Origin of the sequence: Loigolactobacillus jiayinensis, from assembly GCF_003946445.1 — a bacterium.
Classification (GTDB): domain Bacteria; phylum Bacillota; class Bacilli; order Lactobacillales; family Lactobacillaceae; genus Loigolactobacillus; species Loigolactobacillus jiayinensis.
In genome coordinates, this window is the sequence record NZ_RHOF01000036.1 from 1 (window position 1) to 40,844 (window position 40,844).

The 40,844-nt window shown below is 40.7% G+C and carries 33 protein-coding genes; 31 read left to right on the forward strand and 2 right to left on the reverse strand.

Annotated elements, in window-relative coordinates:
* Positions 1 to 50: 50 nt before the first annotated feature.
* Positions 51 to 941, forward strand: coding sequence for an ABC transporter substrate-binding protein/permease (locus tag EKM80_RS09745; protein ID WP_225418856.1), 891 nt, complete (start codon positions 51 to 53; stop codon positions 939 to 941).
* A 69-nt stretch (positions 942 to 1,010) separates the two neighbouring features.
* On the opposite strand, the gene EKM80_RS09750 is transcribed toward EKM80_RS09745, so the two are convergent.
* Together EKM80_RS09750 and EKM80_RS09755 are read right to left on the reverse strand one after the other, a co-directional pair.
* Entirely contained in the window at positions 1,011 to 2,171 is a 1,161-nt protein-coding gene (locus EKM80_RS09750) for a M20 family metallopeptidase (protein WP_125552938.1), read from the reverse strand.
* A 127-nt stretch (positions 2,172 to 2,298) separates the two neighbouring features.
* A complete protein-coding gene (locus EKM80_RS09755) occupies positions 2,299 to 2,940 on the reverse strand; it encodes a helix-turn-helix transcriptional regulator (RefSeq protein ID WP_125552939.1) in 642 nt (213 codons plus the stop codon).
* Positions 2,941 to 3,229: 289 nt separating this feature from the next.
* On the opposite strand from EKM80_RS09755, the gene ssnA reads away from it, so the two are divergent.
* From ssnA to EKM80_RS09905, 30 genes are all read left to right on the forward strand, one after another.
* Entirely contained in the window at positions 3,230 to 4,564 is a 1,335-nt protein-coding gene (gene ssnA / locus EKM80_RS09760) for a putative aminohydrolase SsnA (RefSeq protein ID WP_125552940.1), read from the forward strand.
* 12 nt (positions 4,565 to 4,576) lie between these two features.
* Positions 4,577 to 7,585 carry a putative selenate reductase subunit YgfK gene (gene ygfK / locus EKM80_RS09765; RefSeq protein ID WP_125552941.1) on the forward strand — a complete coding sequence of 1,003 codons (3,009 nt, stop codon included), beginning with the start codon at positions 4,577 to 4,579 and terminating at the stop codon, positions 7,583 to 7,585.
* 14 nt (positions 7,586 to 7,599) lie between these two features.
* The gene (hydA, locus tag EKM80_RS09770) at positions 7,600 to 8,988 is read left to right on the forward strand and encodes a dihydropyrimidinase (protein WP_125552942.1); all 1,389 of its coding nucleotides are present in this window, start codon (positions 7,600 to 7,602) and stop codon (positions 8,986 to 8,988) included.
* A 20-nt stretch (positions 8,989 to 9,008) separates the two neighbouring features.
* Positions 9,009 to 10,205 carry a diaminopropionate ammonia-lyase gene (dpaL, locus tag EKM80_RS09775; RefSeq protein ID WP_125552943.1) on the forward strand — a complete coding sequence of 399 codons (1,197 nt, stop codon included), beginning with the start codon at positions 9,009 to 9,011 and terminating at the stop codon, positions 10,203 to 10,205.
* Between the two features lie 100 nt (positions 10,206 to 10,305).
* Complete coding sequence (locus tag EKM80_RS09780) at positions 10,306 to 11,622, forward strand: YgeY family selenium metabolism-linked hydrolase (RefSeq protein ID WP_164509542.1); 1,317 nt, start codon at positions 10,306 to 10,308, stop codon at positions 11,620 to 11,622.
* A gap of 120 nt (positions 11,623 to 11,742) precedes the next feature.
* A complete protein-coding gene (ygeW, locus tag EKM80_RS09785; protein WP_125552945.1) occupies positions 11,743 to 12,942 on the forward strand; it encodes a knotted carbamoyltransferase YgeW in 1,200 nt (399 codons plus the stop codon).
* Between the two features lie 30 nt (positions 12,943 to 12,972).
* Positions 12,973 to 13,911, forward strand: coding sequence for a carbamate kinase (gene arcC / locus EKM80_RS09790; RefSeq protein WP_125552946.1), 939 nt, complete (start codon positions 12,973 to 12,975; stop codon positions 13,909 to 13,911).
* 34 nt (positions 13,912 to 13,945) lie between these two features.
* Positions 13,946 to 14,320, forward strand: a complete 375-nt coding sequence (locus EKM80_RS09795) for a Rid family detoxifying hydrolase (protein ID WP_125552947.1) — start codon at positions 13,946 to 13,948, stop codon at positions 14,318 to 14,320.
* 47 nt (positions 14,321 to 14,367) lie between these two features.
* On the forward strand, positions 14,368 to 15,747 hold the full coding sequence (locus EKM80_RS09800) for a uracil-xanthine permease family protein (RefSeq protein WP_125552948.1): 1,380 nt from the start codon (positions 14,368 to 14,370) through the stop codon (positions 15,745 to 15,747).
* A gap of 77 nt (positions 15,748 to 15,824) precedes the next feature.
* Positions 15,825 to 16,169, forward strand: coding sequence for a winged helix-turn-helix domain-containing protein (locus EKM80_RS09805; protein WP_125552949.1), 345 nt, complete (start codon positions 15,825 to 15,827; stop codon positions 16,167 to 16,169).
* 15 nt (positions 16,170 to 16,184) lie between these two features.
* Positions 16,185 to 17,180 (forward strand): XdhC family protein, encoded by a 996-nt coding sequence (locus EKM80_RS09810; protein ID WP_125552950.1) that lies wholly within the window; start codon positions 16,185 to 16,187, stop codon positions 17,178 to 17,180.
* Positions 17,181 to 17,303: 123 nt separating this feature from the next.
* A complete protein-coding gene (xdh, locus tag EKM80_RS09815) occupies positions 17,304 to 19,880 on the forward strand; it encodes a selenium-dependent xanthine dehydrogenase (protein WP_125552951.1) in 2,577 nt (858 codons plus the stop codon).
* An 8-nt stretch (positions 19,881 to 19,888) separates the two neighbouring features.
* Entirely contained in the window at positions 19,889 to 20,458 is a 570-nt protein-coding gene (locus tag EKM80_RS09820) for an NTP transferase domain-containing protein (RefSeq protein ID WP_125552952.1), read from the forward strand.
* Between the two features lie 5 nt (positions 20,459 to 20,463).
* On the forward strand, positions 20,464 to 21,630 hold the full coding sequence (gene sclA, locus EKM80_RS09825; protein WP_125552953.1) for a selenocysteine lyase SclA: 1,167 nt from the start codon (positions 20,464 to 20,466) through the stop codon (positions 21,628 to 21,630).
* On the forward strand, positions 21,615 to 22,637 hold the full coding sequence (gene selD / locus EKM80_RS09830) for a selenide, water dikinase SelD (RefSeq protein ID WP_125552954.1): 1,023 nt from the start codon (positions 21,615 to 21,617) through the stop codon (positions 22,635 to 22,637). The genes sclA and selD overlap by 16 nt, the downstream gene beginning before the upstream one ends.
* A gap of 12 nt (positions 22,638 to 22,649) precedes the next feature.
* Positions 22,650 to 23,234, forward strand: a complete 585-nt coding sequence (gene yedF / locus EKM80_RS09835; RefSeq protein WP_125552955.1) for a sulfurtransferase-like selenium metabolism protein YedF — start codon at positions 22,650 to 22,652, stop codon at positions 23,232 to 23,234.
* Positions 23,235 to 23,249: 15 nt separating this feature from the next.
* Positions 23,250 to 23,504, forward strand: coding sequence for a DUF3343 domain-containing protein (locus EKM80_RS09840; protein WP_125552956.1), 255 nt, complete (start codon positions 23,250 to 23,252; stop codon positions 23,502 to 23,504).
* Positions 23,495 to 24,241, forward strand: a complete 747-nt coding sequence (yqeC, locus tag EKM80_RS09845) for a selenium cofactor biosynthesis protein YqeC (RefSeq protein WP_125552957.1) — start codon at positions 23,495 to 23,497, stop codon at positions 24,239 to 24,241. Before EKM80_RS09840 ends, yqeC begins: the two co-directional genes overlap by 10 nt.
* Complete coding sequence (gene yqeB, locus EKM80_RS09850; protein WP_125552958.1) at positions 24,208 to 25,023, forward strand: selenium-dependent molybdenum cofactor biosynthesis protein YqeB; 816 nt, start codon at positions 24,208 to 24,210, stop codon at positions 25,021 to 25,023. Before yqeC ends, yqeB begins: the two co-directional genes overlap by 34 nt.
* Positions 25,024 to 25,211: 188 nt before the next feature.
* Positions 25,212 to 25,661, forward strand: coding sequence for a flavodoxin (locus EKM80_RS09855; RefSeq protein WP_125552959.1), 450 nt, complete (start codon positions 25,212 to 25,214; stop codon positions 25,659 to 25,661).
* A 61-nt stretch (positions 25,662 to 25,722) separates the two neighbouring features.
* The gene (locus EKM80_RS09860) at positions 25,723 to 26,553 is read left to right on the forward strand and encodes a sulfide/dihydroorotate dehydrogenase-like FAD/NAD-binding protein (RefSeq protein WP_125552960.1); all 831 of its coding nucleotides are present in this window, start codon (positions 25,723 to 25,725) and stop codon (positions 26,551 to 26,553) included.
* A gap of 1 nt (position 26,554) precedes the next feature.
* The gene (gene gltA / locus EKM80_RS09865) at positions 26,555 to 27,964 is read left to right on the forward strand and encodes an NADPH-dependent glutamate synthase (RefSeq protein WP_125552961.1); all 1,410 of its coding nucleotides are present in this window, start codon (positions 26,555 to 26,557) and stop codon (positions 27,962 to 27,964) included.
* A gap of 62 nt (positions 27,965 to 28,026) precedes the next feature.
* Positions 28,027 to 31,560 carry a pyruvate:ferredoxin (flavodoxin) oxidoreductase gene (nifJ, locus tag EKM80_RS09870; RefSeq protein ID WP_125552962.1) on the forward strand — a complete coding sequence of 1,178 codons (3,534 nt, stop codon included), beginning with the start codon at positions 28,027 to 28,029 and terminating at the stop codon, positions 31,558 to 31,560.
* 316 nt (positions 31,561 to 31,876) lie between these two features.
* Entirely contained in the window at positions 31,877 to 34,183 is a 2,307-nt protein-coding gene (gene xdhA / locus EKM80_RS09875) for a xanthine dehydrogenase subunit XdhA (protein ID WP_125552963.1), read from the forward strand.
* On the forward strand, positions 34,176 to 35,048 hold the full coding sequence (xdhB, locus tag EKM80_RS09880; protein ID WP_125552964.1) for a xanthine dehydrogenase subunit XdhB: 873 nt from the start codon (positions 34,176 to 34,178) through the stop codon (positions 35,046 to 35,048). The genes xdhA and xdhB overlap by 8 nt, the downstream gene beginning before the upstream one ends.
* Before the next feature lie 3 nt (positions 35,049 to 35,051).
* Positions 35,052 to 35,519: a xanthine dehydrogenase subunit XdhC gene (gene xdhC, locus EKM80_RS09885; protein ID WP_125552965.1), complete on the forward strand. Its 468-nt coding sequence runs from the start codon at positions 35,052 to 35,054 to the stop codon at positions 35,517 to 35,519.
* A 37-nt stretch (positions 35,520 to 35,556) separates the two neighbouring features.
* Positions 35,557 to 36,888, forward strand: coding sequence for a uracil-xanthine permease family protein (locus EKM80_RS09890; RefSeq protein WP_125552966.1), 1,332 nt, complete (start codon positions 35,557 to 35,559; stop codon positions 36,886 to 36,888).
* A gap of 22 nt (positions 36,889 to 36,910) precedes the next feature.
* The gene (locus EKM80_RS09895) at positions 36,911 to 37,381 is read left to right on the forward strand and encodes a nucleoside deaminase (protein ID WP_125552967.1); all 471 of its coding nucleotides are present in this window, start codon (positions 36,911 to 36,913) and stop codon (positions 37,379 to 37,381) included.
* Between the two features lie 395 nt (positions 37,382 to 37,776).
* A complete protein-coding gene (locus EKM80_RS09900; RefSeq protein WP_125552968.1) occupies positions 37,777 to 39,162 on the forward strand; it encodes a uracil-xanthine permease family protein in 1,386 nt (461 codons plus the stop codon).
* Between the two features lie 74 nt (positions 39,163 to 39,236).
* Positions 39,237 to 40,598, forward strand: a complete 1,362-nt coding sequence (locus EKM80_RS09905) for an 8-oxoguanine deaminase (RefSeq protein WP_125552969.1) — start codon at positions 39,237 to 39,239, stop codon at positions 40,596 to 40,598.
* Positions 40,599 to 40,844 lie beyond the last annotated feature (246 nt).

The window sequence follows — 40,844 nt, forward strand, 5'->3', positions numbered from 1 at the left end:
TATACCAATTTATAAGAATAGGTCGATACTGTTGCACTTGATTTGACAATTTGGGAAATAATAAAATCAAAGCAATCGTGATTGAAAAGCCAGTCGCAGATGCTTATATTGCGCAGAATAAAGATTTTGTCTTAACTAAGACCACTTTTGCTGAATCAACTAAGGAAACCGCCGTAGCCTTACCTAAGGACGCACCGGCGTTAACTGCTGCCATTAACAAGTCAATTACTCAGATCAATAAGCAACATTTATTGAAGGGCTATCAAGCTAAGGCCAATAAATTAATGTTCCAGAAGAATAGTTTCTTCAGCCAATATGGTAGTTATTTTGCTAAAGGAACCTTGTATACAGTTGAATTGGCCATTATTGGTGTTTTCTTCGGGGTTGTACTAGGGACCGTATTAGCGTTCATGAAGCGGTCGCGTCATTTTATTCTTAAGGCGATTGCAATGATCTACATTGAATTTATTCGTGGAACGCCTTTATTGATTCAAGTGTTCATTGCCTTCTTCGGCGCACAAATGCTTGGGCTAGGTTTATCGGCCTTACTGTCCAGTATGATCGCCGTTTCATTGAATTCAGCGGCGTATGTCGCCGAAATCATTCGCTCTGGGATCAATTCAGTTAAACCAGGGCAAATGGAAGCGGCGCGTTCATTGGGCTTAACTCAAGGCGCCAGCATGCGCTATGTCGTTTTACCACAGGCAATCAAAAATATTTTGCCTGCGCTGGGGAATGAATTTATCACGATCTTGAAAGATTCTTCCGTTGTTTCGGTCATCGGGGTTAGTGAATTAATGTTTGAAACTGGTGTCGTCCAAGGTGCCAGCTTTAAACCGTTTTATCCATTGGTCATCGCGTCGTTGATCTACTTCGTTTTGACCTTCAGTATTTCGCGAGTATTAGCTATTTTTGAAAAACGATTAGCTGCCTCAAATTAAAAAATAATGGTCACCGCTGATTTCCTCATTTGGAATAAGCTGGTGATCATTTTTTGTTTAGCTACTAAATTATGACAGCAGTAAGCGTTCAGCCAAGCGGTACATGACTTGATAACACCGCTGGATATCCTTAAGCTCAACGTATTCATCCGGTTTATGCGCCATTTCCAAGTCACCTGGGCCATAGGACATACAATTTAAATTGTGTAGTTTGCCAGCTATCACCGCGGTATCGGTATAACCAGTAAAGACACCAACTTCCGCTGGTTGTTGCGTGACCTCGGCAACTGTGGCTTTTAAATTTTGCAGTAAAAAGCTTTGTGGCTGCGCTTCAATTGGTGGCCGATCACCATCGATCACTAAGTCAATTTTTAAGCCAGGATAGTTGTGCTTAACCGCAGTGATCACTTGCTCAAAAATAGTCAGCACGTGTTTTGTATTCAGTGGCGGGACCAACCGCATATCGATCCAGACTTCTGCTTGATCAGGGACCACATAAGGGCGGTAACCACCCTTGATCGTGCCGAAAGTGATCGTTGAACGGCCTAATGTGGGATGGGTTGGGAAGGTCACAAACTCAGCGCGCAGTTTGGTGATCAGTTCAGCAATTGCCGCGATGGCATCGATTCCTTTTTCTGGCGTGCTTGCATGTGCGGTGACGCCATGGGTGCTGAGCTTGATCCAAGTACGGCCTTTATGGGCCATTCTGATTTGGCCATTAGTCGGTTCGCCATCTAAAATTAAATCTTCAGCGGTAACCCATTTATCAGCGATGGCTTTTTCCACACCGCGCATGTAATCTTCTTCATCAACAGAAGCAATCAGCACCAAGTTATGTTGTAGTACTCGACCGGCAGCGACTTGCTGCGCAATTGTTGCAAAAGCAGTCATGGCACAGGCCAGACCACTTTTCATATCACAGGCACCACGCCCATATAAACGTGTGCCTTGTACTTCACCGGCAAGTGGGGTACTCTGCTGCCAAGCGGTGCCTAAAACGACAGTATCCATGTGGCAAATGTAGACTAATGCCGGCTGTGCCACTTTACCGGTTAGGACTGCGCGTACGTTGTAACGGCCAGGTAAGACTTCAGATTTTGTGATTACGGCAGTCGGTGCATTAGCACGAAGCCACGCGCCGATAAAATCACCGATAGTGTCTTCATAAGCTCCCGGATCAGAACTATCGATTTTGACAAGTTGACTAGTTAGCTGTGTAACGGTATCCATTTTGTTACTTCCTCCTAAATTAATATGTAAACACCCTTTAAATAATTGGCTGATCAAAAATCAGTCTATTTAAAGGGTGTTTGTGTTTACGCATCAAAAAGGCTGGTGATCATTCGTGAATGGCACACTATTTTTTAGCATCAATATAACTATAAAGCGTGTACTTAGAGATATTAAAGTATTGTGACACCTTATCACCTGATTTAGTGACCAGAAAAGCACCTTTGCTATTAAGAAATTGAATGCTCTTAACCTTGTCCTCTTTGGTCATTAATGATACTGGTTTGCCCACTAATTTAACGGATTCTTGAATCAAATCATCTAATAATTCGTTTACATTTTGCGGGATAAAGTTAAGTTCATTAGGATCTGCCTTCGTTTTGACCGCAGTGAATGAATGGAGTACATTTTCTGCCATAATTAAGTTAGAAACATCATAGTTGATTGCAAAGATAGCTTCCAACTTACCTTGTTCATCCTTTAAGTACAGCGTGCTAGATTTAAGGACACGCCCGTCATGGGTATGCGTAATGTAGTTGATATGATCTTTCAATTCAGCAGGATCTTTTTTGAGTGTTTCTAAAACAATTTGTGAAGGGCCATCACCTAGCTGCCGTGAAGATACTTGGCCGTTCTCAATTGAAACAATGGTATGGTTCATATCGTTTCGATCGATACGATGGATCACAATTTCACAATTTTCACCAAACTGTCCAGCAAGCGCCTTACCGATTTGACTAAGAAATTTAAGCTTTTCGTCCGTTAACATTGTGAATACCTTCTTTATTATGAGTGTAGGAGAATTTATAAAAATTGGATAAAAAAGCTGACCAAAAAGATTTTGTTGTTTACAAATTCTATTATAGCAATAATTTGAGCATCTCAAAAGGTTTAGCAATAAAATATTTTTTAGATGCACTATATTTTTTTTAGGTGACGTGTTATACTCAGAGTGTGGTAAAAATAAGACATATTTTCTAAGTAAGGGTTAATCAGTTTTGGGCGTCGTTCAAGCTAAACTAATTGTAACCGCTTACCCAAATTTAGGAGGATCGCGCATGTTATTGATTGGCAATGGGAACCTAATTACGCGGCAGCAGGAGAACGATTTTATCAAAGACGGGTGTGTGGCCATTGATGGCCAACTCATTAAAGAGGTTGGGACGACAGCAAGCTTAAAAGCTAAGTACCCAGAGGCAGAATTCATCGATGCTAAAGGCGGTTTGATCATGCCTGGGCTAGTCAATATGCACAATCATATTTATAGCACTTTTGCTCGGGGCCTCAGCATTAATGGTTATCATCCAAAAGATTTTATGGATATTTTGGAAGGACAATGGTTCCGCTTAGATCGTGAACTGGATAACAAAGCCACATATGCTAGTGGTAAGGTAGCCTACTTAGATAGCATTAAAAATGGGGTAACGACCATGTTTGATCATCATGCTAGTTATGGTGAGATCGATGGCAGTTTAGGTGAACTGTCTCGTGCCGCTGATGAACTTGGTATGCGTACATGCTTATGCTACGAAGTTTCTGATCGCAACGGGGAAGCCCAAATGAAGGCAGCTGTTGCAGAGAATGTTTCTTTTATCAACGCCGTTAAGAAGCGTGATAACGATATGCAACAAGCAATGATGGGCTTACACGCCGCATTTACGCTATCAGATCCAACTTTGGAATATGTGAAAGCACAGACACCAGCCGGTACTGGCTTCCATATTCATATCGCAGAAGGCTTAGCTGACGTGCAGGATTCATTAGCTAAATATAATACGCCAATCGTTAATCGTTTGCTTAATATGGGTATTTTAGGTAAAAAAACGATGGCCGGACATTGTATTCATATCGGACCACATGAAATGGAGATTTTACGTGATACTGATACGATGGTGGTCACTAACCCTGAATCAAATATGGGTAATGCCGTTGGTACGCCAGCAGCTCTGAAGATGTTCAATGATTATGGCATTTTGATTGGTATGGGAACCGACGGCTACACTAATGATTTGTTGGAATCATATAAGTTTGGCAATTTGATTCACAAACATCATTTAGCAGATCCAAATGCCGGCTGGACGGAAATTCCGGCAATGATTTTTGGTAATAATCCCAAGATGGCGAATCGCTTATTCGATACAAAACTGGGTGTGCTTGAATCGGGTGCGGCAGCTGACGTCATTGTCGTTGATTACCAAGCACCAACGCCAATTACTGCAGCTAATTACAATAGTCATATTTTGTTCGGCGTTAACGGTCGAATGGTCAATGATACTATCATTAATGGTCAAGTACGGATGCGCAATCGTGAAGTTGTTGGGGTTGATGAAGCTAAAATTTGGGCTGATGCGCAAGCGCAAGCTCAACTTCTGTGGCAACGGATCAACGGATAGGAGGTCTTTATAATGAGTGATATTATGCGTCCCATTTCAATCGAAGCTTTATTGAATTGGATTTTAGAAGAATTTAAACGCAGCGGCACAATTTTCGGTGTGCGCCGCTTATATAAAGCTGATCCGAATAAAACATTATCCTTATTCGGTGAGCAAATGGAAACACCAGTTGGGCCCGCTGCTGGACCACATACCCAATTAGCACAAAATATTATTGCTTCCTATCTGACTGGTTCACGGTTCTTCGAATTAAAAACAGTACAAACTATCGATGGCGAAGATTTGCCAGTAGCTAAGCCATGTATTAGTGCACGCGATGAAGGCTATAACGTTGAATGGTCAACGGAATTACGAGTACCAGATGCATACCAAGAATACGTTAAAGCTTGGTTCGTACTGAAACTATTAAGTCGTGAATTTGATCTTGGTAGTCCGGATGGCTTTATTTTTAATATGAGTGTTGGTTACGATCTGAAAGGTATTAAAACACCAAAGATCCAAGCTTATATTGACCAGATGCAAGATGCTTCACAAACGCCAATTTGGGCAGAATGTTTAGCCACTGCTAAGGAAATGTTGCCACGGTTCAAGCGGATCGATAGTGATTATCTAGCCAATATTGATCCCCATGTGTCACGTTCAATTACTTTATCGACCTTACATGGCTGTCCACCAGCCGAAATTGAACGGATTGCCAATCATTTATTAACTGAAAAGCATTTAAATACGTTTATCAAATGTAATCCAACCTTATTAGGTTTTGATTACGCACGGCAAACAATGAATGAATTAGGTTTTGACTATATGGAATTTGACGATCATCACTTTGTTGATGATCTGCAATTTGAAGATGCGGTACCAATGATTACACGGTTACGCGCAGAGGCAGCAACACAACGACTAAGCTTTGGCGTGAAGATCACTAACACCTTCCCCGTTGATATTGCGCAAAATGAATTACCTGGCGAAGAAATGTATATGTCTGGGCGGTCACTTTTTCCACTCAGTGTGGCAGTGGCTAAGAAATTATCTGATGCCTTTCACGGTGAATTACAAATTTCATATTCTGGTGGCGCAGATATTTTCAATATTAAGGATTTGTTTGAAGCTGGGATCTGGCCAATCACCGTTGCCACAACGTTACTAAAACCAGGTAGCTATCAGCGCATTAGTCAAATTGCTAATGTATTGACTAGCCTATCATATCCAACACGTGTCCAACTTGATTTGCCTAAGCTTGATCAGCTAGTCACAAAAGCAAAGCATCAAGCTTTATATCAAAAATCAATTAAGTTGCCAATTTCACCAAAAATTGAAGAAAAATTACCATTGTTGGATTGTTACACTGCACCTTGTCGTGGTACTGGTGGTTGTCCAATTGATCAGGATGTACCGGCGTATCTGCGGTATGTCAGTGAAGGCAAGTACTTGGATGCGTTAAAGGTTATTGTTGACCGTAATCCGTTACCTTTTATTACTGGTACGATTTGTGCTCATCCTTGTCAGACCAAGTGTACGCGCCAGTTCTACGAAGGTTCAATTGATATTCGTGGCGTCAAATTAGATGCTGCAGAACATGCTTATGATGAATTAATGGCAACGATGAAGAAACCAGAAAAGAAGCAAGATGCGGTTAAAACTGCCGTTGTTGGTGGTGGCCCAGCTGGCTTATCCGCTGGCTACCTATTAGCACGTGAGGGTATGCCGGTTACCATCTTTGAAAAAGATGAACAAATGGGTGGTGTGTGTAGCCAGATCGTTCCTGAATTCCGAATCTCTATGGCCAGTGTTCAAAAAGATATTGATTTAACTAAATTTATGGGCGCTGAATTTAAAAACGGTCAAGCTGCGCCAAGCTTAGACGAACTCCATGCACAAGGCTTTACTAATGTAATCTATGCAATGGGTGCTTGGCATCATCGTAACTTGAAGTTAGCCAAGGGCAACGCAATCAACTCATTAGAATTCTTAAAAGCGACACGTCAAGATAAGATGGAACATAACCCATATGGCGAGCATATTGTCGTTGTTGGTGGTGGTAACACAGCTATGGATTGTGTTCGTGTTGCTAGTCGGTTACCAGGTGTTAAGAAAGCATCATTAGTTTATCGGCGGAATAAGCGCAATATGCCAGCAGATGAAGAAGAACTTTACTTGGCTTTAGATGATGGTGTTGAATTCTTAGAACTATTATCACCAACTTCATTGGAAGATAATCAATTAACCTGTGAAGTAATGGAATTAGGTGAGCGCGATGCTTCTGGTCGGCGCAAACCAATGCCAACTGGTCGTTTCACGACGGTTCCAGCTGACACCGTTGTTTCTGCAGTTGGTGAAACAATCGATACACATTATTATCAACAAGTCGGTATCGAAACTGATGCCCGTGGGTTAGTTCTAAGTGAGCCAACAACTTTAGAAACTAATTTAAAAAACGTTTATGTTATCGGTGATGGTAATCGTGGCCCCGCAACAATTGTTGAAGCAATTGCTGATGCGACTAAGGCTGCTAAGGATATCTGTGAGATCCACAATGAACGTTCCGAACAGACTAATTTGAACGTTGACCGTGCTGTTCCACGGAGCAAACGTGGCATTATGGTAACGCCTGAGAATGGTATTAGTCAATCCGCTCGTTGCCTTGAATGCTCAACTATTTGTGAATCATGTGTCGATGTTTGTCCTAACCGCGCTAATATCGTAGTTAATGTCAATGGTGATCCACAAATCATGCATATTGATCGGATGTGTAATGAATGTGGTAATTGTGAGACTTTCTGCCCATATTCAAGCGCACCATATAAGGATAAATTTACCTTATTCAATAGTGAACCTGATTTTTACAATAGTACTAACCAAGGCTTTTACGTTGTTGATGCAGCCGCTAAAGAATGTTTAATTCGTGTTGGTGACATTGTTGAAACAATTAACTTGAATGAGACTAATATGGATATTGCAAATGGTTTATTAGATATGATGGAAACAGTTATTGATGACTATAGCTACTGCTTAGCCGACTAGATGGAGGGGTTAAGGTGTCAATTGTAATTAAAGGTGCGACCGTTGTTTCAACACATGGTCAACGTCAATTAGATGTCAGGATTGTAGACGAAAAGGTGACTGAATTAGGTGTGAATTTAGCGACTACAGCCGATACCGTGGTCGATGCCACTGGTTGTTATCTATTTCCGGGTTTTATTGATGCACATACGCATATGGAATTAAATAATGGACCTGGTACGGCTAGCACGGCAGATAATTTCACAACCGGCAGTTTGGCAGCGGTTGCTAAGGGTACCACTTCGGTGCTTGACATGGCAACGCCAGATCGTGGTCATAGTTTACAAGACTGTTTGACGACTTGGAATAGTTTAGCAGCAGGGAAAAGTTCTTGTGACTACAGCTATCACATGTCAATAATTGAATGGAACCAGCAATTGGCAGCCGAAGTTCCCAAGATGGCGGCACAAGGCATTACGTCGTTTAAGATGTACATGGCATATGATAATTTACGAACGAGCGATGCTGAGATTTATGCAGCAATGTGTGAGATCAAGAAAGTTCATGGCATGTTAGGTATTCATTGTGAGAATGGTGATTTAGTTAATACTTTACAGACCGAATATTTAGCTAAAGGGTTAACAGCACCTAAATATCATCCGATGACTAGACCTAATATGGTGGAAGCTGAAGCAATTAATCGGTATTTAACAATTGCTGCTTTAGTTGGCTTGCCAGTTAACATTGTTCATTTAAGCACTCGCGAATCTTTGGCAGTCGTTCGTGCTGCACGAGCACGGGGCCAACAAGTCTATGTTGAAACTTGTCCACAATATCTATTGTTGGACGACCATTATTATGATTTACCTGACTTTGAAGGAGCTAAATACATTTGCTCACCACCATTACGTAGTACAGCAGATGAAGCAGCTTTATGGCAGGCACTAGAGCAAGGTGAAATCAATACTATTTCGACTGATCATTGTGATTTTAATTTTCATGATCAAAAATTTATTGGTAAGGACGATTTCACTAAAATTCCTGGTGGGATGCCTGGTGTTGAAACACGACCAGAATTAATTTATACCGCTGGTGTGGCAACTGGGAAAATTAGTTTGGAACAATTTGTTGGTTTGTTGTCTGAAAATATTGCTCGCCAATTTGGTATGTATCCGCAAAAAGGCGTTATCCAAATTGGCAGTGATGCTGACTTAGTTATCTGGGATCCACAACAACAAGGTGTAATCTCAGCAGCGACACAACTACAAAATGTTGACTACACCGCTTACGAAGGCTTTAAAACACAAGGTGCAGCGCGCGCGGTTTATCTACGTGGTCAGCAAGCTGCAGCTAATGGCAAGGTTTTGGCGGGGCAACAAGGAAAATTTGTTTTCCGTCATGGTAGTGACTATAACTTAAAATAATTGAATCGAGGGGTTAACTATTGGCAGACAAAATTAAATGGATCAAAAACGAAATGCCTAAAACAAATGATCCGCATTTACCGTTAATGAACCAAGCAGCAGTGGAGAAAGCACAAGCGTTCCACAAGAGTTTTCCACAATATACGGAAACACCATTAGCAAATTTAAAAGAAATGGCTAATTATCTAGGCCTAGAAAAGTTCTTTGTTAAAGATGAATCTTATCGCTTTGGTTTGAATGCATTTAAGGTCTTAGGCGGTTCATATGCGATGGCCAATTATATTGCTAAAAAAGTGGGTAAAGATATCTCTGAAATCACTTACGATGTAATGATCTCACCGAAATTGAAAAAAGAATTAGGTCAGGCGACTTTCTACACTGCAACTGATGGTAATCATGGTCGTGGCGTCGCTTGGGCAGCTAATAAATTGGGACAACGGGCAGTTGTTTTAATGCCTAAAGGCTCAACTAAAGCTCGTTTTGACAATATTCGTAAAGAAGGCGCCGAAGTAACTATTGAAGACGTCAACTATGACGAATGTGTCCGCAAAGCGAATGCTTTAGCAGAACAAACTGAAAACGGTGTTATGGTGCAAGATACTGCTTGGGATGGTTACGAAGAAATTCCAACTTGGATCATGCAAGGCTACGGCACAATGGCCTTAGAAGCAGCTAAACAAATGAAGGCTGCTGGTGTTGAGCGCCCAACACATGTCTTCATTCAAGCTGGTGTTGGTAGTTTGGCTGGGGCTGTGATTGGCTTTTTCGCCAATCTATTCCCAGAAAACCCACCAATTATGACGGTCATGGAAGCACAAGCTGCTGATTGTTTGTATAAATCTGCAGCTGCTAAAGATGGCAAGATTCGTTTTGCTACTGGCGATTTAAATACAATGATGGCCGGTTTAGCTTGTGGCGAACCGAATACAATTTCCTTTGATATCTTGAAGAATCATGTTGCTTATTTTGCTTCATGTCCTGATTGGGTATCGGCTAAAGGGATGCGCATGTTAGGTGCACCAATCAAAGGCGATCCGCAGGTCACTTCTGGTGAATCTGGGGCTGTCGGTATGGGCTTTATTGCTACGGCAATGCAAGATCCAGAATACGCCGACATGAAAGCGGCACTGCAGCTTGACGAAAATTCTAAGGTGATTATGTTCTCAACTGAAGGGGATACTGATCCAGAAAACTATAAGAAAATCATGTGGCAGTAAGCAATATAAATTTTGATCAAAATTCCGAGGGTGCTCAAGTTCTCCATCGCAGGAGTTACAACTTTAGAGAATTACAGAAAATTATGTGGAGGTATTTATTATGGATTTAGATGCAATCAAACAACAAGGTAAAAAGTATGAGGCTGACATGACTAAATTCTTGCGGGATATGGTCAAAATTCCTGGTGAAAGCACGGACGAAAAGGCTAAAATTCAGCGGGCTAAACAAGAAATGGAAAAAGTTGGTTTCGATAAAGTTGAAATCGATAAAATGGGTAATTTATTAGGTTATATGGGACATGGTGAGAAATTACTTGCATTCGATGGTCATATTGACACCGTTGGGATCGGCGAAAAGAAAAACTGGAAGTTTGATCCTTATGATGGTTACGAAACTGACACTGAAATTGGTGGCCGTGGGACTTCTGACCAAGAAGGCGGGATTGTTTCTGCAGTTTATGGCGCTAAAATCATGAAGGACTTAGATTTATTAAATGATAAATATACAGTTTTAGTTGTTGCTTCAGTCAATGAAGAAGATTGCGATGGCTTGAATTGGCAGTATATTATCAATGAAGATAAAATTCGTCCTGAATTCGTTGTTTCAACTGAACCAACCGATGGTGGGATTTATCGTGGCCAACGTGGCCGTATGGAAATTCGGGTTGATGTCAAAGGTATTTCTTGCCACGGTTCTGCACCAGAACGTGGTGACAATGCAATTTACAAGATGGCCGATATTTTGCAAGATGTCCGTGATTTAAACAATAACGGCGAAAATGAAAGCACTGCCATTCGTGGCTTGTCTAAAATGCTGAATGAAAAGAATAATCCAAAATGGCAAGAAGCACGTTTCTTAGGTCGTGGGAGTATTACCGCTTCACAAATTTTCTTCTCATCACCAAGTCGTTGCGCCGTTGCTGATGGTTGTTCAGTTTCATTAGATCGCCGGATGACTTCAGGCGAAACTTGGGAAAGTTGTTTAGAAGAAATTCGTCAATTACCAGCAGTTCAAAAGTATGGTGATGATGTCGAAGTTTCTATGTATGATTATGATCGGAAGAGCTATACCGGGTTATCTTACCCAATCGAATGCTTCTTCCCAACTTGGGTTATCCCAGAAAATCATCCAGTTACTGAGGCTTTAGTTGATGTTCACAAGCAAATGTTTGGTGATGTCCGTCAAGGGCCAGCTGATCAAATTGAAATGCGTAAACCACGGCCATTGTTAGACAAATGGACCTTCTCAACTAATGGCGTTACTATCATGGGCCGTAATAACATCCCTTGTATTGGTTACGGACCAGGTGCTGAAGACCAGGCTCATGCGCCAAACGAAAGAACTTGGAAAGAAGATTTAGTTCGTTGCGCAACAGTCTATGCTGCTTTGCCAACTGTTTATACTGAAAACAATTAATTAGTCAACTAGCCTCGTATTGAGGCTAGTTGCATACATACTGAGTAGCAATTAGTTTATTTGATAATTGATCACATAACCGCTGTTCAGAAATATAAAAACAGTAAAGGGGTAGTAAAAATGACAGAATTTAACAATCTTGTTTCAGACATTAAAAATTTAGATACTAAGAAAATGTATCAAGGGGACTTTTTCCAAACTTGGGAAAAGGATGATTCAGAAATTGCAGCAACATTGAAAACCGCTGATGCATTACGTAATTTACGTGAACGTAATATTTCAACTAAAGTATTTGATTCCGGCTTAGGTATTTCAATTTTCCGTGATAACTCAACCCGGACTCGTTTCTCATTCAGTAGTGCGTGCAACATGTTAGGCTTAGAAATTCAAGATTTAGATGAATCAAAATCACAGATTGCTCATGGTGAAACTGTTCGTGAAACTGCAACAATGATCTCCTTTATGGCTGATGTTATCGGGATTCGTGACGATATGTATATTGGCAAAGGCAATGCGTATATGCACGAAGTTGTTGATGCAGTAAAAGAAAGCAATGAAGATGGCATTTTAGAACAACGACCTAACTTAGTTGACTTGCAAGATGACATGGATCACCCAACGCAAGCTTTAGCTGATTTAAATTCAATTATCCATAAATTTGGTGGCGTTGAAAACTTAAAAGGTAAGAAAATCGTGATGTCATGGGCTTATTCACCATCATATGGTAAGCCATTATCAGTACCACAAGCAATTGTTGGTTTAATGACGCGCTTTGGCATGGATGTTGTCTTAGCTCATCCAAAAGGCTATGAAATTATGCCAGAAGTTGAAAAAATTGCCGCTGACAATGCAGTAAAATCCGGTGGTACTTTCACTAAGACAGATGACATGAAGGCAGCCTTTGACGATGCTGATGTTATTTATTGTAAGAGCTGGGCACCATTTGAAGCAATGAAGAAGCGTAGTGATTTATACGGCGAAGGCGATTTCGACGGCATTGATCACTTAGAAAAAGAATTATTGGAACAAAATGCGCAACATAAAGATTGGGCTTGTACTGAAGATATGATGAAGTTGACCCATGAAGGCAAAGCTTTATACATGCATCCACTACCAGCTGATATCACAGGTGTTTCAGCTGAAGAAGGTGAAGTTGACGCTTCTGTCTTTGATCGTTATCGTAACGACTTATACGTACAAGCTAGCTTCAAACCATATGTGATTGCTGCCATGATTTTCTTAAGTAAATTCAAACAACCGGCTAAGGTCTTGCAAGATTTAGAAACTCGTGGTCAAGAACGCAAATTAAGTGAAGATTAGACTTTATTATCTGGAGGAGATGACTAATTAATGGAACGTGTTGTTGTCGCACTCGGTGGGAATGCACTGGGTAGTAATTTACATGAACAAATGACAGCGGTTAAAACGACTTCTAAAGCAATTGCGGACTTGATTGAAGCAGGCTACGAAGTAATTTTATCACATGGTAATGGACCACAAGCAGGCATGATTCGTTTAGCAATGGATGAATTAAACCAAAAAGCACCGGATAAATATCCAGTGGTACCATTATCAGTCTGTGTTGCAATGAGCCAAAGCTATATTGGCTATGATCTACAAAATGCTTTACGTGAAGAATTATTAAGCCGCAATATTATTCAACCAGTGGCCACAGTTGCAACTCAAGTCGTTGTTGATCCAGATGATCCAGCATTTAATCATCCGACTAAGCCGATTGGCCGCTTTATGAGCCAAGCTGAAGCTGAAAAATTAGCAACAGAAAAAGGAATTCAGGTAGCTGAAGATGCTGGCCGTGGATATCGACAAGTGGTTGCTTCACCAAAACCAAAAGAAATCATTGAAGTGGATACAATTAAAGCTTTAATTGATGCTAAACAAACTGTTATTGCTTGTGGCGGTGGTGGTATTCCGGTGATTAAGCAAGGTCAGCACCATTTGAAAGGCGCAGAAGCAGTTATCGATAAAGATTACTGTAGCGCATTATTAGCAGACATTGTTGACGCTGATTTGCTGGTTATTTTGACCGCAGTTGAAAAGGTTGCCCTTAATTTCGGTAAACCAGATCAGAAAGAATTAGGTATGGTCAGCGTTGCTGAAATGCAACAATATGCTGTCGCTGGTCACTTTGCGGCTGGCTCAATGTTACCTAAAGTTGAGGCTGGTATTCAATTTGCAGCTTCCAAACCAGGACGTAAAACATTAATTACATTACTGGAAAAAGCCAAAGATGGTCTAGCTGGTAAAACTGGTACGATTATTCAAGGCTAAAACAAGATTGATTGTAGATGAAGGAGGAATTTCTTTGAATCAAGCACTTAATGCGGACAACGCGCCCAAAGCTGTTGGTCCATACTCACATTCAGTTCTAGCTGGCAAAACGCTATATATTTCAGGTCAACTTGGCATTGATCCGGCAACGAGTCAATTACAAGATGGCGTTACTGCACAAGCTGAACAAGCAATGAAAAATCTTGGTGCTATCTTGAATAACGCTGATATGGATTATGCTAATGTGACTAAAACAACGATTTTTATTAAAAATATGGCTGATTTTGGTGCGATCAATGAAATCTATGGTCGTTATTTCACTAAATTATTGCCAGCTCGGTCGTGTATCGCAGTTGCGGAGTTACCGCTCCAAGGTCTTTTTGAAGTAGAAGCAGTTGCAGTAAAATAAGTTAATCAACTGTGTCTGTTCACTGCCTGACGGAAAGGAACGTAATTATGAGTGAAAATAAGTTAAGCGGATTGTTCGCTTATGATGGCCAGATCTCAGTTAGTGAGGTAGCACCACTTGGATTACAGCACGTTGTTGCTGCGGTTGCTGGTATCATTACACCAGGAATTATGATCGCAAAAGTGTGTAATTTAAGTGTAGCTAATACAACTATTATTATCCAAACCTCACTGATTTTTGCTGGTTTAGCAACCCTAATTCAACTTTTTCCAATATTCCATCGCTTTGGCTCGCGTTTGCCAATGATGATGGGCGCCAGTTTTGCCTGTGTGCCAATATTACTAATGATTGGTGGTGATTTTGGTATTGCGGACATATTCGGTGCCCAATTAATTGGGAGTATCATAATTACGCTGATTGGATTTTTTATAAAGAAAATTCGAATTCTCTTCCCACCAATTGTAACCGGTACCGTTATCTTAAGTATTGGCCTCTCATTGTTTCCAACAGCAGTTAATTATATAGCTGGTGGCACTGGGAGTGCACATTTTGGCTCAGTTAAGAATTGGACCGTCGCTTTGATTACTTTCGCAGTGGTGTTCTACTTTTCATATTTTGCTAAGGGACTGCTGAGTTTATCTTCAATTTTAAATGGTATGGTTGTAGGTTACTTGGTTGCATTAGTTCTAGGTATGGTTGATTTCTCGGCTGTGCATTCAGCAGCGTTTTTCCAAGTTATCAAGCCATTACATTTTGGCCTTAGTTTTAAAATTGTTCCAATCATTACTTTGACGATTGTTTTCTTGGTTGATACAGTACAAACGATTGGTCAGTTTACGGCAACAACTGTTGGTGCTATGGAACGTCAACCGACTGATCGTGAGTTATCAGGAGCTGTTATGGGCAAAGGGCTAGTCAATATCATCGGCAGCTTTTTCGGTGGTGTACCTGTAGGAACTTTTGGTCAAAACGTTGGATTAGTGATTGCAACTAAAGCCATTAATAAATTTATCTTAGCCTTTTCTTGTGGCATTTTGTTAGTAGCAGGGTTTGTGCCTAAAGTAGCCTCAATTCTAACCACAATTCCGTACGCAGTTATTGGTGGGGCAACGGTTTCGGTTTTTGCCACAATTGCAATGACTGGGATCAAGACAATCACTTCTGAGAAGATGACACCTGAAAATACAGCAGTTGTCGGTATTTCATTAGCCTTTGGTATTGGTGTTGCTTTAACTCAAAACAGTCTGGCTGGTTTTCCAGATTGGGTAACTACAGTTTTTGGTAATTCTGAAGTGATTTTAACAACCATTTTAGCAATTGTGTTAAACCTAGTGCTTAATCATTTGAAACAGCCGCAGGTAGCTGCAGCGCCACAAACTGATGAAATATCTAGTATTACTAACGAGCGGACTAGCTTGACGAAATAAAAATAAGAAATTCATGGTGACATGAATTTTTTATTTGTTGGCGTTATCTATTTCAAATATAACGGAGTCTGATGTAAATGAAAGAACGCTTAAATTATAGTTTGACACTGTATTTAACGAAGAAACAATCAGTTATGGGACCAGAAATTGTTCAGCTAATGCAGTTGATTCAAATTAAAGGTTCCTTAACTTTAGCCGCCGGTGCACTGGGGATTTCTTATAATAAAGCTTGGCGCTTGTTGCATCACGCTGAACAAGCTTTAGCACAGCCACTGGTTGTTTCTAGTGCTGGTGGTGTTCATGGCGGTGGGTCAAATTTAACTACTGAAGGACAGAACTTAATGAATAAATATTTGCGTCTACAAGAATTATCACAATCAGCAGTTGAACACTATTTTCAGATGATATTTGAAGAAAACTAAAGGGTGGGTTTATTCATGATAAAAATTCTAGAAACGCTATTGGCTAATTTGCAAGCTCAGCGTGATATTGTTTTGGTAACCGTCACATCTAGTGCTGGTTCAGCCCCACGTGGTGCTGGCGCCCATATGCTAGTTGGCACTGATGGGGCCTTATTAGGAACAATCGGTGGGGGCCGGGCCGAGTACGAAAGCGAAAAGTTAGCACAAAAATATTTACAACAACAACGTAACGGCAGTAAAAAATTTATTTTGGCACCTAATGATGTAGAAGATCTTGGTATGATTTGTGGCGGTAGAATTGAAGTCTTGTTTACATACTTTGACCATACTGAAACAACAATTTGTACACTATTACAGCAGATCATCGAGCAAATGACGCAACATCATGCTGCTTGGTTATTACTTCAAAGTGATCAAACTGAAACTAAACTAGGTTTTTATAGCCGCGAAACTAAATTCGTTGGTTTTGAAGTAGCATTAGACAAAATTCAAAAAACACCACAATTTTGGCAGGAAAAGCAAACGACTTTGTATGCTGAACCAATTAGTCAAAGCGGTAAGGTTTATATTTTTGGTGGTGGACATGTTGCACAAGCTTTAGCACCGGTATTAAAGCCACTAGATTTTTATACAATCATTTACGATAATCGGCCTAAATTCTTAACACCTGAAGTATTCCCAACGGCTGATGAATTAATTGTCGGTAATTTAGATCAAATTGAGGAGCATATTAAATTAAATGTTGAAGATTACGCGATAGTGATGACGCGCGGCCATAAAAGTGATTTTAGCTTAGAGGTTCAATTATTGAATTCACCGATTACTTATTTGGGTGTAATTGGAAGTAAGCATAAAACAGCGCTGCATCACCGTTTACTTAAGGAAAAAGGATTTTCCGATGAAGACCTTAAACGTTTAACCATGCCAATTGGTATTGAAATTGCCGCAGAGACGCCAGCTGAAATTGCGGTTAGTATCGCGGCACAATTGATTCAGTCGCGTGCACATTGAAAATATATAAAAATTAGTCCACAAGAATATTTTTTAGTGTTATAATCAATGTGAAGAACGGAACAATATCGCAAATAATTTAATGGATAGAGCTTGTAAAACGATATCGAAAGAGGTGCACTGATGTATTCATTTACTGTAAATGGCCAACCAGTTTCTAGCGAAGAGGACAAGAAGTTGATGTATTTCTTACGCGATGATTTAGGTTTGACCGGAACTAAGGATGGCTGCGACTCAGGAGCGTGTGGGGCATGTTCTGTGTTAATAAATGGAAGGGCTTCCAATAGCTGCTTATTTACGCTGGCAAAGGTTGCGGGTAAGGACGTTACGACAATTGAGGGCCTGACGCAACGACAAAAAGATGTTTTCGCATATGCATTTGCTCAAACTGGCGCGGTTCAATGTGGGTATTGTATTCCTGGTATGTTGATCTCTGCTGTTAGTTTGCTAAAGAAAAAGCCAGATCCAAGCGATAAGGATGTACGCAAAGGAATTCGTGGTAATATTTGTCGTTGTACCGGTTATGTTAAAATTATTGAAGGCATTAAATTGGCGGCTAAAATGTTGCGTGAAGAAGCGCCAATTCCTGAGGTTAGTTTTGATGGGAAGCTCGGCCATGATTTTCCACGGGTTGACTCAGTTGAAAAAACCTTAGGTACCGGTAAATATGTCGATGATATTGTTTTGCCTGGCATGTTGTATGCTTCAGCAATTCGCAGTGCTTATCCACGGGCGCGTTTGCTTAAAATTGATGCAACGGCAGCTTTAGCTCATCCAGATTGTGTTGCGGTATTGACTTCTAAGGATGTTCCCGGTAATAATAAGATAGGTCACTTAGAGTTCATTTCCGATTGGGATGTTATGATTCCAGTTGGTGAGATTACGCGCTATGTGGGTGATGCAGTTGCACTCGTGGTTTCTAAAAAGAAAACTAGCTTAGATACCATTAAGACACTGGTCGAAGTTGATTATGAAGAATTAACACCGCTATTAAGTTGCGAAGCCGCATTAGCTGATGATGCACCAAAAATTCATGAAAAGGGTAATTTATTGACCCATGAGCATTTAATTCGTGGTAATGCTGATGAAAAATTGGCGCAGTCTAAGTATGTGGTTAGTCAGCATTATTCAGTACCTATTAATGAACACGCTTTCATGGAACCGGAATGTGCAATTGCACTGCCTGAGGGTGATGGTATTTTGCTGCATACTGGTGGTCAAGGCATTTATGATGAGCAGCGTGAAGTTAGTCGCATGCTTGGCTTACCAAAGGAAAAAGTTCATGTTCATTCAGAATTAGTGGGTGGTGGTTTTGGTGGTAAGGAAGATATGAGTGTGCAACATCATGCTGCTCTAGCTGCCTGGTGCTTGAAACAGCCAGTTAAAGTTTTGTTTACCCGTCAAGAAAGCTTGATGGTTCATCCTAAACGCCATGGTATGGAAATGGACTTTGTGACTGGCTGTGATGCAGAAGGTAATTTGACAGCAATGAAGGCTGTTGTTTATGCCGATAGTGGTGCTTATGCTTCCTTAGGTGGCCCAGTGCTACAACGGGCTTGTACTCACGCTGCTGGACCTTATAAATATCAAGATATTGATATTGAAGGTTTTGCTGTTTATACTAATAATCCACCATGCGGCGCATTTCGTGGCTTCGGTGTTTGTCAGACGGCTTTTGCGATTGAAAGTAATATTAATATTCTGGCCAAAAAAGTGGGCATTAGTCCATGGGAGATTCGCTTCAAAAATGCGGTCGAACCTGGAGATTCACTACCAAATGGACAATTGGTAACACAAAATGCAGCGCTTAAAGAAAGTTTGTTAGCAGTTAAGCCGGCATATGATGAAGCTAAAGTGGCTGGGGTTACTTGTTTCTTTAAAAATAGTGGGATTGGTGTTGGGTTACCCGATGCTGGGCGTTGTATTGTTTCAGTAGAAGGCGGTAAAGTGCATGTACGGACCAGTGCTGCTGGTATTGGTCAAGGGGTTGCGACTGTTATGACCCAAATCGTTTGTGAAACGCTAGATATTAGTCCTGCACTAGTCATTGCTGAAGCACCAGATACTCAGCGGACACCGGATACAGGAACAACAACGGCTTCTCGGCAATCATTGATCACTGGTGAAGCAACGAAACGAGCAGCTCAACAATTGCGAGTTGAATTAGATATGGGGCGTTCATTAGTTGATTTGGAAGGTCGCAAATTTTTCGGCGAATTCTTACCTGAAACAGATCCGCTGAATTCAGATAAAAAGAATCCAGTTAGTCATGTTGGCTACGGCTATGCAGCCGAAGTGGTCACCTTAGATGATAGTAATAAGCTAGGTAAATTTGTTGCCGCATATGATATTGGTCAAGTAGTTAATCCGAAAGCAGCCGCTGGACAAATTGAAGGTGGTATTGTTATGGGGATGGGTTATGCGCTAACTGAGAAATTTGAAGTTGATCATGGTTATGTGAAGGCACGTTATGCAACTTTAGGTTTATTAGATGCTACTAAAGTACCACCAATTGAAACCAGTTTTGTTCATGCTGGTAATAATCATGATGGTATGGCTTACGGTATTAAGGGTGTTGGCGAAATTGCAACAATTTTACCTGCACCAGCTATTGCGGGGGCGTACTATGCCTTAGATGGAGAATTACGACCAACGTTACCATTAGCTAATACACCGTATGAAAAGAAGAAGAAAAAGTAGGGAAATTAATGCTTGCACAAACTAGTGTGGTCATTATGGCCAGTGGTTACTCGAAACGAATGGGGCGGAACAAACTTTTTTTACAATATCGTGGGCAAACGTTTCTGACACGTACATTACAATTAATTCAGCAGGCACATTTTTTAAAAACAATATTGGTCATTAAACAAGAGGATGTAGCTAGACAAATATTTAGCACTGATATAACAGTAATTGTTAATCCAATAAGTGATTATGGCCAAAGTACGAGTGTTCGTTTAGGCGCAGCAGCAGCTATCGGTCAAGGATGCTTATTTGTACCGATTGATCAGCCACTACTTGATATAGCGACGTTAACAAAAATAGTCAATTGCGGAAATGAACATAATATTGTGTTTCCTTCTGGTGATGGCAGTGCTGGTAGTCCCGTGTATTTTGGGTGTGATTTCTTTGCTGAACTCAAGCAAGTAACTGGTCAAACTGGTGGGCGTCAAGTTAAGCAGCAACATCGATCAGCTTGGCATCCGGTTGTAGTTGATCCACAAAAGATACAGGACATTGATACGGCACAACAATATCAGAGATTATTAAAAGGATGATGCGTATGGAACCTGTTTACCTAAATTGGGCCGCTACTTCTTATCGTAAGCCAGCGGCAACATTACAGGCCGTGAATAACTATTTACAGACGAATCATTACCAGAATAGTAATCGCGCGTTGCCTGGAATGACTGAGAGTGGGATTGCATTACAAACACGGCAAATTTTGGCTGACTTTTTTGGTGTGACGAATCCAGCACAGGTTTTATTTACACAAAACGCAACAATGTCCTTAAACATGGTTCTAAACGGGCTGCTGTATTCAGGCGATCACGTTATTACGACCTCAATGGAACATAATGCGGTGACACGACCGTTGTATTTATTAGCACAACAGGGAGTGACAACGACTTATCTGCAGTGTGATCGGTTAGGCCAACTTGTACCTGAACAATTAGATGCCGCAATTAAACCAGCAACACGTGCTGTTGTTATGACTCATGCGGCAAATGTTACTGGAACAATTATGCCAATTAAGGAATGTTTTGCCTTAGCCCACAAGCGGGGCTTGGTGACAATTTTGGACGCGTCCCAAACTGCGGGGCTGTTACCAATCAATATGGACGTACTGAATATTGATATCTTAGTATTTACTGGCCATAAAAGTTTACTTGGGTTACCAGGAACTGGCGGATTTTGCCTAGCAGATGGCGTGGCTGAGCAAATTAGGCCATGGCTAGTTGGTGGTACGGGTAATGCTTCAGCGGCGCCGCAACAACCAGATTTTTTGCCGGATAAATTTGAACCAGGAACTCCCAATACATTAGGAATTTTAAGCTTAGGTAGTTCAGTTAAAGCAATTACTGAGTTAGGTTTAACTAAGATTCAGCAACATGAGCAAGCCTTAACGCAACACTTTCTAACGGGCCTAGCTAATTTACCAGTGACCATTTTTGGGCCTAACCAAGCTGATCAAATGGTGCCGGTCGTTTCTTTAATTGCACCTGGTTACGATGTTGGTGAACTCGGTGGACAACTTTATCATCAATTTGGAATCATTACACGTTGTGGTCTACACTGTGCGCCATTAGCACATAAGACAATTGGTACGTTTCCTAATGGGAGCATTCGCTTTAGTTTAGGCTATCAAACCACAGCGCAAGAATTAGATTATACGTTAGCTGCTTTAGCGCAGCTATTGGAGGGGCGAGCGGGATGGAAGGATTTTTAGCAAGTTGTACTTCAGGTGGTTGCGGCGCTAAAATTGGCGCTGCTGATTTACATGATTATTTACAAGCACTGCCACAGCAACATGAGCCCAATTTGTTGGTTGGGTTTAACGATGCTGATGATGCTGCAGTTTATAAAATCAGTCCGGAGCGCGCGTTGATCAGTACAATAGATTTTTTCTCGCCCATGGTCGATGATCCATATACTTTTGGGACAATTGCTGCTGCAAATGCGCTTAGTGACGTTTATAGTATGGGTGGCCAACCATTATATGCACTAAATATTGTTTGCTTTCCTGAGCGCTTGCCTAAAAAGGCATTGGCTGAGATGTTGTCTGGTGGTGCGGCTAAAGTACAAGAGGCAGGAATTGTTTTAGTTGGAGGACATTCAATTTATGATCATGAACCAAAGTATGGTTTAGCAGTTACTGGTGAGATAGCACCTGATCAACTGATTCAAAACCACACACCTGAAGCTGGGGATGTACTAATTTTAACCAAAGCATTGGGCGTCAGTATTGTATTGGCGGCGGCACGTGCTGATGTTGGGGATGAGCAGGCAACGGCGGCCGCAATTGCTTCCATGCAACGATTAAATAAATATGCAGCTGCTAAATTTAATGATTTTCAGGTGCATGCCTGTACTGATATCACGGGCTTTGGCCTATTAGCACATAGCTTAGAGATGGCAGGTACTGAGCACACTTTGGTTATTGATACAGCTGAGCTACCAATTTTAGCTAAAGCTGCTGAATTTGCTGCTGAGTTTTTAGTAACTGCTGGTGGTGAGCGTAATCGGGAACACGTTGGTAATCAGGTTGATTTAACCGGGATTACACCAGCAATGCAAGAATTATTATTTGATCCACAAACATCTGGCGGATTATTGATCAGTGTGGCGGAAAAAGACGCAGCATTATTGCTGGCAGCAATTCAAGAAGACGACCCCGTAGCTCGTATCATTGGTGTTGTTAATGCGCGTGAACAAGAACCGATCATTTTATTATGAGGAGCGATTTTGATGGAAAAAATAGAAGTTAATGCATTAGGCAAGCCCTGTCCGTTACCAGTAATTGAAACAAAGAAAGCAATTCGACAATTAGGTGATACTGGCGGTCAAGTTACTGTATTAGTCGACAATGATGTTGCAGTAAAAAATGTGACTAAAATGGTGAATGCTAATCATTACCAAATTGATGCACAGCCAGTTGGTGAGAATTTTCAATTAGCAATCACGGTGACACAACCCATGGCAACACAAGAACCACATGCTGGGTTAGTTATTGCTTTTGGGCGTAATGTACTAGGTGAAGGCGATCCCAAACTAGGGCAGATTTTACTTAAAAGTTATATTTATTCCTTAACCGAATTGGATACACCACCAGAGCATCTATTGTTTTTTAATAGTGGCGCTCATTTAACTAGCCAAGATTCTGGTGTGTTAGACGATTTGCATACTTTGGAAGATAAAGGCAGCCAAATTAGTACTTGTGGTACATGTCTAGATTTTTATAATATTAAAGATCAGTTGGCAATTGGTGAAATTACAAATATGTACGCAATTGTTGAAGCAATGGATCAAGCCGGCAAGGTTGTTACAATCTAGTCTGGAGTGGACGTGATGGAATATCTATTTACTTTTGTGAATACTTTTGCTGCAATTCAAGCACAAGATCGGTTAGATGTACAAAAAATTCCGTTTAATGTGATGCCCTTACCTAGTAGTTTAGGTGATAGTTGTGGTATTTGTTTACGTGTGAAGAACAATGATCTTGCTGATGTACAAAATGAATTTAAACAAAGCAAGATCGCCTTGACTGGTTTTTATCAGATTCAAGTTATCAATGGAAAAAAGCGGTACCAATTATGTCATTAGTGGACTGTTTTGCGTTGCACAAGTATGAAATTATCTCAATTGTCGGTAGCGGTGGTAAAACAACGTTACTAAACTATTTGGCACAGTGTTTTCGAACCGAACGTGTTTTGATGACAACGACGACTAAGATATTTTTACCAGAGCGGTCGATATACGATCAATGTATCTCACCGCTGGAACCGTGTGTTAGTTTACAGACTGGTATTACTTTGTTAGGCAGACCAGTAACAGGACAACCTAAATTAGCTAGTCCTAGTCCGTTAACTTTGCGATCAGCTTTATTACATTGCGATAAAGCTTTTATTGAAGCTGACGGTGCTAAAAGGAGGCCGTTAAAGGGTTGGAATAGAACTGAGCCAGTAATTGTATCAGAAACGACGATGACAATTGGTGTGGTACCAGTAAATATATGCGGTTATCCGATGGATACAGCATATATTCATCGATTATCTAAGTTTTTAGCATTGGGCGACTTTTGTGAACAACAAATTATTACGCCAGCAATATTGGCTCAAGTTATTAGTCACCCACAAGGATTGTTTCGTCTTAGTCGAGGTCGTAAAATATTATTTTTAAATCAAGTTGAGACAGCTACTACAGTTGAGCAGGTAAAAAAAGTTATTGCGGCGCTACCGCAGCCTTTTTTAAATCAAATAGCATATATTGTTAGTGGTAGTGCTAGACAACAACAAGGGATGATCGTATGGCAAAACAAACAATTGCAGAAACAATCGTAGCAGTACGTGGTGGTGGCGATTTAGCAACGGGTACGGTACAAAAATTGGTTCACGCAGGGTTTAAGGTCGTTATTTTTGAGACAGAAAAACCATTAATGATTCGGCGTACTGTATCTTTAGGTAGCGCAGTTTGGGATCAAACAACAACTGTCGAGGATATTACGGCAGTTTTAACAACTGAAAAGAATCTCGAAAAGGTATGGGCAAGTGGCCGGGTTCCTGTTATAATTGATGCTGAAGGTGAAAGCCTTTCCAAAATTGAACCAACAGTATTGGTTGATGCAATTTTGGCTAAACGCAATATAGGAACTCACCGTAAGATGGCCCCAATTACGGTTGCACTGGGTCCGGGTTTTGAGGCACCGACTGATGTTAATATTGTCGTAGAAACAATGCGCGGGCACAATCTTGGACGTCTAATTTCTTCCGGTAAACCGTTACCAAATACGGGGATTCCCGGTGTAATTGCAGGTAAAAGTGCTGAACGTGTTATCCATGCACCTGCAAGCGGCGTTGTACGTTATGTCCATCAAATTGGCGATCAAGTCAGTCAAGGTGAAACGTTGTTTTATATTGGTCAAACTTCGGTACCATCACCGTTATCTGGAACTTTACGGGGATTGATTGCTGAAGGCGCTAATGTAGAATTAGGACTTAAAATAGCGGATGTTGATCCACGTGCTAATGTGGATTGTGGTTGTATTTCGGACAAAGCTCGTGCTATTGGTGGTGGTGTTTTAGAGGCAGTATTGATGCTTGGACACCAGCAATCATTATTTTAGCCGCACTGTCAATCTTGTCTAGAGGCTGGATCAAATTTAATTATTTGATTCAGTCATTTTTTTAGGGAAAACACTAAAAAATTTATTGTTCGCTAAAAAATATTGAGTTTTCGTGAGAATATGCTATATTGTTAATGTAAGCGTTACCTGTAATTACTAAAAATTGTGATTTAGAAAGGATGATAAATATGGCTTTAGCAAAAATTGTATACGCAACAATGACCGGTAATACAGAAGGTATCTCTGAAATCTTGGAGGCAGCCTTTCAAGATGAAGGTTTAGATGTTGAACGAGTCGAAGCAGATGATGCAGACGATGATTTCTTCGATGATGCAGATATTTGTGTTGTTGCCACTTACACTTATAATGATGGTGAATTGCCATTTGACTTTGAAGACTTCCATGAAGAATTATCTGACCAAGACCTAGCTGGAAAAGTTTTTGGGGTTGCTGGAACTGGTGACAGTGAATTATATCCAGATTATTTCTGCCATGCTGCTGATCAATTTGAAGAAGCTTTTACAGCAACTGGTGCCAAAAAAGGTAGTGAAACAGTCAAAATTGAAAATGAAGCCGACGACGAAGATACAGCTAAGTTAAAGGCCTTCGTTAAGGAATTAGTTGCTGCGCAGGAATAAATCAGTGCTTGATTGCTCAATGATGAGCGGATGGGAACGTTGTGATTGAGGAGGCAGCAACATGTTTAAAATCACAGAACGAACAGCACTAACGGACAATGAATATCAGATTTGGCTTGAAGCACCAAGAATTGCGACAAAGGCACAACCTGGACAATTTATTATTTTAAGAATTGATGAGCAAGGTGAACGAATTCCACTGACTATTTGTGAGGCTGATGCATCAGCTGGTAAATTACGAATTATTTTTCAAGTAATCGGTAAGTCGACCGCGCAGTTAGCACAAGTGAAGACTGGAATGTCACTACTAGATGTGGTTGGTCCATTAGGCAAGCCAACTGAGATCAAAAATTATGGAACAGTGATGTTAGTTGGCGGTGGTGTCGGAATTGCAGCATTATTTCCAATTGTTAAAGGGTTAAAGCAAGCTGGAAACCGTGTTATCACAATTATTGGTGCTAAAAGTAAGAATCTGTTAATTTTACAAGAAGAATGTGCTAAGTATTCTGATGAATTGATTTTAGTCACTGACGATGGTTCTCTAGGCCGCAAGGGTTTAGTAACTGAGGCGATGGCTGATGTGTTACAACGGGAGCCAATTAATCAAGCTTGGGCAATCGGACCTAGTATTATGATGAAGTTTTGTACTAAGGTTGCAACTCAGTTTAACGTTCCAATTTACGTTTCATTAAATCCAATTATGGTTGACGGTACTGGAATGTGTGGTGGTTGTCGAGTAACAATCGGTGAAAAAATAAAGTTTGCTTGCGTGGATGGTCCAGAATTCTTAGGTGCTGAAGTTGATTGGGATGGCTTTATTCAACGAATGCGTCAATATCATCCAGAAGAAGTTACGGCCTATCAAGCTTATCAAGTAAAGCAGGTGCATTGAAATGCCAAAACGTAGTTATAATAAAACGCCGATGCGGGAACAAGCACCCGAAGTACGCCAACATAATTTTAAAGAAGTTGCTTTAGGTTACAACTTACAGGAAGGCCAGTTGGAGGCTAGCCGTTGCTTACAATGTAAGGACGCACCATGTATCTTACATTGTCCAGTAATGATCGACATACCTGGATTTATTAAACAAATCAAAGAAGACGATATGGAAGGCGCTCGTAAAGTCTTAAATCGTTATACTAATCTACCAGCAATCTGTGGTCGTGTTTGTCCACAAGAAAAGCAATGTGAAATGGTTTGTCGGTTGGGTCAATCTAAAAAATTTGAACCAGTTGCTATTGGAAAGTTGGAAAGATTAGTTGCTGATTGGTCGCTGGAGCATCCTGAAGAATCAATTGAAATTACTCATGATAAGGGTAAGGTAGCTATCATCGGGTCAGGGCCATCTGGGCTGACTGCAGCTGGTGATTTAGCTAAGTTGGGGTATGAAGTTGTTGTTTTCGAGGCATTACAAACAGCAGGTGGGGTTCTAACGTACGGGATTCCTGAATTTAGGTTACCGAAACAAATCGTTCAGAAAGAAATTGACCAGATTGTTGCTCAAGGTGTGAAGATTGAAACTGATATGGTTGTAGGTAAAACAATCACGATGGATGAGATTATGGAAGACTTTGATGCTTGTTATATTGGTGTTGGTGCTGGTACACCACATTTCATGGGTATACCAGGTACCGATTTAACGGGGGTTTATGCATCAAGCGAATACTTGACCCGAATTAATTTAATGCATGGCTATGAATTTCCACATTATGATACACCATTACAACCTGCCAAAAATGTCGTTGTCATTGGTGGTGGTAATGTGGCAATGGATTCTGCCCGGTCAGCGAAACGGTTGGGTGCCGAAACTGTGACGGTACTTTATCGGCGTTCGCAAGAGGAGTTACCAGCTCGTGTTGAAGAGTACCATCATTCAGTTGAAGAAGATATTCAGTATAACTGGTTAACCAGTCCGGTTGAGTACATAGCCGGCGATCACGGACAGTTGGTGGGTGTAAAGTGTATCAGAATGAAATTGGGTGAACCAGACGAGTCAGGTCGACGTCGCCCACTTCCAATTGCTGGTAGTGAGTTTGTTGTTCCAGCAGATACGGCCATTGAAGCGATTGGGCAAGGTGCTAATCGGGTCATGCTGGATACGTTCCCAGAGTTAGCAACTAATCGTTGGGGCTATGTTCAAGCCGATGAGAATACTTGTGCGACTTCAGTGCCAGGTATTTTTGCCGGTGGCGATATTGTAACTGGTGCCGCAACCGTTATTTTAGCAATGGGAGCGGGGAAAATTGCCGCTAAAGAAATTGATCAATATGTTCAAAATAAGCAAGTGACGACAACGGTCTAATTTGTACTTAGTGAATTAGATTTTAGATAAAGATGTTATTTTCCGAAAAGGATGCGAAAATCATGAAACACACGAAAACGATGGATGGGAATACGGCAGCCGCTTATATTTCCTATGCTTTTACTGAAGTAGCTGCTATTTATCCGATTACCCCAAGTTCTACTATGGCTGAGGTTGTTGATGAATGGGCAGAACAAGGAAAGAAAAATATTTTTGGCGAAACGGTCAATGTAGTTGAAATGCAGTCTGAGGCGGGAGCCTCAGGGACAGTTCACGGTTCATTAAAAACCGGTGCGTTAACAACAACTTATACAGCATCACAAGGTTTATTATTGATGATTCCTAATATGTATAAAATTGCTGGTGAGTTATTACCTAGTGTTTTTCACGTTGCTGCACGCGCAGTTTCGACTAATGCGCTGAGTATTTTTGGCGATCATAGTGACGTTATGGCTGCACGGCAAACGGGCTTTTGTATGTTAGCTGAAAGTGGCGTTCAAGAAGTCATGGATTTATCTGCCGTAGCACATTTAGCAAGTATCGAAGGCAGCTTGCCATTCATTAATTTCTTTGATGGTTTTCGTACGAGTCACGAGTTACAACGGATCGAAGTTATCGACTACGATGATCTGAAAAATATGATGAATTGGCCAGCTTTACAAAAATTCCGGGATCGCGCGATGAATCCAAGTCATCCTTACGTTTCTGGGACAGCACAAAACCCTGATATTTATTTCCAATCACGTGAAACGGTCAATCAATACTATGATGCAATGCCAGCTATTGTGCGTAAGTATATGCAGAAAATCAATGCTTTACGGGGAACTAATTATGATTTAACTAACTATTATGGTGATCCAGAAGCAACTGAAGTAATCATTTCAATGGGCTCAGTTTCACCAACAATTCAACAAACAGTTAAGTATCTTAATGCGCAAGGTCGTAAAGTTGGACATTTGAATATTCATATGTATCGGCCTTTCCCAGCTGAAGATATGTTAGCTAAGTTACCTAACACAGTTGAGCGGGTAGCGGTGTTAGATCGGACTAAGGAACCGGGGTCTGATGGTGAACCATTACTTCTAGACGTCCAAAGTGTGTTGTATCGTCATGAAAATCGCCCAATTGTTATTGGCGGGCGTTACGGTATTGCTTCTAAAGATGTCACACCAGATCAGATTGTTTCTGTTTATGATCATTTATTATTACCAGTTGCCCAAATGAAACAACGCTTTACGATTGGGATCGTTGATGATGTGACCCATCTATCATTACCTAAACGTGAAATTTTAGATTTAACACCAGATTCAACTTTCCAAGCAAAGTTCTGGGGCTTTGGTTCTGATGGGACCGTTGGGGCTAATAAGCAAGCTATCAAGATTATTGGTGATCATACTGGTCGTTATGCACAAGCTTACTTTGCCTATGATTCGAAGAAATCTAGCGGCCTGACTGTTTCTCATTTACGGTTTGGGCATGAACCAATTACGTCAACTTATTATGTTGAGCGGCCTGATTTTGTCGGTTGTCATAATGCAGCTTATCTGCATAAATATGATTTAGTTAAAGGCTTAAAGGATGGCGGCACATTCTTACTAAATTCGATCTGGGATCCAGAAAAAGTTAAAGATGTGTTACCAGCTAATTTAAAGCGCTATCTTGGCGAACATCATATTAAATTCTATACGATCAACGCGATGGCAATTGCCCAACGTTGTGGGTTAGGTCGCCGCATCAACACGGTTATGTCGACTGCTTTCTTTGAAGTCACTAATATGATGGAACGCGATGAGTTTGTTCCTTTATTAAAGGCTGAAGTTGATAAAACTTACGGTAAAAAATCACAGAAAATTGTTGAAAAGAACTGGCAGGCAATTGATGAGACTTTTGATGCATTATATCAAGTTGATGTGCCAGCTGACTGGGCAACGATCGATCCTGAAGTTAAAACTGAGAAACGTGATGTGCCGGCATACGTGGCTAATATTCTTGAACCGATCAATCGTCAAGAAGGCGATAACTTATCAGTTAAAGATTTAATTGATAACGGTATGTTAGCTGGTTCGGTACCAATGGGCACAGCAGCGTATGAAAAACGTGGCATTGCGTTACAGGTTCCAGAATGGATCTCAGAACGTTGCACAATGTGTAATGAATGTGCTTTTGTTTGTCCACATGCTGCAATTCGACCATTCTTAGCGGACGATGATGAAATGGCCGAAGCCCCTGAAGGCTTTATCACGCGTGATATGAAAGGCCCAGATGGGTTGAAGTATCGTATCCAAGTTTCATTGGACGATTGTACTGGTTGTGGGTTATGTGTTGAGGCTTGCCCCGCAAAAGGTAAAGCCTTAGTCATGAAACCATACGAAGAACAAAAGAAACAGGCGTTGAATTGGGCTTTTGCAATGACCTTGCAACAAAAAGCTAATCCAGTTAAAAAAGTTTCTGTTAAGGGTTCACAATTTGAGAAACCATTAATGGAATTCTCTGGTGCTTGTTCTGGTTGTGGTGAAACACCTTATATTAAATTATTGACCCAATTATATGGTGATCATATGATGATCGCAAATACGACGGGTTGTTCATCAATTTGGGGTGCTTCTTCACCAGCAACACCATACACGGTTAATGATCAAGGTCAGGGTCCTGCATGGAGTAATTCATTATTTGAAGATAACGCTGAATTTGGCTATGGTATGCATATTGCTAATAATGTTAAACGGCAACGGGTAGCTAATCAAGTTCGTGCAGCCTTAGCAGCTAAACTTGGTGCTGAAGATACACAAGCACTATTAGCTGATTGGTTAGATCACATGGAAGATGGCGAAGGAACACAACAACGGGCGGCTAAGTTATCAGCTGCGTTACACACTGAAACCGAGCCTGATTTACAAGCAATTCTCAAACATAAAGACCTCTTTGCTAAGATCAGCCAATGGATCATTGGTGGTGATGGTTGGGCTTATGATATTGGTTTTGGCGGTATTGACCATGTCTTGGCTAGTGGTGAAGATATCAATATTTTCGTTATGGATAACGAATTGTATGCTAATACTGGGGGCCAAATGTCTAAAGCAACCCCAACTTCAGCAATTGCTAAATTTGCTGCGGGTGGTAAGCGGACAGCAAAGAAAGATCTTGGTATGATTGCCGCAACCTATGGCAATGTATACGTGGCACAAATTTCACTAGAAGCTAACCAAAATCAAGCATTGAAGGCTATTGCTGAAGCTGAAAGCTATCCAGGTCCATCATTGGTTATTGGTTATACACCATGTATCAATCATGGTCTAAAGGGTGGTATGAGTCATACAATTGAAGAAGCTAAGGAAGCTGTTGAATCCGGTTATTGGCAGTTATATCGTTACGATCCACGCTTGGCTGCTCGTGGTAAGGATCCAATGCGCTTAGACTTCAAGAAAGCTGAATTTGACAAGATTCCAGCCTTTGTAGAAAAACAAACTCGTTTCTCCGCATTGCATAATATTAAGAAAAATGATGCAGAGGTTGCCGCAATGTTAGATCAAACAACGGAAGATATGAAGGAACGTTCAGAGACCTATACACGAATGGCAGCAATGAAGAAACAATAATTAACCTAAATTAAGTACATTCACTTTTGGTGAGTGTACTTTTTTATTGGACAAATGATAGCCATTATCATTTTCAAAGCTTAATCACGGAAAATAGCTAATCATTTTTTGTTCGGGTTTAGCGTCTAATTGGGCTAAATTGTTTATGGTAGGTCAATTAGTTAAAAACTACTTTGTGTTTAATATAACAGCGTGTTAGAATTTAATCGGATACATAAAGCGCTTACAAAAAAACGGTAGGCGCTTAATTTTCAGGCTAAGCTAACAATAATATTTTTTTTAAATTAAAAATATTAGCAAAAATGGAGGGAAAATAATGGGCACTAATGAAGTTGTTGGACATTCTGAGCAACGTTGGGATGCAATTGCTAAAGTAAAAGGCCAAGCTCAATTTACTGGTGATTTTCCGTTTAAGAATTTACTTTATGGGAAGATATTACGTTCTACAATTGCGCATGGACGTGTTGAAAGCTACGATATTTCTGAGGCTGAGAAAGTACCTGGTGTCGTTAAGATTTTGCTACCGGAAGATTTACCGCAGAATAAATATTCTACTGCAGGACATCCATGGACCTTGATTCCGGAGAAGCAAGATATTCGGGATCGTACAATTTTAACACGTGATGTTCGCGTGTATGGTGATGATATTGGGGCGGTGATTGCTAAGTCTGAGTTAGCGGCAATTAAAGCTTTGGAAAAAATCAAGGTCACTTATAAGGAATATCCAGTTTATATAACGCCACAGCAAGCGATGGCGGATGATGCACGGCGAATTCATGAAGAACGGGATAATGTATTGGCAAGTAGCAAAGTTGGTTTTGGTGATGTTGATAAAAGTATGGCTGAGGCTGATTATATCATTCGGGAAAATTTATCGACTTCAGTGCAACAACATGTTCATATGGAAAATCAGATTGCAGTTGCCTATCAAGATGCTGATCAGCGCTGGACCTGTGTTAGTTCGACGCAGATTCCACATATTTGTCGGCGAATCATTGCCCAAGCAGTTGGTGTTTCTTGGTCGAAGATTCGGGTCAAAAAACCATTTATTGGCGGCGGCTTTGGTAACAAGCAAGATGCCGTGGTAGAACCATTAGTAGTGGCAATGAGTATGGCTTGTAATGGACAGCCAGTACAATTAGCATTGACGCGTGAAGAGTCGATTGCTTATACTCGAACTCGTCATGCAATCGATTATAATTTTGCGATTGGGGTAAAAAAAGACGGTACGATCACCGCTATTGATTGTGATGTTATTTCTAATCAAGGCGGTTACGCTTCCCATGGTCATGCAATTGGTGGTAAGGGTGGCACGTTCATTAATGCAATTTACAAAATGGATAGTTTACGCTATACAGCCAAAACAGTTTATACCAACATTGCCACAGCTGGCGCAATGCGGGCGTATGGCATGCCACAAGTTGTTTTTGCTTTAGAGACTGTAATGGATGATGCGGCTGATAAAATCGGTATGGATCCAATTGATTTTCGAATGATGAATCGGCGACCAGACGGCTTCTATAACGCAATGAGTAACGTTAAGCAGATTAACTTTAAAGTTGGTGAATGTTTAGAAAAAGGGCGTAAGGAGTTTGAGTGGGATAAAAAGATGGCAGCAAGTAAGCAATACAAGACCGGTGTAAAGCGTCGTGGCTTAGGGGTTGCTGCCTTTTCCTTTGGTACCGCGGTTTATCCGTTTGGCTTAGAGGTTGCCGGCGCGCGCTTGATTTTAATGCCTGATGGTTGTTTCAAGCTAATGTTAGGTTCGACTGAAATTGGACAAGGTGCTGATACTGCACTTAGCCAGATGGCTGCTGAAGCTATTGGTGTACCGTTTAAGAACATTATTCGTGATTCATTTACTGATACAGATATTGATCCGTATGATACTGGAGCGTACGCATCCCGGCAAAGTTATGTTACTGGTTTTGCTGTCAAAGAGGCAGCAGAAAAAATTAAGGCTAAAATTTTGACGCGCGCCGCGAAAATGTATGATGTGCGTACTGAATATATTGATATTATTGACGGGAATATTATTTATATGCCTGATGGCGAACGCTTGGCCACCTTAGAAGATATTGCGATGTCCTCATACTTTGATATGAAAGATGGCAAAACAATTACTGCTTATTCATCGGTGAATATTCATCAAACCACCTATGCCTCTGGTTGCACCTTAGCGGAAGTCGAAGTTGATATGGAGACAGGCCGTGTTAAGTTACTTAGTATCATGAACGTCCATGACTCTGGTAAAATTATTAATCCGCTGATTGCGAACGGTCAAGTTGAAGGCGGTATGGCAATGAGTATCGGCTATGGACTAAGTGAAGGTATTCGTTACAGCAAGGAAGGACGGCCATTAAATAATAATTTGTTAGATTACAAGTTACCAACAACTATGGATCTGCCTAAATTGGAGCACGCTTTTGTTGAAACTGATGATCCGCTGGGGCCTTTTGGTAATAAATCATTAGGTGAAAATCCAACCGTTTCTCCTGCTCCTGCAATTCGTAATGCAGTAAAAAATGCCATTGGTATCGGTATTAATACTTTGCCGCTATCACCGGAAAATGTTTATGAGCATATACAAGCGCAGCAAAAGGGGGACGTCCAAAATGTTTGATATTACGGGTTACTATGAAGCACATAGTTTAGCTAATGTTTTTGAATTACTAAAAGAACAACCAACAGCCAGAATTGTTGCTGGAGGAACCGATGTTTTAGTGAAATCGCGTGCGCGGGTTACCGGTTTTGTTGAAACGCCATTGATTGGGATTAGCCGAGTTGCAGAAATGAAAGGAGTCATCATGGCCGATGACGGTACTATTAATATCGGCGCGTTGACAACCTTTGACGAAATTGAGCACAATAAGATCATCAATCAGAATATGCCCCTACTCAGTCAAGCTGTTTCATTAGTTGGGGGCCCACAAACACGGCGTATGGGCACAATTGGCGGTAATGTCTGCAACGCTGGCCCAGCAGCTGATAGTGCACCAGCACTGTTTACGTACAATGCAGTTTGTGAAATTTGTTCGGCCACAACGACTAGAGAAGTGCCAATTACCGAATTTTATATTGGTGTTGGTAAAGTCAAACTTCAGCCAGGTGAAGTACTGGTCAAGTTTAAGATTACTAAGCAAAACTATCAAGGTTATCAGGGCTATTATATTAAGTTTGCGCAGCGTGCAGCGTTAGATATTGCTAATCTAAGTTGTGCAGCGTTAGTTAAGGTAACCGAAAATAAGATTCAGGATCTCCGCATTTGTTTTGGTGCTGCTGCTGCGACGCCAATTCGTATGCCAGCAGCGGAAGCATATGGTTTAGGCAAGGAAGTCTCAAATGATACTTTGACTACCATTGGTGATTATTGTCTTCAGGATACAAAAACAATCGCTGATTGGCGGGCTTCTAAAGAATACCGTGATCATTTAGTCACAGTGTTACCAGTACGGGCACTAGCATTAGCATTAAAGGATGGTGAATAGAAAATGATTCAAGAAATAGAGTTCACATTAAATGGTGAAGCAGTGACCTGTGCTGTTGATGTACGTAAAAGTTTATTGGAAATGTTGCGGGAAGACTTTTCATTAATTGGCATGAAAGAAGGGTGTAGTGTTGGTGAATGTGGTGCTTGTTCAGTTCTCATTGATGAACAGGCGGTGGATTCTTGTATTTATTTAGCTGTCTGGGTGGACGGTAAAAGTATCACAACGATTGAGGGTATCACGCATACGGATGGTTCGTTGGATAACGTTCAACAGGCGTTTATCGATGCTGGGGCAGTGCAATGTGGTTTCTGTATTCCGGGGATGATTATTTCTAGTAGCCAGTTTATCAAAGAAAATCCCCAACCGTCACGGGATGAAATTAGGCGCGCTTTGTCTGGTAATATGTGTCGTTGTACTGGGTATCAAAAAATCATTGATGCGGTTGAATTAGCGGTGGAAACAAAATAACCAAACTGAGTCTAAATTGACGAAAGTAGATGGGAAAATGGCAAAAAAACCAATATCACAAGTTGATGAGCGGCTACCGTTGGGTCAAAATTTATCGTTGGGGTTTCAGCACACAGTCATTGCAATAATCGCGGCGATCCCTGTTCCTTTAATTGTTGCGACTAATACAGGTATGTCAATGGCACAGACACGATTCTTTATTAGTGCCGTTATTTTCACTACCGGTATTTCATCGTTGCTGGCGGCGCTGGATATCATTCCGCGGACTAGCCCCAAAGTACCTATGATCATGGGCGCTAGTTTTGCAGTAGTACCGGTGGCGATTGCAACGCTAAAGGATGCAACTTCAATTCCAGTTGGCTTCCAGTTTATGGCTGGGGCAACTATGCTTTCGGGGTTACTATGTTTTTTAGCCGCACCATTTTGGGCGAAACTACAACGATTTTTTCCGCCAATCGTAGTGGGAACTAACTTGATGGTACTAGGAACAGCGTTATTACCTAATACGTATCATTGGATGATGGATAAAAAGGCCTATCATTTAACCGCTAGTGTTGTACCAAAGGCTTTTTATCTGACGTTGGCTGTCTTTATTTTCCATATTATTATTAGCAAGTATTTAAAAGGTAAATTGGGTAATGTAACAATTCTAATTTCGCTTATTTTTGGGACGATCATTTCAATTTTTATGGGCATGATGGATTTTTCGTCAGTTAAATCAGCACCGTGGCTGGCAGCTAATATTCCATTCCATTATGGCTTGCCTAAATTTGGCCTTGAGTCGATCATTACTTTTCTAATTGTTATGGTATTAGGTATGGTGGAAGTATCTGGTACAGCGACAGGAATTCACGATATTGTTCATAAACCGATTGATCGGACCCAGTTTGGTAAAATTTTGAAAACGTTGGGGATTGGGACTTTTCTTTCCGGATTATTTAATTCGGTTCAGCCAACTTCATTTGTACCTAGCGTTGGTGTACTAGACCTTTCCAAGGTTCATAGTCGCTTTCCTATTGCAACAGCAGGCGGGATGTTGGTTTTGATTGGTTTTATACCAAAATTTTCGGCACTGATTTCAGTTATTCCTAAGCCTGTTCTAGGGGGGATTGGTTTTGCTATTTTTGGTGTTATTATTGGGAGTGCCGTTGATATTCTTAAGCAAGTTAATTTTAATGGAAATCAAAATAAATTAATTATTGGTTTAAGCATGGGCGTTACAATGATTCCAGCTACTTATCCTAATTTTTATGCGCAATTTCCATCATTAATTCAGAATATAATGGGTAGTGGTATCTTATCTGGTGCCTTAACTGCCATTTTATTGAATATTTTCTTTAACTTCAAGGATTTGCGACGCGCGGATTAACTTCAAGAAAGGTTGTGGCAACATGGCAACAGATTTTATGGAAATTGCAGCAGCAGAAGCGACAGCTAATTTAACAACACAGGATGGCGGCCCGTTTGGTTGTGTGATTGTACGGGATGGGGAAATTATTGCGCAAGCACATAATCAGGTCTTGGTTGACCATGATCCAACAGCTCATGGCGAAATTACTTGTATTCGTAAAGCAACGAAAAAATTAGGTACACATGATTTGAGCGGTTGCGTGTTGTATACATCATGCTATCCTTGTCCGATGTGCTTAGGCGCAATTATCTGGTCGAACATCACAAAAGTTTATTACGGTAATACAGCTAAAGATGCCGCTGAGATTGGCTTCCGCGATGACTTTATTTACGATTTTATCAAGCAAGGTGGGGCTAATAAAGACGTTCTTGACTTAGAACAAGAAGAACGAGAAAAAACACTGCCGAGCTTTAATGCTTTTGCCGCTCAACAAGATAAACAATTGTATTAGGTTTAACGGATCATTAAAAATGTATTCATTCTATTGAGTGCATTTTTGTTTTAGCTAACAGCAACTGGTGAAGGTTGCCAATTTTATGAGTAAAGTATAATGTTTAAGTAACATAGATTGTATAGGCCTTCACAGCCGGAGCAGCTAAATTACAAGGACAGGTATTGTTTTTACTAGAATGACGTGCTAAAATCTAACTATCAGCAACAGAAAGCGCTTACAATAATAATGTGCATATTTGCACATATTATTTTTAATGCTACTAAAAATAATAATTTTTTGTACGAAAAATATTTTTAACAAGGGAGGGGATATCCCGGCGTTATGCTCAGTGTGAAAGCAAATATCAGCTGTCTGTCGGTATAGTTCAAGTGCAAAGAAACGGAGGATTTTTCATGAAGACTGTGAAAAATAAGAATAACGGTGGCGTGTCGGATGCGGATATGGTTTTCCAATTAGAAGGTCGGCCTAAGTTTTCCATTGCTTTTCCTTTAGGATTACAGCACGTTTTAGCGATGTTTGCTGGTAATTTGGCACCAATGTTGATTATTGCTGCGGTCGCAAAAGCAACACCAGCTGAAACGATCGTCATGGTGCAGGCTGGTATGCTGATTTCTGGATTAACGACATTCGTGCAATTATACCCAATTAAAATTGGCCGTTTCCAAATTGGATCCGGATTACCTATCGTTATGGGGACGAGTTTTGCGTTTGTGCCCACTGCATCTGCAGCTGCCGCAATTGGTGGGATTCCAGCAGTGTTAGGTGGCGCCTTAGTTGGTAGTTTATCTGAAGGCTTTATTGGCCTATTTTATAAATACTTAAAACGGTTCTTTACGCCATTAGTGATCGGTAGCACTTTGATTGCAATCGGAATCAATTTATTAGGCGTTGGACGTGACTACTTTGCCGGTGGTGCTGGTGCTAAGGATTATGGTTCTTGGCAAAACTTAACGATAGCTTTTTCGACATTTCTTTTCGTCATTATTTTGCAACGTTTCGGTAAAGGGGTCATTAATACAGCCGCCTTGTTATTTGGTTTATTATTCGGCTATATTTTGGCATTCTTCTTTGGTAAAGTTGATTTGAGTTCAGTCAGCACTGCTTCGTGGGCGACTATTCCACTACCATTACATTTTATGCCAACTTTTGATGCACAAACGATTATCAGCTTTGTGATCATTTATATAACGGTGGCTATGGAAACAATTGGGAACACATCGGGTATTACGATTGCTGCTTTTGATCGTCCCGCCACAGAAAAAGAAACTTCGGGTTCCGTTTTAGCTGATGCAATCGGTTGCGCGGTGGCATCAATTTTTGGTGCAATGCCAAATACAGCTTTTGGTCAGAACGTTGGGATCGTTTCAATGACTAAAGTTGTTAATAAGTGGTGTATCGCTTTAGGTGCCGGCGTTTTAGTGATATGTGGCTTCTTACCTAAATTAGGGTCAATTTTTGCTTCAATTCCTAATCCTGTCTTGGGTGGTGCGCTGATCTCAGTTTTTGCTATGATCACATTAAACGGAATCAAAATGCTTGCCCAAGCAGGCTTTAGTGGGCGTAATGTCACAGTATTAGGCATTACTTTTGCTTTAGGTATTGGGTTTGCCGGACACGCTGATGCAATTGCTGGAATGCCAACTTGGTTGAAATTTATTTTTGAAGATAGTATTGCGGCAACAACATTGGTTGGAATCATCACTAATCTAGTTTTTCCGAATCCTAAAAAACATGAAGCTAGTACAACTGACAAAGTAGCAGGGACAACAGTTAAATAATAGTTTAACGGTTAATTTACCTATTTAGACAAATTTCACTGTGTTTCATTGTTTCTTTAGAGGAGGCTGTGATCTTGACTAGGTTACTGATTAAAAACGCCCAAACGATTGTGACTTGTAACAAACATGATGAGGTATTAGAACATGTTAACTTATTGATTGAAAATGGTGTGATCACGTATATGGGTAAGAAAACCCCCAGTGCTGATCAGCAAATTGATGCTAGCCATCATATTGTTTATCCAGGATTGATCAATACGCACCATCACTTGTATCAAACATTTACGCGTAATCTACCAGCTGTTCAAAATATGGAATTATTTGATTGGTTGAACGCATTGTATAAGATTTGGGCTAATTTAGATCAAAAGGTTGTTTATTACAGTTCAATAACTGGCTTAGGGGAACTATTGAAAAGTGGGTGTACTACAGCTTTTGATCATCACTATGTTTTTCCACAAGGTGAGGAAACTGGGTTGATGGAGGCTCAGTTTCAAGCGGCTTCGGAGCTGGGCATTCGGTTGCATGCTTCACGAGGGAGTATGAGCTTAAGTCAAAAGGATGGTGGATTACCACCAGATAGTGTTGTTCAAAATGTTGATACGATTTTAAAAGATTCAGAACGAATTGTTGCTAAGTTTCACGATCCTAAGCCGTTTTCTATGCGTCAAGTTGTACTCGCGCCTTGCTCACCATTTAGTGTGACCAGTGAGTTGATGAAGGAAACAGCTAAATTAGCACGGCATTTAGGTGTGCGCTTGCATACACATTTGGCTGAGACTAAGGATGAAGAGCAATTCGTGTTAAAGAATTTTGGTATGCGACCATTGGCTTATATGGAATCTTTGGGCTGGACAGGTAATGACGTTTGGTACGCGCATGGCATTCATTTTAACCATGAAGAATTGGAATTTTTGGCAAAAACGCAAACTGGGGTTGCCCATTGCCCAATTTCAAATATGAAGCTCTCTTCGGGAATTTGCCAAGTAGCAGAAATGCTAAAACTAGGCGTTCCAGTCGGATTAGGTGTTGATGGCAGTGCAAGTAATGACGCCTCTAATTTACTAGAAGATTTACGAGTTGGCTTTTTGTTGCAGCGTTTGAATTCAAGCAATCAAGCACCAACCGGTTATGATTTCTTAAAAATGGCTACTAACGGTAGTGCTAAGTTACTTGGTCGTGATGATATTGGTTCATTAGCAGTTGGCAAGGCCGGTGATTTATTCATGCTTGATACTCGTGATCTATCATTAGTGGGGACTTTACAAGATCCCAAAGCAGTACTGGGCACAGTCGGCTTTTCTGGGGCGGTAGCTTATACCGTTGTTAACGGTCAGATTGTGGTTAAGCAAGGTAAATTGGTTAATTTAGATGAAGAAAAGTTTGTAGCCGATGCTAATCAATTGCAACGACAATTCATTGCACGTAGTGAGTGAGCTAAGTATATAAACAGTAACTTATGCGTTGGTTTGTATTGACACTATAATATGAAAAGCTGTTGTTGACTGGCAAGTGATATTATCGCCAAGGTTTTATTCAGTACGAAAATACGCTGATTTAGAGGCTGAACGTATCAAACAGGACAATAAATTTAATCAGAAGAAATGCATCCACGTAAAATGGACGCATTTTTTGGCTCTTTGTCAAATCCTGTTGATAGCTAATTTTGGACAGAACTGGAA

Bases quoted from the DNA above. Each gene is read 5' to 3' on its own strand.
- selD (WP_125552954.1), top strand. From the start codon at position 21,615: ATGGAAGGATTTTTAGCAAGTTGTACTTCAGGTGGTTGCGGCGCTAAA.
- sclA (WP_125552953.1), top strand. From the start codon at position 20,464: ATGGAACCTGTTTACCTAAATTGGGCCGCTACTTCTTATCGTAAGCCA.
- EKM80_RS09895 (WP_125552967.1), top strand. From the start codon at position 36,911: ATGGCAACAGATTTTATGGAAATTGCAGCAGCAGAAGCGACAGCTAAT.
- xdhA (WP_125552963.1), top strand. From the start codon at position 31,877: ATGGGCACTAATGAAGTTGTTGGACATTCTGAGCAACGTTGGGATGCA.
- gltA (WP_125552961.1), top strand. From the start codon at position 26,555: ATGCCAAAACGTAGTTATAATAAAACGCCGATGCGGGAACAAGCACCC.
- EKM80_RS09855 (WP_125552959.1), top strand. From the start codon at position 25,212: ATGGCTTTAGCAAAAATTGTATACGCAACAATGACCGGTAATACAGAA.
- EKM80_RS09860 (WP_125552960.1), top strand. From the start codon at position 25,723: ATGTTTAAAATCACAGAACGAACAGCACTAACGGACAATGAATATCAG.
- EKM80_RS09890 (WP_125552966.1), top strand. From the start codon at position 35,557: ATGGCAAAAAAACCAATATCACAAGTTGATGAGCGGCTACCGTTGGGT.
- yqeB (WP_125552958.1), top strand. From the start codon at position 24,208: ATGGCAAAACAAACAATTGCAGAAACAATCGTAGCAGTACGTGGTGGT.
- EKM80_RS09750 (WP_125552938.1), bottom strand. From the start codon at position 2,171: ATGGATACCGTTACACAGCTAACTAGTCAACTTGTCAAAATCGATAGT.
- EKM80_RS09900 (WP_125552968.1), top strand. From the start codon at position 37,777: ATGAAGACTGTGAAAAATAAGAATAACGGTGGCGTGTCGGATGCGGAT.
- EKM80_RS09805 (WP_125552949.1), top strand. From the start codon at position 15,825: ATGAAAGAACGCTTAAATTATAGTTTGACACTGTATTTAACGAAGAAA.
- ygfK (WP_125552941.1), top strand. From the start codon at position 4,577: ATGAGTGATATTATGCGTCCCATTTCAATCGAAGCTTTATTGAATTGG.
- EKM80_RS09780 (WP_164509542.1), top strand. From the start codon at position 10,306: ATGGATTTAGATGCAATCAAACAACAAGGTAAAAAGTATGAGGCTGAC.
- ssnA (WP_125552940.1), top strand. From the start codon at position 3,230: ATGTTATTGATTGGCAATGGGAACCTAATTACGCGGCAGCAGGAGAAC.
- xdh (WP_125552951.1), top strand. From the start codon at position 17,304: ATGTATTCATTTACTGTAAATGGCCAACCAGTTTCTAGCGAAGAGGAC.
- nifJ (WP_125552962.1), top strand. From the start codon at position 28,027: ATGAAACACACGAAAACGATGGATGGGAATACGGCAGCCGCTTATATT.
- ygeW (WP_125552945.1), top strand. From the start codon at position 11,743: ATGACAGAATTTAACAATCTTGTTTCAGACATTAAAAATTTAGATACT.
- EKM80_RS09820 (WP_125552952.1), top strand. From the start codon at position 19,889: ATGCTTGCACAAACTAGTGTGGTCATTATGGCCAGTGGTTACTCGAAA.
- arcC (WP_125552946.1), top strand. From the start codon at position 12,973: ATGGAACGTGTTGTTGTCGCACTCGGTGGGAATGCACTGGGTAGTAAT.
- EKM80_RS09840 (WP_125552956.1), top strand. From the start codon at position 23,250: ATGGAATATCTATTTACTTTTGTGAATACTTTTGCTGCAATTCAAGCA.
- yqeC (WP_125552957.1), top strand. From the start codon at position 23,495: ATGTCATTAGTGGACTGTTTTGCGTTGCACAAGTATGAAATTATCTCA.
- yedF (WP_125552955.1), top strand. From the start codon at position 22,650: ATGGAAAAAATAGAAGTTAATGCATTAGGCAAGCCCTGTCCGTTACCA.
- EKM80_RS09755 (WP_125552939.1), bottom strand. From the start codon at position 2,940: ATGTTAACGGACGAAAAGCTTAAATTTCTTAGTCAAATCGGTAAGGCG.
- xdhC (WP_125552965.1), top strand. From the start codon at position 35,052: ATGATTCAAGAAATAGAGTTCACATTAAATGGTGAAGCAGTGACCTGT.
- xdhB (WP_125552964.1), top strand. From the start codon at position 34,176: ATGTTTGATATTACGGGTTACTATGAAGCACATAGTTTAGCTAATGTT.
- EKM80_RS09800 (WP_125552948.1), top strand. From the start codon at position 14,368: ATGAGTGAAAATAAGTTAAGCGGATTGTTCGCTTATGATGGCCAGATC.
- EKM80_RS09810 (WP_125552950.1), top strand. From the start codon at position 16,185: ATGATAAAAATTCTAGAAACGCTATTGGCTAATTTGCAAGCTCAGCGT.